Origin of the sequence: Chryseobacterium paridis (assembly GCF_016595215.1) — a bacterium.
In the GTDB taxonomy this organism is placed as follows: Bacteria; Bacteroidota; Bacteroidia; order Flavobacteriales; family Weeksellaceae; genus Chryseobacterium; species Chryseobacterium paridis.
In genome coordinates this window covers 230,687-288,357 of record NZ_JAENHK010000010.1, presented here as the reverse complement: position 1 = coordinate 288,357, position 57,671 = coordinate 230,687, and the positions used below count along the sequence as shown (strand labels likewise).

Sequence of the window (57,671 nt, the reverse complement as noted above, 5' to 3'; positions counted from 1 at the left end):
AATGAAAAATAAATATTCTAAATCCAGAAGATCTTTTATCAAAAAAATGGCTGCTGGTTCATTATTGCTATCTTTAAGTCCATTAATGGGGTTAGCCCGTATAACAGAAAAACAAACTGATATGACAGAGAACAACGATAACAAACTTCTACTGGGAATGGTTGTATTTGAAGGTTTTGAATTGCTTGATACTTTCGGACCCTTGGAGATGTTTGGCTCATTAAGGGACAAGGTAGAAATCGTAATGATAGGTCAACAGCATGGTTCAGTTAAAAGCAGTGCAGGACCTGCGGTAGTTGTAGACCGTACTTTTGAAGAAATCAAAGCTTTGGATATCCTGATGATACCCGGCGGAGGCGGAACCAGAAAGGAGGTTAACAATCAACCTTTCCTGGATGCTTTAAAAAAATTAGGTGAACAAACTCCTCATGTTGCTTCTATTTGTACCGGAGCTGCCTTATTAGCCAAGACAGGATTGATTGATGGTATTAAAGCAACCACCAATAAACGGGCATTTAAATGGGCTACAAGTCAAAGTGATCAGGTGCTATGGATCAAAGAGGCTCGCTGGGTCGAAGATGGAAAATTTTTCACTTCTTCCGGCGTTTCGGCAGGAACAGATATGGCATTAGCTCTTATAGAAAAGCTTTTTGGATATGATGTAGCAATGAATACCGCCAATGGTGCAGAATACATCTGGAATAAAGACCCTCATTATGATCCATTTGCAAAACTCAACGGTTTACTGGATTAACGAAAAATCATTTTTTTCTGGAGCATTGAGAAAAGCTAAACTGGTCCCCTAAGTGTATTGGTTTTAAAGATAATTTTAAAACATCAAATTGTACAATAACATTTAAAAGCAATACAAAATGGTTAACATTTCAAAAGAACAGGGATATCTAACATTGATCAATGTTTTCACTGTCGCACCAGAAAAACAGGACGAGTTACTTAATCTGCTTATTTCGTGTACAGACGAATTTATTTCAGACTGTCCGGGGTTCATTTCAGCCAGCTATCATAAAGGAATCGATGGAAAAAGTGTGGTACTTTATGCACAATATGAAAATATGGAAGCTTTTCAAGGGGTTATCAACAGCGAAGGAGGGAAACGTATGGTTTCTGAAGGCAGTCAATTAGCAGAATCTGCACAACGCAGTTTTTGTAATGTATATGACACAAGAGAAGCTTAATAAGCAAAGAAAAAGGCAACAGATAATCTCTGTTGCCTAATCTTCCAATAGCAGGCTCCATTTACAATAGCCTGACCCGTTCTTCTTCCAGATCAATCTGGTAAATCTGCCAATTGATATATTCTTCGTGTACTTCTGTATCCTTATTGAGTTTTGATAAAAACTGACGTTGACTTTCCAATAATTCCAGGTAATTCTGTTTGGTCTGCTCCGTCATTCTCAAATGTTCGGGCTGGCTGATCTTATACTCCCATTGATCAATCATCTTCTGAAGATGAGGGTCATCATACTGCCCTTTCTTTTGTTTCTCTTTCAGCAAACGTATGGTCTCTACCACCAGATGATTTTTCACTTTCATTTTTGCTTCATCTTCTGGTAATTCTCTACCATAATCGAACAAGTTTGACCTTTCAATGATGAGCGGAAGGGTTAACCCCTGAATAAGAAGTGTAAAAAGTATAACGGTAAAGGTTACAAATAAAATAAGATTTCTGTGAGGAAAAGCTTCTCCACCTGGTAATGTCAGAGGAATAGATAAGGCAGCTGCTAACGACACCACTCCCCTCATCCCGGTCCAACCCAATAACAGAGGTAAAGCAAATATTCTTCGCCAGCTTAAACCTCTTCCTGGGGTAACGCTGGGCCTGAACAGAACAGTTGCGATCAAGGCTGCATAAGAAGAGATCATCCGGGTAGCAATTAGAATAACCGTAACAAGAGCACCATAAAAAATAGCAGTTCTTAAAGGGATTCCGTCTGCTCTAAGCCCTTTCACAATTTCCGGAAGAGCCAAACCAATGATCATGAATACAATACCATTGAGAATAAAAATCAAGGCCTCCCAAAAACTGAGCCCTTTGATCCTGCTGGCACTGCTAAGAAAGGAAAGCCTTCTGGTTGATAGAAATAATCCACCAGCAACTACCGCCAGCACACCAGAGCTATGAACCTGCTCTGCAGCCCAATACAGTAAGTAAGATTCAACCAGTGTAAATACAATATCTGAAGGGGCATCTGTAGGTAATCTTTTATGAGCCTGTATAAACAACCAACCTCCTAAAAGTCCTATTCCAATTCCTCCTATTACCATCCAGAAGAAATCCGTGATCGCCGTCTGGAAAATAAACTGCCCTGTTCCTATAGCTACTAAAGCAAATCGGACGATAATAAGGGATGAAGCATCATTCAATAAACTTTCGCCTTCCAAAACAGCAGCAGTAGATTTTGGAATTCTTACAAATTTCATAATAGCTCCTGTACTTACAGCATCAGGAGGTGAGACGATTCCCCCTAGCAGAAAGCCTAATGCAAGGGTAAAACCAGGGATAAAATAATTAGCGATTAATGCAACAGTAAGTGCTGAAAAAAAAACAACTAAAAAAGCAAAACTCCCAATGATCCGCCACCATTTTTTCATTTCTTTAAATGAAATACTCCAGGCGGCCTCAAAGAGAATAGGCGGCAGGAAAATAAAGAAGATCAGATCCGGATCGATCTGTATGGTTGGCAGTCCCGGAATAAAACTGATCAACAGCCCCGCTACAACCAAAAGTATAGGGTAGGCAATCTTCAGCTTTTCAGCCAACATTTCTATCAGCACAATTGCTATAATCAGTGCCAACATGAATGGTAATAACTCGTGCATATTTGTTAATCGTGTTTGAAATAATTAATTAAACCAATTTGATTTTAAAAATAAGATTTTAACAGATAACTTTCAAGAAAAACTATGTATAACACTTAAAATCAAGGTCTATTCCTCATCGTACAGAGAATTAAATCTTACATTTATAGAACATTTATTCTAATTATTTTGCCAACAAAACCAAAATAAAGTTGAATCATTAATCATTCACAAAATATAATTCTAATACAATGAAAACAGTAGAAATTACTACGGATAAAGGTTATTCCATTTCTGCAAATATCTATGAGGTACCAGAAAGTAAAAATACCCTTATCATATCATCTGCTACAGGAGTAAAACAGTCTTATTACAAAAAATTTGCAGAATTCATTGCACAGACAGGTATTTCGGTAATTACCTTCGATTATTTAGGTATTGGAAAATCCCTGAAGCAACCCCTTAAAAATTTAAAAAATAATACAGTCGATTGGAGTAAAACTGATTTAAGCTCAGTCATAGCCTATGTAGAAAAATACAATCCTGGAACAAAGATCACTTTATTGGGTCATAGTATCGGAGGACAATTGATTGGATTATCCCCATCTTCGACAGCTGCTCATAAAATTATCCTCGTTGCCGCACAAAGTGGATATTGGAAATTTTGGAATGGCTTTCAAAAATATAAGCTATGGTCTTATTGGAAAGCATTCTTCCCTCTTCTTATCAAGATGTTCGGATATCTGCCATCAAAGAGAATAAGTGGTATGGAAAATTTGCCAAAAAATGTTGCTAACCAATGGGGAAGTTGGTGTTTATCTCCTAATTATCTGTTCGATCATATAGAGGAACAAAATCTGTTTTTTAAAAACATAACAGCCCCTCTAACCTCCATAAGTATTGAGAATGATCATTTTGCACCAAGAAAAGCAGTGGAATGGTTAGCTGGAAAGTATGAGAATGCTTCTGTTAAAAGAATTCATCTTATGGCAAAAGATTTTAACACCAATGATATAGGGCATTTTGGTATTTTTCGGGATAAATTTAAAGATAATATCTGGCCGTTGCTCTTGAAAGAAATAGACTAATTCCTATGATATCAAATTCATAAATGATCTTAGAAATAGTAAATATTGAGACGCATAACGTTAAAGTATTATCTTTGTTTCTGCAATGCAAAACCAATCTATCCATACCTTTTATAACAATTACATTGCTAATAAAGAAATTGAAACCAATAGCTTTTTGGGATATTTTGATATGTTGTTATGGAAAGATTTTAAAAATGATCTCTCTGCCTGTAAGACACTCCAGCGAAAGCACGTCTATAAAATTGCTCTTATAAATGGTCAGGCAACTTACCATTCCAATGATCAGATATATCATGTTTCAGGAAAAAATATCATTTTCATCAATCCCTTGACCCGCTGTAGCTTTTCCACTGAAGATTTAAATTTTGACGCCAGATATTGTATTTTCAATGAGGATTTCCTGAGAGGAACGGATAAAGTATCGATTAGTGATTATCCTGTTTTTTCAGGTGAAGATCTATTTATACGAAGCCTGCAGAATAATGAATATGATGATTTAGTCCAACTGTATGAATTGATTCATATTGAATCAAAATCTACCTATCTTTTTAAAGAACAGGTTATTCGAAACAAGCTTTTTGACATTATTCATTATACCCAGAAGCTTGATCCAAGTCTAACAATAAAATCTCTGCATTCAAAAGATTTATATGATCATTTTATGGGTATCCTGGAGTTCGAATTTACTGATATTAATATTTCTAATCCGTTGAATGATAAGTCTCCTTCTTATTTCGCTGATCGACTAAATACAAGCCTCAGCCGTTTAACAAGAGCATCGAAAGCGGCAACTGGAAAAACAACACAAGATCTCATTCATGAGCGTATTGTAACAGAAGCTAACATTATGTTACGGCATTCCGCTTACACGATGAAAGAAATTGCCTGGAGTCTTGGTTTTCAAGAAGTCTCTCATTTCCTAAACTTTTATAAAAGGAAAACAGGCAATACTCCTTTGTCTTTTAGAAATAAGTAATTTTTTTGCAGCTTTTTGCAGCTATTTTGCATCAGTAAAATAAATTGATGACCCTACTTTTGTTATAGTTTTTAAATGAAAATTAAAACAATGGAAAAATCATTTTTAGTTATTGGAAAAGGTGAAGTAGGTCAAGCAATATTGAATAGTCTTGAGAGTTACCGACAAAAACACAACTTTCAAATAGGTGTACTTATTCAAAGATCAAAGGATACAACTGACGAAATACATAAAAACCCAGCGTTCGGCAATTTTATTATTGAACCTGCAGATCTTGTCACGGATAGTATTGAAGAATTATCTTCAATTTTCAAAAAATATGATACGGTAATCTGCTGTAGTGGCTTTGCAGCAGGAAATGGTATTCAGATCAAAATTACAAAAGCCGTTTTAGATGCTGGTGTAAGACGATATATTCCCTGGCAATTCGGAGTCGATTATGATCAAATAGGCAGAGGAAGTGCTCAACCTACATTTGACGAGCAACTTGATGTTCGTGATTTATTAAGATCTCAAAATAAAACCCATTGGCTCATCATTTCTACCGGTATGATCACCAGTTTTCTATTTCGGGAAGACTTTGGCGTTGTAAGTCTCAAAAACAAAACGGTTCACGCACTCGGCAGCTGGGATCATTCACTTACGTTAACCGCTTGTGAAGATATTGGAGCATTAACTGCAGCCGTTTTATTTCATCAGCCAGAACTACTTGACCAGATTATTTTTGTCGCTGGTGATACGCTTACATTTGAAGAAATTGCTTTACAACTGGAATCATTATTTGATACTCCATTCGATCGGAATCTTTGGAGTATACCAGTGTTGAGAGAAAAACTGGAAAATGATCCTATCGATATTTTCAATCGCTATCGCCTTGTATTCACCAATCCTGGCGTTACATGGCCAATGTCTAAAACATTCAATGATAAGAATAATATAGCAACTAAAGGAATTAAAGAATGGGTCAGGGAAAACATTATCAAATAGTATACATTGGATCAACTGTAATTTAAAACAAAATGCACTACATATTTTGTAGTGCATAATTCTATAAAAGGTAATTTATTTTTGGACAGCTAATAAAAATTTAAAACATAACACATATCACTTATTGATCGAAACAAATCTACTCTAGGAATATGAGAGTAGATTTCTTTGATTACACGAATTGAAATTGGGTTATTATTAAGTCTATTTATAATAGTGCCCTACTTCTATCATCAGATTTTCAAAATTGAAATAGAAGCCGAAGCTATCTCTTATCTTGCTGGGTTCCTGTTCGCCTACAATACCGGCAGCTTTTAAGCGTTGGTAAATAGCTGTCACTTTCTCTGTACTTTCCAACATAAAACCAATGTGGAAAGCATCAGGATATGCCGTGCTTCCTTCCCTGCTTTTCATAATAACAAGCGTAAAATCCCCTTCTCCTTTTAATACTGTGATGATATAATCTCCTTTAATATCTACACATTTAAAATTGAAATACGTTTCAAAGAATTGTGTTGTTTTTTCAACGTTGGCAACAACTAAATTGATATGGTTAAGCTTCATCTCCTTTTTGTTAAAAAAAGTGAATTTAGTTATTATTTTTTGAATCTAATAGAAAGGGGGATGAATTTGTAGTTTCAGAGAAATGTATAAGAGCTCATGTGAAATGTATAAATAGAATCTGCCTGCTTTTAGGAATTTTGCTGTAGAATTTTAAAAATATCAACAATGCAAAAAACCATATTAATCACAGGAGCCTCTTCTGGCTTTGGTAGAGAAACGACTAAATTATTCCACAACAATGGATGGAATGTTATCGCTACAATGCGATCACCTGAAAAGGAAAAAGAATTAAGTCAATTAGAAAATGTATTCGTTATCCATCTTGATGTCACGAATAAACAGAGCATTCAAGATGCTGTAAATGCGGGAGTGCGTAAGTTCGGAACAATTGATGTTTTATTAAATAATGCAGGATATGGTGCTATTGGTAGTCTTGAAGCCGCAACCGATAAAATCATTCGACAACAGTTTGAAGTTAACCTATTTGGACTTATTGATGTTACAAAAGCAGTACTTCCATATATGCGCAAAAACAAGGAAGGTGTTATCATCAACATATCATCTGTCGGTGGCAAAATCACATTCCCATTTGGATCGCTGTATCATGCTACAAAATTTGCTGTAGAGGGACTTACAGAAGCCATTCAATATGAACTTAATCCATTAGGCATCAAACTTAAAATCATTGAACCCGGTAGTTACAGAACTGATTTTGGGAACCGTTCATTAACCATGTTTGGAATTGAGGGCTTTACCGACTATCAGCCAACCTTTGATAAGCTAGCCGCATTCGCCAGCATACCGGATAGAGGGAATAAAAATATTAATGAAGTAGCCGAAGTTATTTATGAAGCAGCAACAGACAATACAGAAAAGCTACGATATCCGGTAGGTGAAGATGCTGTCAATCTGATCCGTACAAAAGAAGAATCTGGTGATGTAGAATTTAAAAAGATTATGATGAGCCGTATTGGCTTGTAAGAAGTCAGAAGCTCAGACTATTGTCTGAGCTTTCTGTTTATTGTACATTTATACTATATTATATGAATAATATGCCAACATATAAAAACATCCTTAGTATTAGTGAAGCTTACAGGTTAGTAGGCTTACCACAACCCAAGCACCCTCTCATTTCAGTTTTTGAGCTTTCAAAAAACAGAGAAACTGATTATCGAAATAGCGATGTCTTTTACACTTTAGGTTTTTACACGATTTATTGCAAAACTTTCAGAGGTATTTTAAACTATGGTAAAGGGCACTATGATTTTGATGAAGGTTCATTAATGTTTACAGCCCCTAATCAGGCAGTCTCTCCGGGTCCTGATATTGATTGTGAAGAAGGATGGGGACTTTTCTTTCACCCGGATTTGATCAATTCCACCAGTTTAGGGAAGAAAATCAATGATTATTCTTTTTTTAATTACGATACTAATGAAGCACTCCATGTGTCAGAAGATGAGAAATTAGTATTAAGAGACTGTATTTCAAAAATTGAAAAAGAGTACTCCCAAAACATAGACAAACACACACAATCTCTTATTGTCAACAATCTTGAGTTGTTATTGAATTATTGTGACCGTTATTATGATCGTCAGTTTTTAACAAGACAGAAAATAAGTAAGGATATTGTTCAGAAATTTGAAGTATTACTCAAAGAATATTTTTCCAGGGAAAGTCTTATTGAAACGGGATTACCAAACGTTAAATATTTTGCTTCCAAATTAAATCTCTCATCCAATTATCTGTCAGATTTATTAGGGAAATATACAGGCAAAACCACACAGGAACATATCCATTTACAATTAGTTGATAAAGCTAAAACTTTGTTGTGGGGAACAGAGCGATCCATTAGTGAAATTGCCTATGATCTGGGCTTCGAGCATCAGTCCCATTTCACTAAACTCTTTAAAACAAAAACGGGGGTCTCTCCTACTGATTACAGATCGTTGGGTTAAGTATTTTACAGAGGAATTCCATTGTTTGTCATTTCGAGTAGGTTTTGTAAAAACCGTATCGAGAAATCTGTAGATTCAAAAGATCTCGATACATTTTTCTTCGAAAAACACTCGATCTGACGGTAAATCAATTTTTTGTCAGTGTAGATTTTTTTATAAGATTTTTTATGCATCTCTTTTGTCATTCTGAAAGAATCTAAACATTATTATTAAAAAAACTATACCTTTTGCTAATGCTTTACTGTGCCTAGATTCTTCCAGAATGACAAAGGCGGAAATTAAAATGAAACTGATAAAAAAATCTTTGATTTTTCCAAAAACTTAAGTGTACTTCTTATACAGGTTAATGGAACTTAAAGAAACTAAAGTGTTTAAAACTTTTGTGACTTTTGGCTACGTCGAACCTTCGGTTTGTAGTTTAATTTTAACCACAGATGACTCAGATTTACACAGATGTTGATGAATATTATTTACAAATATTTGTTGTACGTCATTTCGAGTAGGTTTTTGTAAAACCGTATCGAGAAATCTGTATATTCAAAAGATCTCGATACATTTTTCTTCGAAAAACATTCGATCTGACGGTAAATCAACTTTTTGTCAATATAGATTTTTTTATAAGATTACTCCTTGAAATTTTATGCATCTCTTTTGTCATTCTGAAAGAATCTAAACATTATTATTAAAAAAACTATACCTTTTGCTAATGCTTTACTGTGCCTAGATTCTTTCAGAATGACAAAAGCGGAAATTAAAATGAAACTGATAAAAAAATCTTTGATTTTTCCAAAAACTTAAGTGTACTTCTTATACAGGTTAATGGAACTTAAAGAAACCAAAGTGTTTAAAACTTTTGTGACTTTTGTGGTTTGATTTTAACCACAGATTACTCGGATTTGCACAGATGTTTATGGTTATTTTAGTTCTCGCAGATCTTGCTGATTACGCAGATTTTTTGGTTTTCTTATCAACTTAAGATTCTGCTACTTTACAGTACAAAAAAACCAGAGTATATAAACCTGGTTTTTTCATGTAAAATTGACAATGTTAATTTGTCAGATTATTTCTGTATTGTGCTGTGTCATTATTTTGCTGACACCTCTTTCGCTGCTTTCATAATTACGGCTGCTACTTTTTGAGGTTGAGAGATAAAAACTACATGACTCCCTTTGATCTCTGTAACTTTAGTATTAGAACGTTTGTACATATTACGTTGGATATCCGGGTTAATGCTTTTATCATCAGTTGCTACAATACCATAAGTTGGTTTGTTTCTCCATGCTGCGTCTGTAACTGGAGCTACAAAACACTGACCATAGAACGCTCCTTGTGAAGCATACATAAAGTTGGCTAAATCATCACTCACATCTGCACAAAAACCTGCATGAAATTTTGCTTTATCATAGTAAACAATCCCATTTTTATCTGGAGGCAATATTCCATTTTCCGGTGCAGGTTTCATAGTTTGAGCCCACTGTGAGGTTGTTTCTCCATTATCCGGTTGGAAAGCTGCAATATAAACCAAACCAGCTACGTTTGGGTGATTTCCTGCCTGAGTAATCACAGTTCCACCCCACGAATGTCCTGCAAGAATCGTTGGACCGTCCTGAGCATCCAATGCCAGTTTTGTTGCTTTCACATCATCTTCAAGAGAGGATAATGGATTTTGTACTACCGTAACATGGTAACCTTGTTTTGTAAGGATATCATAAACCCCTTTGTAACCTGAGCCATCTGCGAAGGCGCCATGTACCAATACTACATTTTTTACTGTTTGTGCATTTACTACTGCAGTTGTTGAGAAAATAGCGGTTGCTAATGCTATGATTCCGCTTTTTAATGTACTCATAAAAGTTTGCTTTTTCATTTTTTTAGTTGTTGAATTTCTTGTTCTAATCAACAGTACAAAGGTGCAATGAAAAAGAAACGTATGCAGTGAGCTTATTCCCCGGTTAGTTGTAGTTATTTCCCTTCTTTGAATATTTCCAGTGAATTCCTGAAGTCAGAAGGCGATACCCCTGCATTTTTCTTAAAAAAATTGGAAAAATAAGATACGTCTTCAAAACCAAGTTCATACGTAATGTTCTTTACAGATCGATCGGTATAAAGAAGAAGACGCTTAGCTTCGAGAATGATCCTGCTTTGAATGATCTGCGAAGGTGTTTTCTGTTTGTAGATGGCAAATAGATTGGATAAAGTTTTCGGGGACTTGAAAAGTTGCTCTGCATAAAAACTAACAGAATGTTCTGTTTTAAAATTCGCTTCTACCAGTAGGTTAAACTTCCTGAAGATATAAAATCGGTCTTCCTGACTTTTCACAACTGGGACGTATTCTGACTTAGCCAAACCAGTCACGTAAATAATCAACCGCTTCAACAGAACAAGCAGCATTTCATTTTGAATAAGATCGGAAGTTCCGAATTCTTCAATAAAAATATCAGATAAGAGTTGTAATTTTTTTTGACCGGATTCATCCAGCTTTACCATCATATGATCCGTACTGCTGAATAAAAACCCCACACAACTGACCTCACTATCATGATCAATAATACAATAGAATTCTCTATTAAACTGCCAAACAATGATTGTTGAAGAATCCTCAAAACTAAAAGACTGATTAAAGAGAAGAGTTAGCAAAGAATTGGAAGCAAATTCATATTCTGTTCCATCAACGGTAACCTTCTGACTTTTGCCAGGATTCCATGCAATGGTAAAATATTTATTGAACCGGTCTCTGGTAAAAAACAATCGGTCGAAACCGGATTCGTCTCTAAAGAACATTAATTCTCCACCTGTATTTTCTTCCTTAATTTTAAGTTTCATGTCTAGTCAATTCTGGATTTAAAAGTACGAAACGAGAATAAAAGGGCAAAGTACAATTGTCCTTTCATTTATCATTTTTCTTCTCTACAATTTAAAACATATTTGCTTTCTGTAATCAGGGCAATGATTATTAAAAACATAGTCTTTCAAAAAGATCCTTTCTATTGTTAACATTTCGCAAAGTAGATAAGAATTATGTTTTTGATAGAAAAAATTGTATTAATTTCACATGAAAATAGAGTGTAATGAAGGTTTTGGAAAATATAGCTTTATCAAGTTAAAAGTTTTTGTATTCCATCCTTATTTATATTTTAATTCCAACCGTTATAAAATGCCTAAAAAATATATCCTCCCTTCCGAATTATCCTGGTTATCTTTTAACGACTGTGTTTTACAGGAAGCAGCTGATAAAACGAATCCTTTGTACGAAAGAATAAAGTTCCTTGCGATTCATTCTTCGAATCTGGATGAATTTTACCGGGTAAAGATCAGTGATCTGCATTCGATTCCTGAAAAAAGTGATCTGTTTGAGAAAGTCAAAAAGGAGATCAACCGCCAACAAAATACATTCGGTTCGGTATGGAAAAAGCAGATTGTTCCGGAACTTCAGGAAAACAAGATCATCTATTACGAAAATCAGTCATTGCTCCCTTTGCATTCTGAAGAGATCGAAAATTATTTTAAAACAACCATTCTTTCGTATGTACAAATCGTTTATTTGTCAGAGGACGAAAATCAGGAATACTTTTTAAATAACAGGCAGCTTTATTTATTGATCAGATTAAAAAATAAAAGCGGTGCTGTCAGCTATTGTTATATCAATATCCCATCTGATAAGCTGAACCGATACAAAGTATTAAGCCCTATCAAGGGAAAGAATTATATCATTTCTATAGACACCATCATTAAAAAATGTCTGCATTATATATTTCCTGATCAGGAAACCTCTACAGCATTTGCGATCAAACTTAACCGGGATGAAAATTATCTGATCGAAGACGAAGCAAGTGGAAATCTGGTATCCAAAATCAAAAAGAAGCTTCAGGAACGGAAATCAGGTTCATCAACAAGGTTTTTATATGATTTTAATATGCCGGAAGAAATGAAGGAGCTTTGTAAAAATGCATTCCACCTGAAGGATTACGAAATGATCGAAGGAGGTACCCATCACAACTTTTTTGATCTGTTTAAATTTCCAAACCCCAATTTTCCGGATCTTCAAAATGAGAATTTCCCACCGCTGAAACATCCGCCATTTGAAACGAAAAAATCAATATTTGAAGTGATTGATGAGGAAAACCAACTGATCCATTTCCCGTATCAGTCTTATCATTATGTCCTACAGTTTTTTAATGAAGCCGCTATTCATAAAAATGTAACGGAAATAAAGGTGACACTTTATCGTATATCCTCACAATCACTCATTGCCAATGCGCTGATCAGTGCAGCAAAAAACGGAAAAAAAGTAACTGTTTTTGTAGAGGTGAAAGCACGATTCGACGAAAACAATAACCTTTTCTGGGCCAATGAAATGCAAAGGGCCGGAATCAGGATTATTTACAGCATGCCGAATCTGAAAGTACATGCTAAAGTCGCCCTGTTAACAATGAGGAATGGTGAGAAAACAAAAAATTACGCCTATCTCTCTACAGGAAATTTCAACGAGAACACAGCAGAAACATACACTGATTTTGGCTTTTTCACCTCTCAAAAAGAATATACGGATGATCTGAAACAGGTATTCAGATTCTTTAAGACCAAAGAAAAAAATTATCCTATTTCCAATTTGTGGGTCGCGGGATTTAATCTGAAAGAAAATATTTTACAACATATTGATACTGAAATACAGAATGCTAAAAACGGAAAGAAGGGGGCTGTATTCATGAAGATCAATGGGCTTAACGACAAGGAAATCATAAATAAACTGATTGAAGCCAATAACGCAAAAGTTGAGATTACCCTGATTGTAAGAGGAATCTGTACTTTATTGCCAGGAATTAAAGGCTTTACCGAGAATATTAAAATTTATAGAATTGTAGACCGCTATCTTGAACATTCGCGTATCTATCAATTTCATAACGACGGAGCAGAAAAAATTTATCTTTCTTCAGCAGATATGCTTAGCAGAAACCTCAACCGCAGGATAGAAGTTGCCTTTCCTATAAAAGATAAAGAAATCATGCAGGAGATTAACACTATTATCAGCATGGAGCTGAATGATCATACCAAAAAGAGGGTCATTAACAATAAAGGTCAGAGTATTTCCGAAGATCAGGCCGGGCAACCGGAAAGCTCATCTCAACGAGCTACTTATCTTTGGTACAAAAAGAAAGAAAAAAAATCCAAGAAAAAATAACTGGTTCTACAAACACAATCGTGAAATCACTGCTGTATCCAAACTACTTTTTTTAGGCAATACAATGGACCATGCATGTCCTTTTGATACCCAGGATATGGATTGATATTGTGGGAAATTGATAAAGCTACAAACGATAACGTTTCCTTTATGCTCAATATCCTCAATTTCATATAAATGAAAAGGTGTCATAAGACCGGTTTTCAAAACTTTGGACAGAGCTTCTTTAATCGTCCATAAAATGGTAAGGCTTTTGTTTTCATCAGCATTAATGTCTGAAAGCTTGTCTTTCTCATAGGAAGTAATAATTCCTTTGATGGTATCTGCCTGCTCGGCATTAACAGCTTCTACGTCGACCCCCATCGGATGTCCTTCCGGAAAAACCACAGCTATCCCCATTTCTGTAGTATGAGAGATACTTAACTGTATGTTTCCGGCTTCGGACAGATAAAGAACAGGTTGCTGAAATATCCCGGCTCCTATTCTTGTCTCTGTTAAAACCACATCATTCATAAAAACACTTAATGCCGTTTTAGCGGCGTATCTGCCCAGCAAATAACTGTGCTGAACTTTAGGTAGCTTTAATGTACCAAAAAAGTCCAGTTCTTCTTGATGCAAAAAAGAATGTCGTATTTCTTTCAAGTGAGCCAGCGAATGCTGAGTTACTGCAATAGCAGCAGGATGTAAACCATCTGCTCTCTGTAAAGCTAATTTTTCAACCGCACTATTATTTTGTATGGATACATTCATAGCAATAAGTTCATCATCAATAAACGTATAAAATTAGCATTATTATTTGAAAGCAAAAGGATCAGGTTGGTTTTTCCGCATTCTGAAATCTGTAAAAGCATCTCTCCTGTTCAACAGGAAGTAGATGTTATTATGCAGTAAAAAACCTAATTCTTTTCCCGGTGTCTCTCCAAACGAGTGTCCCGGCCAAATCAAAGTGTGTTGAGGTACATACTGTTTTATAAATTGTACAGAATCATACAATGAATTGATGCCGCTATTGTCACAGATTCCTACCCCTTCAATAAAAATAGTATCTCCGGTAAAACAATGTCCATCGATCAGATAGCAAACACTTCCTTTCGTATGTCCCGGAGTTAGCAAGGCTGTTACATTAAAATCACCTACCATCACCTCCTGCAAATGTTGGATGGCAATGAGGTTCGGGCATGTAAAATCATACTGTCTGATTTCGATTGAAGACATATACACCGGAACTCCGTAATACACCGCAAAGGTTGAAGCCAGATCTGTATGATCATGGTGAGAATGGGTCAATAAAACCCCTTTCAGCATAATGTGATTCTCTTTCAAAAAATTGCTGATCAAGTCATAATCCCACGCCGGATCGATCAATATTCCGGAATGGTTATTATGAATGAGGTAACATTGGTTTTTAATGCCTTGACCTGATACAAGGAAAACTTCTACTTTCATCTTTTTATATTTATTTTTTAAGATCAGATGGAATGCCCATCATCACTTCCCTGGGTGTCAAAAAATTTCTGACATGGATGTTTCATACTACTGTATCTTTTATTTTGTGCTGTACTTTTTCCAGCTGTTCCATTTCTCTTCTGTAAGGGCTCATAATGGTAAGTACCTCAGAAGAAGTTCCGGGTTGCAGATTGTATTTAACAAATGCGGCACTGGTTCCCGAAGGTCCCATGTCTATATACAGACAGGGACCTTTGGCTTCCAGAAGATCAATTATTTTTGTAAAATTGGTGTATTGACTAACCGCTTGCCAGAAGTAGTCATCACTTAATTCACTGAGTTCTTTTGCTTCAAAACCTGATATAAATCCCTTGGCAGGAGCTTTAAAAACACTGGCTGAACTGCTGTACTGATCGAAATCTGCTTTTGCAGTTTTCATTAATGGAGAATGGAAAGGAACATTGACCGGCAAACGAAAAGTACTCATTCCTTCTTCAGACAATTTGCTTTCAAAAACCTCTAAATGAGAAGTTTTACCTGATAAAGTAAAATGTCCTTTAAAATTATCTGATGCAAGAAATAGCTGATGTTGTTCATAGAGACTTCTCAGTTTTATTTCTTCGGCAAAAACGACCAGCATTCCCCCTTCAATATCAGCACGACAGATGGATTTAGCTTGTTCTATAGCCGCTTCAATAGCACTTGCAGCATCCCATACTCCACTCGCAACACCTGCTGCAAATTCACCCAAACTGTTACCCGATATAAAATCCGGCTTAATTCCCATTTCCAATAGAACTTCATACAAAGCAATCTCAACGGCAACAATTGCAGGATGGGTGATCAACAAATCATCGAACGTTTCTTCTGTGTTGGTATACAGTTCATCAATCAATGAGTAGTTGAGCTGCTTGTGTACCATTTGATCCAGCTTTTCAAGACAGCTTTTAAATTTCGGATGCTGTTCGTACAATTCCCGTCCCATCCCGCGATAGTGGCTTCCCTGTCCGGAAAATAAGAATACAATATGTCTTTTTAACTCGTTTTCTGTCATCTAATTATTTACCATTAATGCCGTGTTTTCTAATAATTTAGCTGCTCCCACCATAATATTGACTCCAATCTCATCAACATGGCGTTTTTTCCAGCTTTCCATTGGAGTCCCTTTCACCCATTGATTAAATGCTCCTAGCGCAGAACCTGTGTGGATCTGGAAATTGGCTTTATTCTCAATATTTCCTTCAAAAGCCAGTCTATTGGTATACCCAAAATACCAACGGAAGACCAGTGCCATTTTATTTTTAGGATTCTGCTCTGCTTTGGTAATCTCAGCTTCAGCTCCCACGTTTCTACAATATTCGCGTACTTCATTCCATATTTCACTGATGCTTTTTTCGAAATACGTTTTCTCTAACTGCGTTAAGGTCTTTTCTGGGATCTCATCTAAACTGTTGTACTGATTGTATAAAGCGTATAGCTTATTTGCTCTTGCAGCAAACAACACTCCCCTTCTAAGTACCTGCACTTTAGCACCAATTTCAAACATATCACCTGCCGGCGCATAGTCGGTATCCTGTACATTGATGTCCTGTAAAAGGTCTTTTACGGCATCACTGGTTCCTGCCTCTACCGTACATTGATTCACTGAGCCGGTTACAATAAAGTCAGCTCCCATAATGTAGGCACATGTTGCTGCCTGAGGTGTACCGATTCCACCTGCCAATCCAACTCGTATTCCTTTATCATAACCATATTCCGTCATAATATCTGCTCTTAAACGTTGGATAGATGGTAATAAAACCATAGCAATTCCACGATCGGTATGTCCACCTGAATCCGCTTCAACACAAATATCATAGCTCATCGGTACTTTTTTAGAAAGTGCTGCATGTTCTGCTGTGATCAACTCTTCTTCCAGAAGGTGTCTCACAATTTTTTCGGGGGCAGGACGCATAAAAACTTCTGCTACTTCCGGTCTGGAAACTTTGGCAATAATGTTATGCTTACATATTACTTCACCGTTTGATCCTTTTTGTAGACCTTTTAATCTGTAATACACCAAAGCAGGCATCATCTGCATATAAGCTGAAGCTTCAATATTCGTTACTCCATAAAGAAGTAAAAGCTCAATAGCTTTCATTTCAGAAGCCGGATCATTTAAATTATGTAAGAAGTTAACGCCATACGGTTCTCCATTGGTCAGTTCTTCCTGAATTTTAATAATATTCTTTTCTATTTCTGCTAATGGCATTCCTCCTGTTCCCAAAAATCCCATGAATCCTGTTTTTCCCAAGCGTACTACTAATTGAGGAGAAGCAATTCCTCTGTACATGGATCCTGCAACGTAAGCGTATTTAAGACCATAATCTTTACGGAATTCATGGCTTCCCAAGCGGGTGGAAAGACATTCTTTTTTTGAAGCTTCCCCGTTAACCTTACCATTCACTGATCCGTTAACATGAGGTTTGGCCGTTTCGATTACAATTTCCTCTTCATGGATCAATGGCGTACAGTTTTCTGTAATTTCATTGACCATTTTAGTTAAAATGACACTCCCTATTTCTTCATATTCTGTAACTCCTTTCCCCATTAAAGTCCGGATGGTATCCGTCCACTGTACTGAGCTTTCAATCTGTTGAGCCAAAAGCTCAATGATCTGTCCGTCAGGATAAGGCTTTGCCGTAACGTTTGCGATCACAGGAGTCTGCAAGGCTGAAAAGTTAAAATTATGAAGATATTCTTTAAACTCTGTAGCTGCAGGTTTCATATATCTTGAATGGAAAGGAGCACTAACAAAAAGAGGAAATATTTTAATCTTGCGTTCTTCAAATTCCTGCACGATCCTGTCAATGGAATCCTGAGGTCCCGCTATTACAATCTGAGTCGGAGTATTGATATTGGCGATATCTATATCGCTGTATCCTCCTTCTGCTAAAAGTTTTTGTACGGCATCCACCTTAAGTCCCAATACCGCTGCCATTCCACCTCCGGATGCCGCAGCCATCAATGCTCCCCTTTTCTGAACCAGCTTTAATCCGGTTTCAAAGCTGAATGCTTCTGCTGCTAACAGGGCATTATATTCTCCCAGACTGTGTCCAATGAAAAAGTCAGGTTTACTTCCTGATGAATTGGCATAATGGGTAAATGCATTTACCGTATATAATGCAGGTTGTGTAAATTGTGTTTTACCCAACTGGCGTTCAGGATCTTTGACGCATAATTCTTCAAGGTCGTACCCTAATATTTCTGATGCTAAAATTGTTTCTTCTCTGAACTGATTGAACAGGTCTTTTCCCATTCCTTTGTATTGGGATCCCTGACCCGGGAACATTACTGCTTTCATATGCTAATATTTATTGTTTTTATGGTCATATGGAACACCCATAATCATTTTCTTCTGTGTTAAAATAATTTTTGACATGGGTGTTTCATATGTTTTATAGTGTATTTAGTGTGATGATTAAAGTGTTTGTTTTATATTTTCTTCGGTATTCATTTTAGTTAACCATTCCGTACAATATGGTGTATTCACAATGGTAAAATGATTGGCCTCTGTAGGGATGATCTGCACCTCGCCGAAATATTGATCCCAGCCTGCAGCAGCGCCCTGATCTCCCCAATCTTCACCTGAAAGCTTAGTATTATCTGCTTCTACGAAAATTAAAGTTTGATCCAGTTTTTCTTCCATCTTGTAAACCGCTGAAATAGAGGCCCGGAATACTTCCCACATTCTGGCTACTGTTTTAGCTGGAAGTGTATGCACTGTATCGCAGATAAATGGCATGTAATTCTCCTCCGGCAGCTGCTGAACAAAGTCTTCTACTGCTTCGTCACTCAACCATGGCTGACTGAATTGGATCAGCGATCTGAAATAGGTTCCCAATTTCTGAGCTTCCTCTAAGGAATTGAAAGAAGAAAGCGGATCCGTGAAGCAATCCAGGAAAATAACTTTTTCAATCTCAATACCGGATTCTTTTGCCTGTCTGATCATCTCATAGATTACGATACCTCCATAACTGTGTGCCAGTAAATTGATTCCACCAATCACTCCTGTTTGTTTAATCTGTTCCAGGTTATAAGATGCCATTGCTTCAATACTTGTATTAGGAGCTTCATCCGCTGTAATCCCTTTCATCTGCAATCCATATACAGCTCCTTCTCCAGGTAAATTACCTGCCAGGGTAAAGTAACCTTCTGTAGATCCAAGCGCACCTGGAATAACAAAAGTTACTTCTTCCATATTCCCTTCTCTTAATGTTAAAACAGATTCTTCACCGGACTCTTCATTACCATTGATCAGTATTTTAATTCCAGCGATCGTTGGATTCTTCATGATGTGGATCAGCTGAATGTCTTTATCAAATGTAGTATTGATCTTATGAGCCAGCTGAATCATCGTTAACGAGTTTCCACCCACATCGAAAAAATCATCATGAATACCTACCCTATTTAATTTTAATAGCTTGATCCATATCTCAGCCAGCTCGTGTTCTGTTTCATCCGATGGTGCTGTAAACTCACTTTCAGCAATATCATTTGGATCAACGCTTGGCAAAGCTTTCCGATCGACCTTACCGTTAGAAGACAACGGAATTTTATCGATTTCAATGAATATGGAAGGAACCATATATTCAGGCAGATGAGCTCTTAAGTGTTTTTGCATTTCTTCTTTGTCAAAAACATCATTAGCTACAACATACGCAACCAGTCTCTTATTTCTGTTCTCGTCTTCTACAGTCAGAACCAAACCTTGTTTTACGAGCGGAGATAACTGCAAAATAGTTTCCACCTCTCCTAATTCAACTCTGAACCCATTGATCTTAACCTGTCCGTCCTGTCTTCCAAGGAATACGATAAATCCGTCAGGATGCTGGCAGCCAATGTCTCCGGTACGATACAATTGTTTCTGCATTCCGGGATGCATTATAAAGCTTGCTGCAGTCTTTTCTGGATCCTGGTGATAGCCCTTAGCTACACCAATTCCGCCGATATAAATATCTCCGGGTACATTCACTGGACAAGGAGAAAGGTTGGTATCTAAAACATACATTTCCTGATTGCCCAAAGGATACCCATAAGGAATACTCTTCCATGACGGATCAATCTCACCGATCGGATAATGAATAGACCATATAGAACCTTCTGTTGCTCCACCCAGACTGATCACAGCACTGTCTGGATTAATCTTTTTTATCCTGCCTGGTACGTCCAATGGAATCCAGTCTCCACTCATCCAGTACATTCTCAAGCTGGAAAGATGCATTTCAGCCGTATCTTCCTGTCTTTCTATCAACAAATTAACGATCTGAGGAACTGAGTTCCAAACGGTCACCTGTTCTTCTTTGACATAACGAAGCCAGATATCCGGATTCAATCCTTCTATTTCCAAAGGTAGGATCAATGTTGCTCCACAGGCAAATGTTCCGAAAATATCGTAAACAGAAAGGTCAAAGTTGAGATCGGATATTCCAAATACCTTATCGTCTGAAGTAATGCCAAATCTTGCATTCATATCATACAAGGTATTGACAGCCCCACGATGATCAATCATCACGCCTTTCGGTTTTCCGGTAGACCCTGAAGTAAAAATAATATAAGCCAATTCTGTATCCGGAACTTTTATGGTTTCATGATCCGCTGACTCGTCGGCAAAAGTGCTTTCTTCAAGCAGGATTATTTTCACTTCTTCAGAGCAGCTTACCTTGTCCATATAATCTGGTTGTACCAAAACAATGGTGGATTCCGTCTGTTTAATCAGTTCATTCATTCTGTTTTCAGGCAGGCTGCCTTTAACAGGAATATAATGTCCACCAGCTTTCAGAATTCCCAATACGCCCCAAACCTGCTCTAAGCTTTTATGGGAAACCATCGCAACAGGAGCATTAGCCGGAAGGCCTGATTTTACAAGTGCTCCCGCTAAACGATTCGCCATTTCATTTAATTCTGCATAGGCAATTCGTCTCCCATCGTGCACTACTGCAATTTGATCAGGGGTTTTAAGGACCTGCTCTTCGAAAAGATCAGATAATGTTTTATGTTTCGGATATTCAACCGCTGTGTCATTTCTTTCGTGAAGGAAGTAATTGATTTCTTCTTTAGATAGAACTTCATACGTTTTTATCTTTCTTGCTGTATTTTCCAGAACACCATTCATTAGCTCCATGAAATATCCCATATGTTGTTGTATCAGCCCCGGACTGAATACATCCTGATCATATTTCAGGCTTACAATGATTTCTTTTCTCAGATCCTGTATTTCCAAAGAATACACGTGAGCCGTTTCCTGATATACTTCATCATAAATTTCAATACCGGAACCACCACCCGTTAATATTTCATCAAAAATGTTCTGATAAATGAATGATACTTTGAACGGTGTTTCTCTATTACCTGAACGGTCTAAATTCAGATCTGATAATAATTTAGGCAAAGGATACGCTGCATGAGACATTCCATTGATCATTCCTTTCTGAATATTTTTCACCAACTCTGCAAAAGTCTGGTCTCCAGATACCTTGTTTCTCAATATCATCATATTGACATAATAGCCAATACTGTTTTCATATTCCTTTTTAGGACGTCCTGCAGTAGGCATTAAGATCAACAGGTCTTCTTCTGTGGTCAATTTATGAAGCAACATTGCATAGATCCCTGAGAATAAAGCAGAAAGATTGACTTTCAGCTTTTTGCCTAATTCTTTTAGCTGATTTACCTTCTCCTGACCAAGCTTCATCCTTTCAATACCAATCGTAGTAGTTTTGGTACTGTTCTGCTTGTACAGATCATAAGGCAAATTGAGTATGGGTAATGTTCCTGATAGGTTCTTTTTCCAATATGCCAGACTTTTCTCTCCCTTCTTACTTAGAATGAAATTTTTTTCCCAGTCTACGTAACTGAAATAGGCTAAGTCAGGTTCTTTGGCCACTAATTTCTCTCCGTTTAAAAGCTTCTGGCATTTTTCAAAAAGAGAAGCTATAAACACAGAGCTTGACATCCCATCAAAAATGATATGATGAAATACCAATAGAATATAATTATTATTGGCGGCAAGGTCTCTTCTGACGTATAATCTTACCGGTAATTCTGTTTCCAGATTGAATGGTTTTCTTACCAGACTCCATGAAACTTCATTGATGTTCTGACCTTCGGCAAGCTCTTGATCATTCACTTCAACTTCTGATACATTTTGAATTTGATTATAAATCTCTCCGGTTTCATCAGTAAGAAAACGGGACTTAAGAACCGGATATTCATCAAGCGTTAGCTGAAATGCTTTTTTCACGACATCATGGTCGACAGTTCCCGGAATGATAAATGATACAGGAACATTATAATTTGCATTTTCAGGTTCCAGTTGCTGTATAAACCAAAGTCCCTTTTGACCTTCTGAAAGCGGATATCTTGGAGATTCTTCCTCCTGAATTTCTTCTGTTTCAGTGATGGTATTATCCGATAATGCTTCAGGCTGATGAACGGCTGTTATTTTCTCCTGATATTCTTCGAGAAGGAAATCAGCCAGATCATTGATCGTTGGATAGTTATAGAAAACAGCAGGAGTCAGGTCCGTATCATAGAAATCATTGAGTTCATTAGAATACTTGATCAGTAAAATGGAGTCAAATCCGTAATCACTCAGTTTTTCATCCCTTTCAATATCGCTTTCGGATAATTTCAACAGCTGAGCTGTAATCTCCAATAATTTCGATGCGACTTTATCCTGTAGTTCAGCACTTTTAGGCATAGCATGCGCTTGTAGCTGTTTCTGTTTTACGACTAATCTGTTCAGTAATTGAGATCGTATTTTATCAACTTTTCCATAGGTAACAATTCCCTGGGTGTAACGGCTTCCTAATAACTGATCAAAAATGTTAATTCCAACCGAATTAGGTAAAGGAGACAATCCATACTGTTTGTCTAAATATTCCTGACTGCCCTGATCCATTACCATTCCACCTTCTTTCCAGAATGGCCAATTGATGCTGATCGTTTTCCCTTGTCGTTTCCCTTTATTACGTTCAGATTCCCTGTACACGGCATAATTATCCAGATAGACATTAGCGGCTGCATAATCTGCCTGGCCTGCATTTCCTGTGATGGCTGCCAATCCGGAAAACAGAACCATAAAATCAAGAGTTTCATCTTTGGTGGCTTCATCAATGTTTTTAACGCCATTTACTTTAGCAGCAAAAACTTTTTCAACTTCATCAGGAATTTTATTGACGATCAAACTGTCCTGAGTTACCCCTGCACTGTGGATGATTCCATCTATTCGGTGGTATTTTTCTTTAATCTGATCCAATAAACTCACAACCTCTTCTTTGTTGTTCACATCACAACTGAAGTAATCTCCATGAGCAAGACCCGCAATGAAAGCTTCTTTTTCTTCATCTAACTGACCTCTTCCTGTTAGGATCACTTTCGTTTTTGGTATTTTGTTGATGTGGGTAGCGAATAATCTGCCTATTCCTCCTGCTCCCCCTATGATCAGATACACTCCGTCTTCTTTAATTTTTAATCCGTCATTATCCGAAATATTAATTTCGTTAAGTTTTTTCACTTTTCTAAGCCCGGACTCATAACGGATCTCTGCATCGGCAGTACCTAGTTCTGTCTGTAAAATTGAGGTCAGTTCCGGTGCATCTTTTACAGAAAGTCGATCCACACTGATGATCTTCCCTGTGATTCCCGGATTTTCAAGACTTGCTGTTTTGAGCAGTCCCGATATAAAGCCGTAATCCAGGTAATCTGCAATACAGCAAACGATCAGTAAATGGGACGTATTTTTCTCTAATGCTCTTTTTTTAATTACGGACATCACATCGATCAGGTAATCTTCGGCAACTGCCCCATCAATCGTTGTGGTTTCAATTCCCAATTCTGTTTTAAGGTTTTCTGCGAGCTGTGCCGGGCTGTCTACCAACAAGACCATTGGAATCGCTTCGTTTTCCTGTCCAGCAAAGCTTTCTGCAGCGCATTCTTCCCAATTCATCGTAAATATGCATGCATCAGTTGCCGTGTCTGACCATTCTGTTTTCTCAGTTCCATCCACCGGAAGGGTAACAAAATCATGAAAACTCATCAATACTTTTCCATGATCATCCAGAATATCTACATCATAGGTAATCACAGATCCATTTCCCTGATTGGCTTTGCTTTTTCTGGCATAGCTCCAGATATTAAGAGGTAGTTCTTCATAGAACAAAACTTCTTTAACACTAAATGGAAGCTGAGTAGCCGGTTTTTTATCGATAAAGCCCATTCCCATACAGGTTTGCAATGCACTATCCAAAAGACCCGGAGAAACACTGAATCCTTCTAATTTTGGTAATGTAATTTTAGACAATGCTTCTGAGGATGAGTAATACAAATGCTCAATTCCCATGAAACTATCTCCGTATTGAAGTCCCATCTGTCTGAAAATATCATAACATGTTGCTCTGTCCACACTCTCTGATAGTCTGTTTTGAATAGATGTAAGATCAAATGAATTCTTCACTGGCAAAGTCTGCGTTGAAATACGTCCTTGGCTATGAAGCTGCTCCTCTCCGTTTAATGAATAGATCTCATAAGTAAGATCATCATTAATGCTTTTCAAACGAATATGCACCTCTTCTGCCTTTCCATTGACGCGTACAGGACTCATCCATGCGATATTTTTAAGAACGGTTATTTTTTCTGACAAAAGCTCGGTTCCTGAAGTTCTTGCCATTTCAAGGTAAGCTACGCCAGGTAATATGATCTCATTCTGTATTTTATGATCACTTAAAAATTCTTCGTTTCCTGTAAAAGTACTGGAGAACTGGAAAGATTTAACCGTTGAGGTATTACGGTGGATCAGCGGATGCAGATAGCTTGTTTGCTGACGGTTGACAACAGATCTAACCTCCGGAATCCAATAACTCTGACGGGCAAAAGCATATGTAGGAAGACTAATTTTATTCGGACGTTGTCCCTGATACAATAAATCCCAGTTGATGACCACTCCTTTTGTCCACAACAGTGCTAAAGATTTGATCTCGCCATGGACAATGGCATAGTCGATGTATGCCTTACCCGCTCCGCCTTCTAATAAAAAGTCTGCTTTATCTTTTTTGATGTTTCCGGTCATCAGGTTTTCAGTATTGCCTTTCAGGAATCCGTCCAACTGAAGCATCAGATCGGCCTGATCTACAGCGAGTACAGCCAAACGTTCTTCCATCGGCTCTCTTCCGATCTGTAAAGTATAAGCAATATCCTGAATATTAGTTCGTGGATTTCTTTCTAACCAAGACAGCAAATTACCAACCTGGTTTTTAAGTCTTTCTGTATTTTTTGCAGAAATAATGATCAATGCGGATTCTGTAGAAATCGTTGACACTTTATTTTCCGGATACTCTTCAATCACCATATGGACGTTCGTTCCACTAAAACCAAAACTGCTGATGGCCGCTCTTCGTGGTCCCTGATTTTCTGTTTTCCAATCAGTTAATTCACTTCCTACCTGGAAAGGGCTATTGACAAGATCAATTAAAGGATTGCATTCCTCGAAATTCAAGGTGGGTACCAATTGTTTATGTTTTAAAGAAAGCATGATCTTCAGAACACCTGCTACTCCTGCAGCAACTAATGTATGACCGATATTGGTTTTAACGCTTCCGATTCTGCAATACTGTGTTTTTTCTGTATACTTTCTGAAAGCATTTGTCAAGGCATCCAGCTCAATAGGATCTCCCAGACTGGTTCCCGTACCATGTGCTTCTACATAGCTGATGGTCTCAGGATTAATATTGAACTTTTTATAGACTTCCTTTTCAAGTTCCTGTTGTGCCAGAACACTTGGTGCTGTAATTCCATTGGAAGCTCCATCCTGATTGGTTAAGCTGGCTTTGATCACCCCATAAATCCTGTCTCCATCGCGTTCTGCATCAGCAAGACGTTTCATGATCACAACTCCTACCCCTTCACCCGGTACAAATCCATCCGCTTTTTTATCAAAAGTATGGCATTGTCCGGTGGAAGACATCATCCCGGCTCTGCTGGCCAAAGAATAAAAACCAGGCGTTGTCATGATATTGATTCCACCCGCAATAATCAGGTCGGTTTCTCCTTTTTGTAAGCTGCTGCACCCCATATCCATCGCCAAAAGAGAACTTGAGCACGCTGTATCCACAGAAATTGCAGGTCCTTTCAGATCTAAGAAGTAAGATATTCTTGCTGCTAATACAGCACTGGAATTCCCCCACATTACCGAAGCTTCCTCACATTCCCGAATATTGTAATCACTTGGAGCAACTCCTGCATATACTCCACATTTGCTGCCTTTTAAGCTTTTCGGATTGATCGCTGCATCTTCAATGGCTTTCCAACAATGCTCCAGGAACAAACGCTGTTGCGGATCCATCATTTCGGCTTCATTTCCTGAGATTTTAAAGAATACAGGGTCGAACTTATCAATATCCCTTAAGAAACTTCCTGTCCATTTTGGTCCTTCATTGTGGGTATATCCCTGCCATCTATCTGCCGGTACATCACCGATCAGACTTTTTCCATTTTTCAAAACTTCCCAAAATGCATCCAGATCGTTGGCAGCACCAAACTGTCCGCTCATCCCAATGATGGCGATATCATTTTCATGGCGATATACTGGTTCCTGAGCTTTAACAGAGGTAGTAAATCTTGTTTTCAAAGGTGTTTCCATTTCAGGAACTGAAGCTTGAACTAAAGTTTCAACAGCCACTTCAACCTGTAATGCTTCGCTAAAGTTTTGCATCAAGTGCTCAGCAAGCTGCTGAATGGTTCCATAGCTGAAAATATCTGTGGACTTTAGATCCACTTTCAGTTTTTCATTGATATTTTTGATGAGTTCCATACTCAGGATGGAATCAAAACCATAGTCCATAAACTGGCATTCTATATCAAAATCGCCTGGTGGAAGTTTGATTAAATCGGCAGCTATTTTGGTCAGCTGCTGGATCAGGCTATTATTATCTATTGTTTTTTTCATAACAGGCATTTTCTGTTTTGGTGCGGCTGTAGTCTGTTGTGTAACAGGAGGCACCATTTTGATTTCATGTTTTTTTTCTGGTTGTTTTATTTCGGAAATGATCTTTCCATCGCTGGTAGCACAAATGATCTGTTGTGAAAGGACTTCTCCATGAGGATAACTTATTGCTTGAAGATAACCCGTTTCTTTCAACACATTTTGCCAGCTTTCTGATGATAGTCCCGGACTTCCCTTCAATCGTATTCCGCGGTCTTCATACAGCCACCATCCGTCTAATAATCCGAAGGTTAATGTGGTAAATATTTCTGTACGTGCTATTTCATTCATGATCAGTAAACCATCTTGTTTTAATAAAGCTTTGATATTATTCAGCGTTACGGCCATGTTTTTAGTAGCATGCACTACGTTAGCACCAATTACAATATCATAACTGCCTAATTCAATCTCTTGATCGGAAGGATCCGATTCTATATTCAAAATAGCAGTTTCCAGATACGGCGCCATTGTTTTAAACTGTTGCTCCGCATAATGAAGGAAACTATGTGACAGATCTGTATATAAGTAGAAAAGATGGTCTTTGTAAGGCTCCAACGCTCTGAAAACAAACTGGCTAGTTCCTCCTGTTCCTGCGCCTACTTCTAATATTCTGATCTTTTCACCCGGTTTCAAATAAGGAATACTGGCAGCAACACTATTTTTGATGATTCCTGTCAACAAATCGTTAAAGTAATCGGATTGCGCATTTCCTTTATAAATACCGCTTACGTAGTCCATGCTTCCTCCGGGAAACATCACTGAAGTAGCCAGTATTTTTCCTGTTATGATTTCTATGAAGGACTCCAGACAAATTTTAAGCAGGGTTCCATGAGGATGATATTCCTGTCCCTTCATCACAAGCTCACTCATCTGCTGTTCAAAATCGAAATTATTAAGAGCGCCTTTTGTTTCCTCAGTCACAAAAACCTGAGCGTCTTTTACGGTTACATATCCTTTTGTCTCCAATAAATGAATCAAAACAAAAAATAACTGTTCGTATTTATCACTAATAGAAAGCTGAGATCTCAAACTGCTGATTGTTTGACCCGTAGTCTGCTTTTCTTCCAGTCCAAGTTGAAGTAATACTTTCAAGATTCCTTTACAACAAAGCATTTCAAATATCTGATCCTGTTCATCTGCTTTTGGATAAACAAGGGCATCCGCTTCTTCCATTTGTAATACAGAGCTGGATTTAACTTGTGAAATCTCTTTCTCATGATGCATGGTTGGCATAGCAGCAGCTGTTGCAGCAGAGAGTTTCAGAGCAACGATCTGTTGTTCATTGCTATTTAATACCGTTTCGAGTAAATGCATTCCTTCTTCCGTCTCTATGCTTTCAATACCTGCCTGCTTCATTTTTTCTTTGTACCCATCTGCAGATACAATACCGATCTCACCCCAATATCCCCAATTGATGATTCTAACAGGGATATTCAACAGATGGTTTATATTAAGAGCATAACTGTCTTTAAAGGAACACCCTGACGCATAATTAGCTTGTCCCGGAGCATGTACCAAAGATTGTGCTGAGGAATAGAAACAGATAAAATCAAGAGGTTCGTTTTTGAATATATGTACTAAATTCTGGCTGGACAGAGATTTAGGCATAAACGCTTTTTTAAAATCATCTTCAGTCATATTTTTCAAAAGCATATCATGCAATACAATCGCTGAGTGAAACAGACCGTGAACCTCGCTGTTATTTTCTTTAATTAATTTATAAGCTTTTTCAACCTGTTTTGGATCAGTAGCATCACATTGATAATATTCAGGCTTTTGACCCAATGTAGCAATCTCCTCTTGCGCGATCAGAATATCATGATCAACCGCTCTTCTTCCCAACCAGATGATCTTCGCCTGATAGTTCTTTACCAGGTATTCTGTAGTTGCTTTTCCTAATCCTCCTGCACCCCCTAGCAATACATAAGTTCCTCCATTTCTAAATGTTGAAGAATTTACTTCAGGTAATACAATAGGATACAAATGTTGTCTGTAATAATGCCCGTTTCTCAAAGCAGTAACTGCATTTTCTTTATTATCAAGACTGATTGCAAATAGATCTGCCCAATTGATTTTCACAGGATTTTTCAATGCAGATACATCCAGATCAATTCGGTTAACTGACCATTGAGGCTGTTCTTTTATCAAAGCTCCTGTCATTCCTATCATACCACTGCCTGCCGAAGTTACCTCACTATCCGGTAAAACCTTTTGTGTATTAACAGTTAATACTGTAATTCTCAAGTCTTTGATTCCCGCATCTAATAATTGCTTTATGCTTGTAAATACGGCCAATTCTCTTGCAGAATGATCATCCATTAATGAATCATCCGCTATTCTAGATAATCCCTGTAAAAGATAAACACCTACTACATCATCAGGAACTGCATCTAAGGTTTCTGTAGTGAACACCTCTGCACCCTGATTCGTTAGCCATTTTCCAAGTTCTTCACCGAATACAGGATCTGAACCTCCGGTAACAAGGATCTGTTTTCCTTCTACTAAAACTGGTTTTTCCGGCTGAGCAATTATTCTGTCCCACATAGGTTTGTGAGCAATAGATGAAGCTATACCTGAAGTGCTTTGAGAGGTAACCTGAGGTGATAATATCAAATCCCTGAAATGCAGTAAAACAGTTCCTTCTTCATCCATAATATCCATTTGACAACAGAAAGCCCCGCTTTGCTTTTTCTCAAATGTTGCATGGCACCAGATCACTGAAGGTAATGTTCCAAAAATGGTTATCTCGGCTGCATCTGAAGGCTGATAAAGAGATTGTTCTCCCTGACTTAACAGCCAACCCGTGCTGGTTTGTACGATATTATCCAATACTCCCGGAGAAAGAATAAATTCATCTGTAACCGGTAATGCGATTTTTGCCAGTGCATCAAGTTTATCGAAATACAATATTTCCACTCCCTGAAAGTCAGCTGCATAAGTTTTACCTGCTTTGGCAAACAAGCTGTAAAGCGCTTCTTTTTCAAGAGAATACTGATAGTATTGTATTAAATCTTCAATATTCTTTTGATCATGGGGCTGTTGAAATTCCGTATTCAGTAAGCCCTGACCATTAAGCTGTGGTTTATTTTCTTTATGTTTTGTGTAGATCTCATACCCGATTTCATTTCCAGCATTAAAGAGGTTGATCTGAACATTGGCAGGAACTCCGTTTACTCTGATCGGATCAACCCATGACACATTCTTCAATTGGGTAATACGTTGACGTAAACTTCTTTCCCCGGCTTCTCTTGCGAGTTCTAATAAAGCCGGAGCAGGCAATTCTTTATAATTGGTGATCTCACATTGTGTTAAGAAATCTTCTTTTCCTGTATAGGTGCTGATAAACTTCTGCTCATTCAGGTCAGAGTCATTGCTATGCAATAATGGATGCAGATTATTCTGACCATATTGTACTATTCCGTCGTTAAAGATTGGAATCCAGTATCGATCTTTTATAAATGGATAGACAGGCAAACTGATTCTTGAAGGCAACCCGTTAGGATAAAGAGAATTCCAGTCTGTATCTACTCCATTTACCCATGCCATTGCTATAGAAAGCAAATCTTTTGTGTGCTGGATGTAGTTTTCATCTTTTTTACGAATATTTCCTCTGATTGGATTCATTGTTTTTTGATCCAGATAATCGCTTAACTGAACCATCAGATCTTCTTTATCTGTCGCAATGAATGCCAGTCTTTCCTCCATTTCTTCTCTACCAACCTGCAAGGTATAGGCAACATCATATAAATCTGCCTGACTGTTTTTTTCTAAGAAATTTTTCAAATTCTCCACCTGTATGGCAATTCTGCTGGCATGTTTTGCAGACAATGCAATGATCACAGGCATTTTATAGTCCAATTTTCGGGCTGGTAAAGCTGTATATTCTTCAATGATGATATGAGCATTGCTTCCTCCTGCGCCAAATCCACTGATCCCGGCGATACGAGGTTTCCCTTCATTTGTTGGCCATGCTTCAAGTTGTTGCTGTACTTTAAAAGGGCTGTTTTCAAAATCAATGTCCGGATTGAGAACAGCAGAATGTAATGAAGGTACCAATTGCTGATACTTAAGCTGTAAGATCACTTTGGTTAATCCTGAAATACCTGCTGCCGATTCACAATGTCCGATATTGGATTTGACAGAACCAATGCTGCAAAACTGCTTTTCTGTAGTTTCAAATGCTCTGTTCAGGCCTGCTATTTCGATCGGATCTCCAAGACTTGTTCCTGTTCCGTGGGCTTCCACATAGCTTAAATCACTCGCTTTAACTCCACTTTTCTCGATCGCAGCTTTGATTACCGCAGCCTGAGCTTTTGGATTAGGGACTGTATATCCATTCGTTTTACCGCCGTGATTTAATGCGGTTCCTTTAATCAAACCATAAATATGGTCACCGTCTTTGATCGCTTCGCTTACACGCTTTAATAATACCGCTCCAACACCTTCTCCAGGTACATATCCATCTCCACCCATACCAAAGCTTTCACAACGGCCTGCACCAGACACAAAACGTCCCTGGCTCAACATCAGGTATTTGTTAGGATGTACGCTGATATTCACTCCTCCGGCAACAGCCACATCGGTATTTCCAACAATCAGATCATTGCATGCTAAATGAATAGCCGTCAGGGAAGAAGAGCACATCGTATCAACAGCCATGCTTGGACCATTGAAATTAAAGAAGTAAGAAATTCTGTTGGCAATACTGCTTGCAATACCGGCTGGCGTTACAAAATTCCCTTTCATTCTTTCTTCAGCACCAAATAACTGGTATTCTTCATACATCACTCCGGCATAGACTCCGATTTTCTTAGCAATTCCGGTTTCTTCATCTTCTGAGCGTATACTTTCTCGGGTGTATCCCGCATCTTCTATCGTTTCCCAAACGGTCTGCAAGAAAAGACGTTCCTGAGGATCCATCAGTTCTGCTTCTCTTGGTGAGATACTGAAAAATAAAGGGTCAAACTTATCAATGTCATTCATAAACCCACCCCATTTGCTATAGCTTTTTCCAGCGCGACCTTTTTCTTCATGATACATTTCATCTGCATTCCAACGGTCAGCCGGAACCTGCGTAATACAGTCTTTTCCGATTTTAAGATTCTCCCAGAATTCTTCCAGGTTATTGGCATCCGGATAACGTCCGCTGATACCGATAATGGCAATATCTTCGTTGGTGTTTTTATTCCCAGATTGATGCTGTACCATTGAAAAACGCTGGCGTCTGTTTTGAACATCAGCAGGTCTCTCAGTTTTTATAACTTCTTTTGTCAAAGGTGCCGAAGCTTTGACTACAGCCAATCCTGTTAATTCTAAAAGTAATGAACGATGAGCTTCCATAAAGTAACCACAAAGCTCTTTCAAGGTCAGGTATTCAAAGAATAAAGTACGGGGTAACTTACCAAACACGTCCTGCAGGCAATTAGAAAGCCTGATCACCAATACGGAATCAATTCCGTACTGCTCAAAAGGAACCTCAGCTTTTAATTTTTCTTCAGGCATTCTCAATTCTTTTGCCAAAAGACCACGCAGGTAAATCATGGATGCATCGTACAGAGATTCATTGTTGACGGAAGTTTCTATAGATGAAGAATAGGATATTTCTTCTGATTTTTCGATCAAAACCATCTCCTCTTTAGTCTGTCCAAACAATACCATTCCCTGAGTAATTCCGCTGTTCATTAAGCTTTCAAATGCCTCAATACCCACATCAGTCGGCATCGGTGCCAAACCAAATTGTTGCATCATAAAGATTTCTGCTTCAGCACTGATGTGCATTCCGCCTTCTTTCCAAAGTGGCCAGTTAATGCTTAAAGTCTTTCCATAACGTCTGCCATTCATCCGTTCGCTTTCCCTGTAATGGGCATAATTATCCATCCAGGTATTCGCTGAAGCATAATCCGACTGTCCAGCGTTTCCATTAACACCCGCTACGGAAGAGCAAGTGATCATAAATTCTAAAAGAAGATCTTTCGTTGCGATATCCAGATTTCTGGTTCCTTTTATTTTAGCCGCAAAAACTTCTTTTACTTCCTTCTTAGTTTTCTGAAGGATCATACTGTCACGAATCACTCCTGCGCTATGAATAATACCGTCAAGCTTCGTATGTTTTTCAATGATATGTTGAATAAGATCATTGACTGCTGACTCATCACTGATGTCACAAGGATAATACAATGCATTATCTAATTGATCAACAGCCTTTTGTTGAGAAGGATTCAATTGTGGACTTCTGCCCGTTAAAATTATTGTTGCCCCTTCTGTTTTATTAAGATATTCCGCAAAGATCAATCCCAATCCACCAGCGCCGCCAGTAATCAGATATACTCCGTCTGAATTGATCTGAACAGGAGCTGTAGAAGAATCAACCAATATATTTTCCATTGACCTTACCTCACGTTTTCCTGCTGAATAACGCACTTCATGGTCTGCGTTCTGTTTTTCATTCATCAGAATACCACCCAATTCTTCAAGATTTTGAAATGCCTGATCTTCTATGCTGATCAGTTTTCCGGTAATTCTAGGGTTTTCCTGGGTTAACGTTTTTAGTAAACCTGTAATAAATCCATATTGATAATACTGATCCTGACTACAAGCAACGACAATATGGGTTGCCTTTTTATGAGGCATTACTGTTTTTGCCAGAGAAAGCATATCCATAAAGAAATCTTCCTCTTTGACTGTATTAATGGCGGTAACCGTTAATGAGAAATGATTGTAAAGATCATCGGCCATGGTCCCGGATCCTCCTGTCAATATGATAATAGGAGTTGATTCGGTAAGGGATTGTGCAGGTTCTGATTCGAGTTTCCAATGATCAACTAATAAGCTAAGTCCTTTCGGAGCCATTTCAGTATCATTAACGCTATCATTGGCTACAAAACCATTCACTGGTAACAATACCAACTCTTTGAAACGAAGAACAACCTGGCCTTGATTATTCAAAAGATCAATATCATAGCTGCTAATTCTCTTTCCAGATTTATTTTTCTTAACGTGACACCACAATTCATCTGTTAAATCCTGATACAATTCTATTTCAGTTACACTGAATGGCAACAGAATTTCTTTGGTGCTTTTTGCCAGCTGCATTCCTATGCATGACTGTAATGCACTGTCAAGAACTCCCGGAGTTAAAACCAAAGCCTGATCCTTTGCTAAGGAAATTTTTGATAAAACCTCGTCTTCATTGTAATACATCTCCCGGATACCACGGAAACTCTTACCATAGTTTAATCCAGATTCCTGAAATAAAGTATAACAATCACTTCCACTTATTGTATGGGCTAATCCTTCTTTGATTGTTTTTATATCTTTCTGTTCAGGAATGATCAGTTCATCAGTAGATACGATCCCTCTGCAATGTACCTGTTCTGTATTATCATTCGTATAGATTTCAAATTCTATTTCATTTTCTGAAGTAAACAGACTGGTAAAAACAGTTTGCTCCTTATCGTTGATCTGAATCGGATGTAACCAGCTAACCTCTTTTAATTTTGTGATCTTTGCCTGTACGGACTGCTCTCCTGCTTCTCTTGCCAACTCCAGATAAGCAACTCCAGGTAATGTTTTAACATCATGTACCAGATGATCCGTTAAAAGCAATTCTTTCCCTGTAAAAATGCTGGTAAACTGCTGTTCTTTAAGGTTAGAAGTATTAATATGCAATAAAGGGTGAAGTTTTGAACCTGTTTTTAATACTAATTCTCCGTCTCCTTTTGGAAACCAGTAACGTTCATTCGCAAAAGGATAAGATGGTAAACTCATGATAGATGGTTTAGCATCATTGTAGATCAGATTCCAGTCGATATTCACTCCTTTTACCCATAACTGAGCTAAAGAATGACTCTCCTTTTCTCTGATGATGCTTTCCAGATAAGCCATCCCAGACTTTCCTTCCAGAGAAATTCCAAGTTGATCATTGTGGATATTCCCAATATATAAATTCTGCGTATCCTTTTCCAGATAACAAGATAATTGTGAAAGCAAGTCTTCTCTATCTTCTGCTATAAAAGCTAGTCTTTCCTCCATTGCTTCTCTTCCCGTTTGAAGGGTGTAAACAAGGTCATCAACATTGATTTCAGAATGATCTTCAATATGCTTTTTGAGGTTCTCAACAATTACCTTTAATCTCTCTTCGTCTTTGGCTGACAATACAATAACCAATGGCATTTGCTGTCTGTAAGAAACATTTTCACCTACATATTCCTCTATGATCAGATGTGCGTTGCTTCCTCCTGCACCAAATCCACTGATTCCGGCAAGCCTTGGTTTACCATTGGCAACCTGCCATTCTTCAAGCTCTTGCTGAACTTTAAATGGCGTATTTTCAAATTTTATGTTAGGATTCAGTATCGCAGAATGCAGAGAAGGTACTAGTTGACGGTGTTGCATTTGTAACAGAACCTTGGTTAATCCTGATATTCCTGCTGCTGATTCGCAATGTCCTATATTGGATTTTACAGAGCCAATGCTGCAGAATTGTTTGTTTTTAGACTCAAAAGCTTTATTTAATCCTGCTATTTCAATAGGATCTCCAAGGCTTGTTCCTGTACCATGCGCTTCGATATAGCTGAAATCTTCAGCCTTTACACCCGCCTTTTTCATGGCAGCTTTGATGACGGAAGCCTGTGCTTTTGGATTCGGTACGGTATACCCGTTGGTTTTACCTCCGTGATTAAGAGCCGTCCCTTTAATTAAACCATAAATACGGTCTCCATCTGCTAATGCCTGACTGTGCGATTTTAGCAATACAGCACCCACTCCTTCACCCGGAACATAACCTTCTCCTCCTTCTCCAAAGCTTTCGCATCTGCCCTTACTGGAAACAAACATTCCCTGACTCAACATCAGATATTTATTCGGATGTACGCTGATGTTTACCCCTCCGGCCAGAGCCATTGTACAATTACCATTCTGAATACTTTCACAAGCAAGATGTATTGCTGTTAAAGAAGAAGAACACATAGTATCTACTGCCATACTAGGCCCATTCAGATTGAAAAAGTAAGATACCCGATTCGCAATACTGCTGATGCTTCCGCCAGGATTTACGAAATTACCTTTTGCATTTTCTTCAGCTCCAAATAAAGGATATTCTTCATACATCACCCCAACATACACACCTACTTGGGGCTGGGTAGCATCCTTATCTCTTCCTCCTTCCAGTTTCTTTTTAGGATACCCTGCATCTTCGAATGTTTCCCAAGCTGTTTGAAGAAAAAGACGCGCCTGTGGATCCATTAATTCTGCCTCACGAACAGAAATGTTAAAAAACAATGGGTCAAAATGGTCTATTTCATCAATAAATCCGCCCCATTTGCTATAGCTTTTTCCTGCTTTTCCTTTTTCTTCGTCATAAAAATCTGTAAGATCCCATCGGTTGGCAGGGATTTCCGTAATACTGTCTTTTCCTGATTTCAGGTTCTCCCAAAATTCTGAAAGATTTTTAGCCTGAGGATATTTCCCCGAAAGTCCGATAATGGCAATAGGCTCATTAACAGCCGATGAATTTCTGCTCATTGATTTCTCCACAACGTGAGAAGCAGGTTTTATATCGCTTTTAACGCCCTCATTGATAGATTTGGAAATAACAGTAGTTTCTTCTGGCAATACTGTTTTTACACCAGTAAGCTCGATCAGTTTTTCAGGGTAAGCATCAACGAAAAACTCGGTGACTTCCGCCAATGTCTGACATTCAAAAAATAAAGTCCTTGGGATATTGCTGAAGATGCTTTCCAAACGATTGGTCAGTTTTGTGATCATGATAGAATCGATTCCGTACTGTTCAAAAGATGTATCAGGTTCCAGCTTATGATTCTTCATTCTGAGTTCTTTCGTCATTACATCTCCTAAATAGATCATGGATGCAGCGTACAATGCTTTGTCGGTTTCAACCGTTTTCTTTTGATTGGTTTTAGGAGTTGAAGATCCATTCATCCATGCGTTTAACTTATCTTCCTCACCATATACCACAACGCCTTGTGATGAAGTGTTGCTCAACAAAGTTTCAAAAGCGGAAATCCCATCAGAAGCAGGCATTGACCATAGTCCAAAATGGCTGACCATATATTTTTCCTGGTCTGCATCGATCTGCATTCCACCTTCTTTCCATAAAGGCCAGTTGATGCTTAAGGTTTTGCCTGTTCTTTTTCCTTGGTTGCGCTCTTTCTCTCTGTGGTTGGCAAAATAATCCAACCAGGCATTAGCAGCAGCATAATCTGCCTGTCCTGTATTTCCAAATACACCTGCTAATGATGAACAAAACATCATAAAATCAAGTTGCTCATCTTTTGTTGCCTGATCTATATGCTGAGCTCCGATAATTTTAGCAGAGAAAACATCATGAATTTCTCCTGTAGTCTTATTGCTTATTAAGCTATCTCGCGTGATTCCGGCACTGTGGATCACTCCATTCAGATGACCATAGGTATTTTTTATCTTTTTAATTAAATCTGTAACAGACTTTAAATCCGTAACATCACAACGTTCATACTGTGCATTTCTAAATCCTTTAATTTTTTCCTGTTGTGTCGGGTTTAATTCGCTTCTGCCTGTCAGGATTAATTGTGTTCCCGGTATCGTATTCAAGTAATCTGCGAAGATCAATCCAAGTCCGCCAGCTCCACCTGTGATCAGGTAAACTCCATTTTCTTTGATCTCTGTTTTTAATCCTAGATTTTCATCAGAAATTCCTGTTAAGCTTCGAACTTCTCTTTGTCCTGATTGATAACGTACTTCCGGCTCATGGTTTCTTTGTTCTTCCTGTAAAATCTCTGTCAATTCATCCAGTTCATTGATCGAAAGACCTTCTACACCGATTGTTTTTCCTTGTACAAGTTGATTTTCCTGTACGGCTGTTTTCAACATCGCTGAAATGAAACCATATTCAAGCTCGTCTGCAACAGGATAAACAAAATGAATCTTCAGTTGAGCAGACTTTTTATTTTGTATTTCTTCTAAAACCTGAAGAAAAACAGACTCTGGTGTTCCTTCGCCAATTGTTTTCACCTCACATTCCAGTCTTTCGTTTAATTTCTCAGCCAATACAGCAGATCCACCAGCTAATACTACCAATGGAGCATCACCTGTTTCAGTTTTTGATAATCCTGTATTGACCTCATCTAAAGCTTCCGCTTTCCAGTTATAATTGTATAAGTGGAGCTCTGGAATCACATTAACGTTATCATTTGTTTTAGCATTTTTTTCCAGAGGTACTACCACAAATTCAGTAAAACGAATTACCAGTTCCCCGAAATTGTTCAGTAATTCAATATCATAGCTATTGGCCAGTTTACCGGATCTGTTTTTGGTTACATAGCACCAGATCTCTTCCGGAAGCGCCTGGTAAATATTCATTTCTCTGACACTGAAGGGCAGCATCAATTGTTGATTCTGATCTGCAAGGCTAATTCCCATACAGGTTTGCAATGCGCTATCCATCATTCCCGGAGTCCATACAAAGCCTTCTGCTGCTGATAAAGCAATTCTTGACAAAGCTGCTTTTCCATTGTAAAAAATTTCCTGGATTCCCTGAAAGGTTTTCCCATACTCAAGCCCAATGGAATTCATTATTTTATAATAATCAGCACCTTCTTTATGGCTTTCGGAATCTTTAAAAAGATCACGAAGATGGTTGATATCTCTTATTTCCGGAGACTGTTGGTCCGCTGTCCCTAAAATTCCTTTGGTATGCAATTGAGTTTCTGTTTCACCGCTGAATATTTCATAGGTTAATCCATCTCCCTGCTCCACCACGTTCATATAAAGCTGAACGGGTGAGTCAATGATCTTAACGGGTTGCAGCCAACTAATGTCCCTAAGCTGAGTGATGTTTTTTCCGGAAACATATTCTCCTGCTGCGCGGGCCATCTCAAGATAGGTGACCCCAGGCAGTACCTTTGTTCCAAGCACTTTATGGTCCGTTAAAAAAAATTCTTTTCCGTTATATATACTGTTGAATTGGTGTTGTTTCATGATAATAAGTCAATTAATTTTTATAAGCATGTAAAAGAGGATGTAGTTTTTGTTCATCCCGAACTTGTTTTATAGGCTGTACCTGAATCGTATGTTTTACAGGATCTTCCTCTTTTTTGGCAAACCAGTAGCTTTCCTTTGCAAAAGGATAAGATGGCAAACCGATGATGGATAGTTTAACATCCTGATATAACAGATCCCAATCGATAACCGCTCCTTTGATCCATAATTTGATCAGAGACTCGCTTTCCCTTTCTTGGAGAGCACTTTCCAAATAAGCTTTTCCTGCTTTTCCTTCGAGCATGAACCCTGAATCATCTTTACGGACATTTCCAGTAAGTAATTCTTCAAGATGATGGTTGAGATAATTGTTCAGTTGCAAGATCAGATCAGCTTTGCTTTCGGCTAAAAATGCCAAACGCTCTTCCAATGCGTCTCGTCCTGTCTGTAAGGTATATGCAAGATCATGAAGATTGATTTCTGCATTCTTTTCAACAAAATCCTTCAGATCTGAAACCTTCTCCCGGAGTCTGTTTCCATTTTTAGCTGACAATACAATAATTGCCGGTCCAGAAATGTTTTGATCCGCAAGCTCTGGGCTAACATATTCTTGAATAATGATATGGGCATTACTTCCTCCTGCACCGAAACTACTGATTCCGGCTATTCGTGCCTTATTATCTTGTGTTGACCATTCTTCCAGAGATTGCTGTACTTTGAATGGACTGTTTTCAAAATCGATGTTCGGGTTGAGTACTTCAGAATGCAGAGAAGGAACCAATTGACGATGTTTCATTTGAAGCAACACCTTTGTTAATCCTGATATTCCTGCTGCTGATTCGCAATGCCCGATGTTCGATTTTACGGAACCTACGCTGCAAAATTGTTTAGCTTCAGATTCGAATGCATTTTTTAATCCGGTCAATTCTATAGGGTCTCCTAAACTTGTTCCTGTTCCATGTGCTTCGATATAGCTGAAATCTTCAGGTTGAATTCCTGCTTTTTTCATAGCTGCTTTAATGACTGCAGTCTGAGCTTTTGGATTTGGTACTGTATAGCCATTGGTCTTGCCGCCATGGTTTACTGCTGTGCCTTTAATAACACCGTAGATACGATCACCGTCTGCAACAGCACGACTTAAAGGTTTTAGTAATACAGCTCCAACTCCTTCACCTGGAACATAGCCTTCTCCACCTTCTCCGAAACTCTCACATCTTCCTTTACTGGAGGCGAATCCACCTTCACTTAAAATTAAAAATTTGTTCTGGTGCAGACTTAAATTGACTCCTCCTGCAACAGCCATTTCTATTTCTCCTGACTGTAAATCTTTACAAGCCATATGGATCGCCGTTAAAGAAGAAGAACACATGGTATCTACCGCCATACTAGGTCCGTGGAAATTGAAAAAGTAAGATATCCGGTTTGCAATACCGCTTGGGTTACCCAGTAAAGCTGTAGGATTTCCTTTTGCTGTTTCTTCTGCTCCGAATAACTGGTACTCTTCATACATCACTCCTACGTATACTCCAACCTGTCCTGACATACCGCTTATTTCATTTACTTTCCCCTGGAGTTTGGCTTTTGTATATCCCGCATCTTCCATGGTTTCCCATACTGTTTGTAAGAAAAGTCTTTCCTGAGGATCCATGATTTCTGCTTCCCTTGGAGAAATGTTAAAGAATAGAGGGTCAAAAAGATCGATATCTTTCATAAATCCGCCCCATTTGCTATAGGTTTTACCTTCTTTACCTTTTACAGGATCATAAAAATCGCTGATCTTCCATCGGTCTTCAGGAATCTCTCTAATGCTGTCTTTTCCTGACTTAAGATTCTCCCAAAATTCATCCAGATTCTTGGCATCAGGATATTTTCCACTCAATCCGATAATCGCTATATCTTCAGATAGTGTTAATGATTCAGGAAGTTCTTTTTCAAGAGTTTCTGTTTGTTGATCTACTGCCTTATTTAATGCTGTAGATTGTATATTTTTTACCTGATCTGTAAAAGCTACTTTCTTATGATCAACAGTTGTTGCTGATCCTGTTAGTTTCAGAAGTTCATTGCGATGGGTTTTCAGGAAATAAGAAACCAATTCACTCAAGGTCTGACATTCAAAAAATACGGTTCGTGAAACTTTACCGAGTTTCTCTTCCAACAGGTTGGTCAATCTTACGACTATTGTAGAATCGATACCGAATTCTTCGAAAGGAATATCCTGTTGTAATTTAGCTACAGGGATCTTTAGAGTTCCTGCTATCAGTGTCCCGATATACTCTATTGATGCTTCATATAAATGGTCATCAGCCTGGGAAACCGGAGTTTCTTTTGCCACTTCTTTTTGAGGCAGTGAACTTCCTTTTTCTATTCCCAGTTTTTCAGGATCTCCATAGATAACAATTCCCTGATTGAAATTGCTGTTCAATAAAGTGTCAAAGGCATGAAGCCCATCTGCAGTTAGCATTGGCCATAAACCAAAATGATGAGCCATATATTTTTCCTGTTCTGCACTGATCTGCATTCCACCCTCTTTCCATAATGGCCAGTTGATGCTTACTGTCTTTCCTGTTCTTTTTCCACGAAGACGTTCCATTTCAAGATGGGAAGCAAAATGATCCAGCCACAAGTTAGCTGATGCATAATCCGACTGTCCTGTATTCCCAAATATTCCCGCTAATGATGAAAAATAAACAGTGAAATCAAGATTTTCATTTTTAGTCGCCAGATCAATATTTTTAGCTCCTTTCACTTTAGCAGAGAAAACATCTCTAACCTCAACTGCTGTCTTATGGATCATCAGGCTATCTCTGGTTACCCCAGCACTATGAATGATCCCATCAATGCGGCCATATTCATTTTTAATTTTTCCGATTAAAGCTGTTACACTTCCAAGATCAATAATATCGCATCGTTCGTAAGCGGTGTTGGATAATTCTCTTAATCTGCCTTTTTGTGAAGCATTAAGCTCGCTTCTGCCGACCAATATTACTTTTGTCCCTGCAATCTGATTGAAATAATCTGCAAATAATAATCCTAATCCACCTGCACCTCCAGTGATCAGATAGACACCATTTTCTTTAACGGGTGTTTTTACATCTTGATTGTCGGTTGTGTTTAAAACTTTCAGTTTCTTAACTTCTCTTCTTCCAAGGTGATATCGAACTTCAGCATCGGTATTTTCCTGTTCAATTTGTAAAATCCTTACTAATTCATCCAATCCATTAATCGACAGATTGTCTACTTCAATTAGTTTTCCGGCAGACACTAAGCTTTCCTGTACTGCTGTTTTCAATAATCCTGAAAGAAAACTATAATCGATTCCTTCTCCGGCAGGATATACCAATTGAATCATTTGCCCCACAGGTTTTCTTTGCTGTATTTCTCCAAGAACCTGAATAAAAGTTTCTTCCGGAGCATTTTCGTGAATGATCTTTACTTCACATTCCAGACTCTCTTCCAGCTTCTCTGCTAATACTGCAGAACCACCCGCCAGAAATACCAAAGGAGCAACTGATGTGTTTGTTCTTTTTGAATTGAATTCCTCTAAACCTGCTTCCTGCCATTCATTAGCATACAGGTGTAATCCAATACTATTCTCTGAGGTCACCGTATTCTGACGTTTATTCTCATGAGTCACCGAAGATGTACTGTTGTTATTTTCTAATGTTAAAACCACCAACTCAGTGAAACTGATGAGAACTTCTCCCTGCTTATTCAGCATTTCAATCTCATAACTGCTGGATTGCTTACCTGAACTGTTTTTTCTAACATAACACCAGATTTCTTCAGATAAAGGCTGATAGATATTGATCTCCCTTACACTGAATGGCAACATCAATTGCTGGCTTTGATCAGAAAGACTGATCGCCATACAGGTTTGTAATGCGCCATCCATCATTCCAGGAGATAAAGTAAATCCAATTTCGGGAGTGAGCTCAATTCTTGATAACGCAGACTCTCCATTATACCAAACCTCCTGAACTCCCTGGAAGGTTGTTCCATAGTCCAATCCAATGGATCTGAACAGTTCATAATAGGCTGCTTTATCCATTTTTGAAATAAAGCTATTTCGTAACTTATTGATATTTTTGATCTGAGGAACTGAGCTGGAAACCGATCCCATTATTCCTTGTCCATGCAACTGTTTCTCATCCGGACCTGAATAGATTTTATAAGTCCATTCATTATTTAAAGTTTCAATATTAATATGAAGTTGTACTGGTTCAGTATTAATCTTTACAGGTTGTAACCAGTTCACTTCTCTTAATTGAGCTATTGAAACCTCAGCACCCATCTCACCTGCTACACGGGCCATTTCAAGATAAGCGACTCCAGGCAGAACCTGTTCTCCAAAGACCTTATGATCTCTTAAAAAAGATTCACTTCCATTCAGCAGACTGCTAAACAAACAATTCTTTAGACTGGAATTATTCTGATGCAATAAAGGATGTGCAATAGCAGAACTTGTAACTATTTTCTGTTCAGATTTCAGCCAATATCTTTCTCTTGCAAAAGGATAATGAGGTAGACTAACTTTATTACACTTCGTTTCCTGATATAATACATTCCATTTTACAGGAAATCCTTTTACCCAATATTCTCCTACAGCTGTCCAGAATTTATTGGCTAAAGCATTTTGAATCGCAGATGCTTCTGAAGATCTGTTTACTTCTTTTTTATGCTGTCTGATATTTCCAGTAAAATAATGTCCTCCTTTTCCGGTTGTAAAATCAGTAAGACGGTTAACTAAATCTTCAATTGTTTTCGCTGGAACAGCCAATCTCTCTTCCATCACTGATCTTCCGACCTGTAAGGTGTAGGCAATATCATATAAGCTGATCAACGGTTCATTTTTGATATGCTCTACAAGCTGTTCAGCCTGTACAATCAATTGTTCTCTGCTTTTAGCCGACAATACGATCAATACATCTCCGTTATGCTTAACCTCTCTCTTTTCCTGAGGGATGTATTCTTCAATCACCATATGCGCATTGGTTCCACTAAAACCAAAGCTGCTGATGGCCGCTCTTCTTTTTGTATGAGCCGGTATATTCCAATCGGTTAATGTATCCTGTATTTTAAATGGACTCCCTTTAAAATTGATTAATGCATTAGGCGTCTCATAATTAATGCTAGGAGGCAATTGTTTATGTTTCATTGCCAGAAGTACTTTTAAAACACTGGCCACTCCGGCAGCTTCCAAAGCATGACCTATATTGGTTTTCACGCTTCCCAGACTGCAGAAATTCTGTTGATTGGTATACGCTCTGAATGATGCATTTAAAGCTTCAAATTCTATAGGATCTCCTAATCCCGTACCTGTTCCGTGAGCTTCCACGTAGGTGATGGTTTCAGGATTGATATTAAACCTGTCATATACTTCTTTCTCCAGTTCTTCCTGAGATATTACACTTGGAGCGGTAATACCGTTGGTCGTTCCATCCTGGTTGGTCAGACTTCCTTTGATCACTCCATAAATACGATCGTTATCCCGTTCTGCATCTGCCAGCCTTTTCAAAACAACAACACCAACACCTTCTCCCATCACAAAACCATTAGCTCTACTATCAAAAGTGTAGCATCGTCCATCTGCAGACAGCATACCCGCTCTTACCGCCATATCATGTGAATGGGCAGAATTGATAATATTGACACCACCTGCTAAAACAAGATCTGTGTCGCCTCTTTGAAGACTGTTAAATCCAAGATCCATTGCAACCAAAGAGCTTGAACAAGCTGTATTGACTGCTATTGCAGGTCCTTTTAAATTAAGGAAATAAGAGATTCTTGAGGCCAATATCGCACTTGAATTTCCCCAAAGCGCCGAAGGTAATGTTCCTTCAGTTCCAGCGATATAATCACTGTGTCCCGCTCCTGCATATACGCCGCATTTCAGGGATGAAAGGGAGTCTGGATCTATTCCTGCATCTTCAATAGCTTTCCAGCTATGTTCAAGGAATAACCGCTGCATAGGATCCATCATTTCTGCTTCGGATCCTGAAAGTTTAAAGAATAAAGGATCAAAATAATCCGGATTTTCCAAACAGCTTGCCCATCTTGTCTGTCCTTCAATATTGCTATGATCTCTCGTCCATTTCTCATCCTTTATCTCTTTGACAAGGCACTGCCCCTCTGCCAATACTTTCCAATAGTCATTGAGGTCATTGGCTGTTCCGAATTGTCCACTGATTCCTATAATCGCAATTTCAGCGGCGGAATCAGAATGCGTTGAAGTTTTATTTTCAACTGTCTGACTTTTCTTTTCGGTTAATATGGTTCTATCTGCAACAGAATACTGATGAACCTCAACTGGAGCCTGCAATTCTTCAGAGAAATTCCTTAACACATAATCCGTCATTAAATTAATGTTAGGATAACTGTATAAATCAGTTGCTTTGATTGTGATATTCAGTTCGGAATTGATATTGTTTACCAGTTCAACACCCATAATGGAATCAAAACCATAGTCTTTGAACTGAGTGGTCGTATCAAAATCTTGCTCAGGCAATACAATCGTTGCTGCTGCGATCTGAATTAATTTTGCCATCAGCCAGCTGTTATCCTGAACTGTTTTAGTCTTTAGATCAGCAGGTTCAGTTGTATCTTCTATTGTTATGTTTTCTGAAGAATATTCAAATACTTCCTGATCTGGCTGATTTACAGAAACGACCACTGTCTTTTTCCCTTCCGGAATCCAATAACGGTTACGCGCAAACGGATACACTGGTAAACTTATTTTGGCAGGTTTTTGACCCAGATAACAAGCAGACCAATCTTTTAATACTCCGCTTAACCAGCTTTCTGCCGTTGAAATTAAAGCTGTTTTATTTTCTTCCGGTTTGCAAACAGGAACATTAAGATCTCTTTTTTCAGAAAGAAGGTTGATAAGATCTTTGGTATCAGCCGCTATAAACACCGCTTTTTCCTTCATCTTTTCACGCCCATTTTGCAATGTATAAGCGACATTATGTATATCAAGCTGAGGATTCAACTCAAGATAATTCTTAAGATTGATGATCTGTTGTTGAAGTTGATCCTTTGTTTTTGCTGATAATGGAATAATAGCACTACCTTCTATTTTATGAGCCATTTTTGATGACTGATATTCTTCAATAATGATATGTGCATTGGCTCCTCCAAATCCGAAACTGCTGATCCCGGCAATTCGTGGCTTATTTCCTTCGCTGGTCCATTCTGTAGTTTCTTTCTGTAAACGGAATGGAGTATTTTCCATTTGTAAATACGCATTTGGATTTTGCAAGTGCGGATTACCAGGTAAAACTTTATGCTTCATGGCCATCAATACCTTTGCGAGTCCGGCCATTCCGGCTGCAGATTCAAGATGCCCGGCATTTGTTTTTACACTGCCAATGCTGCAATAGGCTTTTTGCGTTTGCTGAAGTCCTTTGTCTTCATACAATGTATTAAATGTAAGCTTAAGACCTTCAATTTCTATAGGATCACCCAGCGCTGTTCCTGTTCCATGTGCTTCTATATAGCTGATATCACGTGGATCTATATCTGAATTTCGGTATGCTTTTACCAATAGATCTCTTTGTGCATTGGGATTCGGAGAGGTTAATGTATTGGCTCTTCCACCATGGTTTTCAGCTGTCCCGCGGATCACTCCATAGATATGATCACCATCAGCTTCAGCCTTGCTTAAAGATTTCAGGATCACAATTCCTACTCCTTCTCCACGGACATAACCATTGGCACGCTGATCAAAAGTTTTACATCTTCCATCTTCGCTCAACATCCCTGCACTGCTGAAGGAAAGCGTCAGTTCCGGAGACAGTATGGCGTTGACTCCACCTGCAATGGCCATATCGCAATGTCCGTTTCTGATGTGCTCTACGCCTCGATGAATGGCAATTAATGCACTTGAACACGCAGTATCCACCGGCTCACTTGGTCCATGAATATCCAATAGATAAGAAATTCTGTTCACCAGTATCGAATGAGCGGCACCTGTGGAAAACTGTGCCAGACTTGTAAGATCAGTTCCGTTATTCAATAACATGGAATAATCTACCGCAGATACTCCGATAAAGGTTCCGGTATTGGTTCCTCTTAATGCTGAAGTGGCTATTCCTGCATCTTCCAAAGCGTGGTATACCGCTTCAAGGGTAATTCTTTGCTGAGGATCCATTAAAGCAGCTTCTTTAGGCGAAATATTGAAAAATAAAGGATCAAATTTGTCGATATCGCTGATAAATCCACCCCATTTTGCTTTGGTTTTACGGCTTTCTTTTTGAGGATCTCCGTAATATTCCTGCCAGCTCCATCGGTCTCTAGGGATTTCTGTGATCAGGTCTTCATTATTTTTAATTCTCTCCCAGAAAGTATTGATGTCAGGTGATCCCGGAAAACGTCCGCTGATCCCTATAATAGCAATTCCCTCTTCAGCTGGCTTTTGAGCTGCCTTTACCGGTGAGCTGTTGTATTGTAAAGAATATTTTCTGTTTTTACGTCCGGAAAACTGATTAGATTGAGTTGAATCCTGAGCTGGAGTAACAACCTTTAAAGCACTTTCGCTTTCTATTGCAAGGTTCGGATATTCTTTGATCAGGAATTCTGAAAATACTCCGATAGCCGGATAGTTATAAAATACCGTTGGCATTAATTTAAGATCATAGAAATTATTCAACGTACTGGTAAACTGGGTCATTAAAAGGGAATCAAAACCATATTCACCAAATTCTGTTTCCTGGTCAACCATAGCAACCTCCATTTTAAGCAGTTTTGCCACAATTTCACTCACTTCTCTAACGATCTTATCTTTCGCCGTTTTTGAACCACCTACATTTTCATTTGTACTTTTAGGTACTGAAACATTTTTTTGAGTTCCTGCAACTGCATTACCTGTCGTTCTGGAAATTCCTTCTTCTTTACCAAAATACACCGCATATTGTCCTGACTGAGCTTTCAGAATAAGATCGAACATCTCAAGACCAGTTTCTGTTGCCATTGGGATCATCCCAAACTGACTTTCAAGGTATTTTTCTCCTGCTGCACTTACCTGCATTCCACCGGATTTCCATAATGGCCAGTTCATACTGATTGTTTTTCCTGATCTCTGTCCTCTGGTGGCAGCTTCATTTCGGTATTCCACATAATGATCTAGGTAGGTGTTAGCTGATGCATAATCAGCCTGCCCTGCATTTCCTGTAATTGCTGCAACAGATGAAAAGAACATCATAAAGTCAAGAGGTTCGTCTTTTGTTACTTCATCTAATACCTTCGCTCCTGTAATTTTAGGATGAAGCACCTGTTCCAAGTGTTCCTGGGTTTTATTCTGAATAAAACTATCTCTCAACGTTCCGGCACTATGGATAATTCCATTCAATCCCTGATAGGTTTCTTTGATGGTTGTAAGCAATCGCTCTGTATCCTGATAGTCAGTAATATCACATGGATAATACACTGTTCCCGGAATTTCAGACAGTAGTTTTTCTATCTCCTGATCTGCAGTTCTTCTGCCTGTCAGAATAATTTTCACATTTTTAGTTTTGCTTATATGCTTCGCGAAAATCTGTCCGAGACCACCGGCACCACCTGTAATAAGGTATACTCCATTTTCACGGATCGCCATTTGATCTACCGCTAGAATATCTTTTACTACCGGTCTGAACTGTTTTGTTTTGAAAACACCCTGATCATAACGGATTTCAGCATTTTTACTTAATTCATTTTTCAGTAATTCCAACAGGAAGTCAGGATCTAAGCTACTTACACCGATGGTCTGTCCGGTAACTCCAGGATTTTCCTGAACTGCTGTTTTTAATAAACCGGTAATAAATCCTGCCTGTGGATACTGATGATTTGGGTAAACCACTGTGATATGCATTGAAGCATTTTTCTTCAAGTAACTTTTAAGCTGTTCAAGTATCGTGGTAAAATATTCGACTGGTTGGTCGATTGCGATGGCCTGTACCGGGATTCCCAATCTTTCTTTTAAAGCTTCTGACAATGAATCTATCCCTCCGGCAAGCCAAATGAACTGTTTCTCAGTTTCACGTACTTTTGAGGAGTTTTCTGCAACCATTTCTTCCCAAACTGGCTGATAGATAAATGTATCAATATCTTTTTTAACAGACTTTGTGGGTTTAAAGCCATCTAACGGAAGGGCTACAAAGTTTCTGAAACTCACTAAAACGACACCATGGTCATTGATCAGATCAATATCGTATGCTGCCAGCTTATCTTCTGATTTGGTTTGTTTGTTTTTTCTTGCATATGCCCACAATGATTGGCCTTCCAATGTCTGGTAGCAGCTCATTTCTCCCATAAAATAAGGAAGTGCCAATGAATACGTTTCGTCAGCGAGTTGCTGGAAACCATAAATGGTATGGAGCATACTATCAAGAATTCCAGGAGTATACATAAAGCCTTCAAGGCTGGTCAGATTAATTTTAGCTAAACAGCCATAGTCATCTGCATACATCTTTTGAACTCCCTGGTAGGCAACACCGAGATCAAGTCCAGCAGCCAAAAATTCATTGTACATTCCTTTTCCATCCAATACCTTATTGGCTTTAGCCTTCAAAGCATTGATGTCCATATTTTCCGGCTGGATAAGCTTATCGGTCGATATCTGACCATTACCATGTACCACTTCTTCATCGTTATAGACCTCATAACAAAGCTGATCACCATCCATATAAATAGCGGTTGAAATCTTTGCATAGTCATCCACGATGGAAATCGGATTGACCCAACTGATATTTTTTAGTTGTGTTACCTTTTGACCAGTACTCAATGTTCCGGCAATTCTTGCCAGTTCGAGATAAGCCACTCCCGGCAATATCTTTTCGTTTCTTACTTTATGGTCGCTCAGGAAAATTTCCTCTCCTGTAAAAATACTGGTATACTTTTGTTCATTTAAGTCCGATTCATTCATATGCAGTAATGGATGAATTCTGGTATTGGCCATTGTTTTTAGCAGGAATGAACTTACAGGGATCCAGTATCTGTTTTTGGTAAACGGATACACCGGTAAATTGATTTTCGAAGGACGTCCGTTATCATATAAGAGATTCCAGTCTACAGATGCTCCTTTTACCCATAAGCCTGCTAATGAAATAAGATCTTTATTGTCAATGGCAATACTGATATAGGTATTTCCGGAACCCGTTTTATCCTGTTTTATATTTCCTGTAAATCCATGTTCTGAATTTCCTGAAAGATAATCTGTCAGTCTGCTCATCAATTCGATTTTATTGGCTACGACCAATGCCAGTCTCCCTTCCATCTCGTCCCTTCCCGTTTGCAGGGTATAGGCAATATCAGAGAGATTCGCTTCAGGGGTTTTTTGAACAAAATCTAAAAGGTTACTCGCTTGCTGCTTCAGATTATCTTTTGTTTTTGCAGAAAGTACAATGATGGCCTCAGTCTCTTCCTGGTAAGGAGTTATCTGAGCCGGTCGGTATTCTTCAATGACAATATGTGAATTGGCGCCTCCGAATCCAAAACTACTGATTCCTGCAATTTTCGGACGGTCATCGGATGTGATCCATGGACCAGTCTCTTTTCGCAGCTGGAAGATGCTTCCGTTTAATTTCAGATATTCATTAGGATTTTTTAAATGCGGATTACCCGGCAATGTATTGTGTTTCATACACAACAGTACTTTAATGGTACTTGCAATACCTGCCGCAGATTCCAGGTGTCCGATATTGGTTTTTACACTTCCGATACTGCAATGCGGTTCTGCAGGCTGTTGAAGCCCTCTATCTTTATATAAATCTTTAAAAGCAAGCTTCAGTCCTTCTGCTTCTATCGGATCTCCAAGAGGTGTTCCGGTTCCGTGAGCTTCAATATAACTCACATCACGCGGATCGATTCCGGCACTGCGGTAAGCATGTAACAAAAGATCTCTTTGTGCAATCGGATTAGGTGAAGTTAATGTGTTCGCTCTTCCGCCATGGTTTTCTGCAGTACTTCTGATCACCGCATGAATAGGATCACCATCTGCAATGGCCTGTTTCAATGATTTAAGGACAATAATTCCTACTCCTTCTCCTCTTACATACCCATTGGCACTTTGATCAAACGTTTTACATCTTCCGTCTTTGCTCAACATTCCTGACTGGCTGAAAGAAAGGGTTAACTCTGGAGAAAGCAATGCATTCACTCCTCCTGCAATGGCCATATTACACATACCGTTTCTGATATTTTCAACAGCCCTGTGGATAGCAATTAATGAACTTGAACAAGCTGTATCTACCGGCTCACTTGGTCCATTGATATCCAGTAAATAGGAAATCCTGTTCACCATCATGGAATGTACGGAGCCTGTAGTGGTATGCATTTGCCCCGCTAAATCGGTTTCATGGCGAAGGCGTATCAAATAGTCAGAGGCAGAAACTCCTATAAATATTCCGGTATTAGTTCCTTTAATGCTTTCTGTAGCAATTCCACCGTCTTCCAGCGCCTCGTATACTGACTCCATGAGAATACGTTGCTGTGGATCCATTAGCTCAGCCTCCATTGGAGAAATACTGAAAAATGCAGGATCAAACTTATCGATATCGGTAAGGAATCCTCCCCATTTGGATCGGGTTTTATTTTTTTCCGTTAAAGGATCTCCGTCATACTTTTTCCAATCCCATCGATCTGCGGGAACTTCTGTGATCAGGTCTTTATTTTCGCTGATATTTTTCCAGAAAGTATCCAGATCCGGTGATCCCGGAAAGCGGCCACTCATCCCAATAATGGCAATAGGTTCATTGGCAGATTCTGGTTCTGGTTTGTAAGGAGTGAACTGTTTTACAGGTTGCTTTACAGGCGTTGCCACCGTTGTTGAAAAAGCAGTCTTTTTTATCGTGATCTTCTCAACTGGCTTAACGGTTGGAGCAGCAGGAACTTCCCCGTGCAATGCAGTGAGCGCCTCCGTATATTCTTCTGTCATAAATGCAGCCAATTTATTGATGGTTGCATAATTATAAAATACAGTTGGCATCAGATCCAGATCATAATAACCGTTGAGCTCATTGTTGAAACGGGTTAATAAAATGGAATCAAATCCATAATCTCCGAACTTTTTATCATTTTCAATGTCGGCAGGTTCCATTCTTACTAATTCAGCAACAATACTGATGATCTTATCTGTTGCTTTTTTCTTCAGCAGACTCGCTTCAACTGGTGCTGCTACTTGTTCTTCAACCGATTCTTCAACAGTTTCGTCAGTAGTATCTTCCTGTACTGTGGTTTCAAGACCATCCAGGGGAAGTGCCACAAAATCTTTAAAGCTCAGCAATACATCTCCTTCATTATTCAGGAGATCCAGATCGTATGCAACGACCTGATCGCCGTCTTTGTAATTCTCACTTTTTCTGGCATACCCCCACAATACCGAAGCGTCTGTTATAGGCTGATAAAAATGTACTTCCTTTACAAAATAGGGTAACTCTAATGAATAGGCTTCTCCTCCGGAAATAACCAACCCATAAATAGTATGCAAGAGACTATCCATAATACCTGGTGTGTACATGCAGCCTTCCAGTTCTTCAAGACGGATCTCTGATAAAGCGATACCTTCTCCCACGTTAATTTGGGCAACTCCTCTGAAGCTTTTCCCAAGGTTCAATCCGTTTTCTTTGAAATTGTGATAAACTTCTGCTCCCGGAATCACCTTTGTGCAGGCCGCTTTCATCATTTCCAGATCATATCTTCCCAGAGGTTCTGCTTCACCGGTAATGACCAAACCGTTTCCATAAAGAAGCTGGCTATTTTTCTGATTATAAATTTTGTAATTAAGACCTGTTTGTTCTGGTTCCAATGCAATAGCAATAGAAACTGTTCCATTTTCCAGTTTTAGTGGATTCAGCCAACTCACATTTTTCAATTTTACCACTTGCTTTTGGGAACTCAAAGCCCCTGCTGCTCTTGCTATTTCCAGATAGGCTACTCCTGGAAGTATTTTCTCATCCCTTACGATGTGATCGTCAAGGAAAGATTCAGTTCCGTTATATACTGCCGCGTATTGCTGTTGCTTACCATTAGATTCATCCGTATGTAACAAAGGATGCAGATGATTTTCTGATATTGGTGTATGCAATACTTTTTTAGGAGAATCAGGGATCCAGTACCGTTGTCTTGCAAATGGATAAACAGGGAGACTGATGCGTTTTGGTAAGATATCTGTGTACAATAGTTTCCAATCAACATCAATTCCTTTTACCCACAGCTGAGCAAGGCTTTTGATCTCATTATTTTTGAAAGCTGTTTCTACATAGGCTTTTCCCGCAGTTCCCTCAAGAAGGAAGCCGATCTGCTCCTGATTGGTATTTCCCTGATAGAATCCAAAGTTATTGCCATTGGTATAATTTTCTAACTGAGTCAATAGATCTTCCTGGCTTTCTGCAATCCATGCAAGACGTTCTTCCATCGCTTCACGCCCTGATTGTAAAGTATAAGCCAATTCGTGTAAATCAGTATCCGGATGGGCTTGCAAGAAAATTTTCAACTGCAATGCTTTAGCTTTTAACCGGTCTGCATTTTTTGCAGACAGTAGAATGACAGCAGGCTGTCCTTCTACAATTTCTTTTCTGGTTGCAGGAATATATTCTTCTATAATTAAATGGGCATTGGCTCCTCCAAAACCAAAACTGCTGATTCCCGCAATTCTTGGTTTGTTATCAGCAACCTTCCAGTCGGTTGTATTTTGCTGTAACCTGAACGGACTTCCATCCAAATTTAAATATGGGTTGGTCTGAATCAAATGAGGATTTCCAGGCAATGTTTTATGTTTCATCGCCAGGATGACCTTCATTACCCCTGCAATTCCTGCAGCAGCTTCCAGATGGCCAATATTTGCTTTGACACTTCCAATACTGCAATAGGCAGATTCTGCAGGAGTTTGATTTCTCTGTTTATATAAAGTATTAAAAGCAAGTTTCAACCCTTCTATTTCAATGGGATCTCCCAGCGAAGTTCCTGTTCCATGAGCCTCTATGTAGCTTACATCTGCCGGATGAACTCCTGCTCTGCTATACGCTTTAACCAACAGTTCTTTTTGAGCATTCGGGTTTGGAGAGGTTAGTGTATTGGCTTTTCCACCGTGATTTTCTGCACTTCCACGGATGATTCCATAAATGTGATCGCCATCTGCTTCTGCCTGTTCCAATGATTTCAGGATAACAACACCAACCCCTTCTCCACGTACATACCCATTGGCACTTTCGTCAAATGTTTTACAACGCCCGTCTACACTTAGCATGCCGGATTCACTAAATGAAAGAGTCAGTTCCGGAGAAAGAAGTGCATTTACCCCTCCGGCAATTGCCATTTTGCTATCTCCGTTCCTGATGTGTGCTACTGCACGGTGAATCGCGATCAGTGAACTAGAACAAGCCGTATCAACTGGCTCACTGGCTCCTCTAATATCCAATAAGTAAGATATTCTGTTGACCAGGATAGAATGTACCGATCCGGTTGCATAGTGTCCCTGTCCTGTTAAATCAGACTGATTATTCACTAACATAGAATAGTCGGAAGTGGAAACTCCAATAAAGATACTGGTGTCACTTCCTTTGATCTTATCCGGGGCAATTGCTGCATCTTCAAGAGCCTGATATACGGCCTCCAGAGTGATCCTTTGTTGTGGATCCATCAATTCTGCTTCACGTGGAGAGATGTTAAAGAATAACGGATCAAATTTATCAATGTCGGAGATCAGTCCACCCCATTTTGCTTTTGTCTTATTTTTTTCTTTTAACGGATCTCCGTAATACGCTTTCCAATCCCATCGGTCCGGGGTAATTTCAGTGATCATATCTTTATTCTGACTGATATTTTTCCAGAAAGCATCTAAATCACCTGATCCTGGGAAACGTCCACTGATCCCGATAATAGCAACTGCTTTTTGTGTTGTATCGGTATTGTTACTAATGACATTAACAGGTGTTTTTGGTAATGAAGAACGTCCCTCATTATTGAATGCAACACGTTTGTGTGTGATCGTAGCAGGTTGAACCTCTTCTGATTTTACAACTACGGATGAGCTGTGTTTTTGAGCTACCGACGCATGATGTTCTTCCATTAAAAAGTCTTTCAGATCATTGATCGTCGGATAATTATAAAAAACAGTGGGTAATAATTTAAGCTCATAAAATGCATTTAACTGGCGGGCAAATCTGGTTAGTGAAACAGACTCAAAACCGTAATCACCAAATGCTTTATCTCTTTTAATAGCCGAAGGGTTTAATTTCAACAACGCTGCTACTGTTTCGATAATTTTGGCTGAAATTTTTTCTGCCATTTCAGATTGATCAATAGCTACTTGGGCTATTGGAGTATGATCTACCTCAATTTTAGAGACCTGCACCTCTTCATGAATGCTTTCATAGGTAACCAGAATTTCTCCTTTTCCATTTTTTAGCAAAGTATCAAAAGCCTTTATACCGTCTGCTGATGGAAGTGAAAGTGATTCCAGCTGTGTTTCTAAATGCTTTATGTCTTCTTCATTCACCTGCATTCCGCCTTCTTTCCATAAGGTCCAGCAGATGCTTAAGGTTTTACCGTTTGCTTTTTTACCATTCCTTTCTGTATTTCGGTAAGTCGCATACGTATTCATATAAGCATTGGCAGCAGCATAATCCGCCTGTCCGGCATTTCCTTTAATGCTTGTTATAGAAGAGAAGAATACCATAAAATCTAATGGCTGATCTTTGGTCGCCTCATCGATATTTTTGGTTCCCTCTACTTTAGCAGCAAAAACCTCATCCACCTGTAAAGATGTTTTATTAATGATATAGCTATCCCTAAGGATACCTGCACTGTGAATCACTCCATTTAACGGACCATATTCCTGATTAATAAGATGTACCAATTTCTGGGTTTCTTCAAAATTGCTCAGATCACAATGATGATAAACAGCTCCAGGTATTTTAGACAATGAAGTCTTAATGGTTTCAGACCATACACTTCTGCCTGTTAGTATCAGCGTTATATTGTTTTTACTACAAATATGCTCTGCGATCTTCAAACCTAAACCTCCTGCACCTCCCGTTAAAAGGTAAACTCCTCCTTTTTTAAAGGTTATACCTTCTGTATTTTGTGAATCAAAAGTTACAGACACTGATCTTTTCACGGTTCTTACACCATTAGTATAGGCTACCTCAACATCTTTATTATTTTGCTCCGCTTCAATGATTGAAGTAAGTTCTTCAAGGTTCTTCATGGATAAATGATCCACGGCAAGTACTTTACCTGCAATTCCAGGATATTCAAGATGTGCTGTTTTAAGCAATCCGGATACAAAACCATACTCAGGATAATCACTGTTCTGACAGACGATTGTAATTTGAGTACGCCCCTTCTCCTTTATTTTTTCTTTTATTTTAGATAATACGGAATTGAAGAAAGCAACTGGTTTTTCCTGGTTGATGGCTATAACTTCCTGTCCCAGTTCTTCCTGCAGTTTATCGCACAAATCTATGGCACCTCCGGCGATAAGAATCATCTGATTGGCTGTTTCAAGTGGTTCTGAGCTTAAGGCTTCTTCTTTCCATTCCTGCTGATAATAGGCTACTTTTCCTTTTTCATTCGAAGAAGTTTTTATTCCCGAATGATCGGAATCCTTGCTTCCTAAAGGCAGGAAAATAAAATCTTTAAAGGATAATAATGTTTCTCCGTTTTCATTTAATAAATAAAAATCGGCAGTTACGACTTTATCATTATCTCCTTCTTTTTTTCTCACTGCATACCCCCAAAGTTCCTGAGATTCTTCAAGTCCTTTATAGAAATTAATCTCTCCGGCATAAAAAGGCAGTACCAATGAATAAGAATCCATTAACCCATAAATGGCATGAAGAAGGCTATCCATGATACAAGGTGGATATACGCAACCTTCATTATTTACCAATTTTATTTTTGACAAAGCATACTCCTGTGCAACATATAAAGTCTCTACCTGCTGAAAACTACTCTTCAGGTTTAATCCTTCTAAATCAAAAGCGTTATACAATTCTGATCCTGTGATTTCATTGACACAGTCTTTTTTAAGCTGCTGAATATTCATTTTTGCAGGAGCCGCCGTTAAAAGATTGGAAAGTCTTCCGCTATTATGGGTAATCAAAGTGTCTTCATGACCACTGTATATCTCATAAACCACATCTTCCTGATCGCGGTGTAATCCTATGTGAAGTGTTTCTGATTGATGAACCCAGAAAGGATTGATCCAGCTTACTTCTTTAAGTTGGGTAACTTGCTGATGGGTACTGAATTCACCCGCTGCCTTTGCCAGCTCCAGATAAGCAACTCCTGGCAAGATCTTATTATGGCGTACCTGATGATCCGCTAAGAATGATTCTTCACCACTAAAAGTGCTGCTGAACTTTTGTTGATCCAGGTCAGATGTATTCTGGTGTACCAATGGATGTAATGTTCTGTCAACAATTTTTCCTATTGAATTCAATTTTCCTTCAGCAGTAGGAAGCCAGTAGTGCTCCCTTGCAAAAGGATAGGTCGGCAGACTGATCTTACGAGGTTGTTTTCCAGCGTAAAGCAAATTCCAGTCGAATAAGAATCCTTGTATCCATAGATCAGCAATTCCAGCCCAGTCTCCGGCATTGATCCTATTCTGAACTTCGGTAGATTTTTCTTCTCCTTTAGTTCCTATTTTACAGGTTCCTGTTGTATATGTTTTTTGAGAATC

18 protein-coding genes (1 of these 18 cut by a window edge) are annotated in these 57,671 nt (G+C 38.6%); 8 read left to right on the top strand and 10 right to left on the bottom strand.

Features of this window, described 5'->3' with window-relative positions:
- Position 1: 1 nt before the first annotated feature.
- Entirely contained in the window at positions 2-754 is a 753-nt protein-coding gene (locus JHL15_RS10765; protein ID WP_200245677.1) for a DJ-1/PfpI family protein, read from the top strand.
- Positions 755-872: 118 nt separating this feature from the next.
- Positions 873-1,196 (top strand): antibiotic biosynthesis monooxygenase family protein, encoded by a 324-nt coding sequence (locus JHL15_RS10760; RefSeq protein ID WP_200245676.1) that lies wholly within the window; start codon positions 873-875, stop codon positions 1,194-1,196.
- Between the two features lie 61 nt (positions 1,197-1,257).
- Here JHL15_RS10760 and JHL15_RS10755 read toward each other — a convergent pair whose 3' ends face one another.
- Positions 1,258-2,841 carry a Na+/H+ antiporter gene (locus JHL15_RS10755; protein ID WP_200245675.1) on the bottom strand — a complete coding sequence of 528 codons (1,584 nt, stop codon included), beginning with the start codon at positions 2,839-2,841 and terminating at the stop codon, positions 1,258-1,260.
- A 230-nt stretch (positions 2,842-3,071) separates the two neighbouring features.
- On the opposite strand from JHL15_RS10755, the gene JHL15_RS10750 reads away from it, so the two are divergent.
- The 3 genes from JHL15_RS10750 (at position 3,072) to JHL15_RS10740 (ending at position 5,874) form a co-directional block, all read left to right on the top strand.
- Positions 3,072-3,908 (top strand): alpha/beta hydrolase family protein, encoded by an 837-nt coding sequence (locus JHL15_RS10750; protein WP_200245673.1) that lies wholly within the window; start codon positions 3,072-3,074, stop codon positions 3,906-3,908.
- 85 nt (positions 3,909-3,993) lie between these two features.
- Complete coding sequence (locus JHL15_RS10745) at positions 3,994-4,887, top strand: helix-turn-helix domain-containing protein (RefSeq protein ID WP_200245670.1); 894 nt, start codon at positions 3,994-3,996, stop codon at positions 4,885-4,887.
- Between the two features lie 75 nt (positions 4,888-4,962).
- Positions 4,963-5,874: an aromatic alcohol reductase gene (locus JHL15_RS10740; RefSeq protein ID WP_317193030.1), complete on the top strand. Its 912-nt coding sequence runs from the start codon at positions 4,963-4,965 to the stop codon at positions 5,872-5,874.
- A 204-nt stretch (positions 5,875-6,078) separates the two neighbouring features.
- On the opposite strand, the gene JHL15_RS10735 is transcribed toward JHL15_RS10740, so the two are convergent.
- Positions 6,079-6,438, bottom strand: coding sequence for a VOC family protein (locus tag JHL15_RS10735; protein ID WP_200245666.1), 360 nt, complete (start codon positions 6,436-6,438; stop codon positions 6,079-6,081).
- Positions 6,439-6,603: 165 nt separating this feature from the next.
- Between JHL15_RS10735 and JHL15_RS10730 the strand changes: the two genes are divergently transcribed.
- Together JHL15_RS10730 and JHL15_RS10725 are read left to right on the top strand one after the other, a co-directional pair.
- Complete coding sequence (locus tag JHL15_RS10730; protein ID WP_200245665.1) at positions 6,604-7,419, top strand: SDR family oxidoreductase; 816 nt, start codon at positions 6,604-6,606, stop codon at positions 7,417-7,419.
- Positions 7,420-7,490: 71 nt separating this feature from the next.
- Entirely contained in the window at positions 7,491-8,393 is a 903-nt protein-coding gene (locus JHL15_RS10725) for a helix-turn-helix domain-containing protein (RefSeq protein ID WP_200245664.1), read from the top strand.
- A 1,084-nt stretch (positions 8,394-9,477) separates the two neighbouring features.
- Here JHL15_RS10725 and JHL15_RS10720 read toward each other — a convergent pair.
- Both JHL15_RS10720 and JHL15_RS10715 read right to left on the bottom strand, forming a co-directional pair.
- Complete coding sequence (locus JHL15_RS10720) at positions 9,478-10,260, bottom strand: alpha/beta hydrolase (protein WP_234047749.1); 783 nt, start codon at positions 10,258-10,260, stop codon at positions 9,478-9,480.
- A gap of 95 nt (positions 10,261-10,355) precedes the next feature.
- Positions 10,356-11,216 (bottom strand): helix-turn-helix domain-containing protein, encoded by an 861-nt coding sequence (locus tag JHL15_RS10715; protein WP_200245663.1) that lies wholly within the window; start codon positions 11,214-11,216, stop codon positions 10,356-10,358.
- Positions 11,217-11,445: 229 nt separating this feature from the next.
- Here JHL15_RS10715 and ppk1 point away from each other — a divergent pair, with 229 nt between their 5' ends.
- Entirely contained in the window at positions 11,446-13,572 is a 2,127-nt protein-coding gene (ppk1, locus tag JHL15_RS10710) for a polyphosphate kinase 1 (protein WP_200245662.1), read from the top strand.
- 6 nt (positions 13,573-13,578) lie between these two features.
- Here the strand turns inward: ppk1 and JHL15_RS10705 are convergent, their stop codons facing one another.
- From JHL15_RS10705 to JHL15_RS10680, 6 genes are all read right to left on the bottom strand, one after another.
- Positions 13,579-14,322, bottom strand: coding sequence for a 4'-phosphopantetheinyl transferase family protein (locus tag JHL15_RS10705; protein ID WP_200245661.1), 744 nt, complete (start codon positions 14,320-14,322; stop codon positions 13,579-13,581).
- Positions 14,323-14,364: 42 nt separating this feature from the next.
- Positions 14,365-15,018, bottom strand: a complete 654-nt coding sequence (locus tag JHL15_RS10700) for an MBL fold metallo-hydrolase (RefSeq protein WP_200245659.1) — start codon at positions 15,016-15,018, stop codon at positions 14,365-14,367.
- 82 nt (positions 15,019-15,100) lie between these two features.
- Positions 15,101-16,072, bottom strand: a complete 972-nt coding sequence (locus JHL15_RS10695; RefSeq protein ID WP_200245657.1) for an acyltransferase domain-containing protein — start codon at positions 16,070-16,072, stop codon at positions 15,101-15,103.
- Positions 16,073-18,361 carry an ACP S-malonyltransferase gene (gene fabD / locus JHL15_RS10690; RefSeq protein ID WP_200245655.1) on the bottom strand — a complete coding sequence of 763 codons (2,289 nt, stop codon included), beginning with the start codon at positions 18,359-18,361 and terminating at the stop codon, positions 16,073-16,075.
- Positions 18,362-18,478: 117 nt separating this feature from the next.
- The gene (locus tag JHL15_RS10685) at positions 18,479-39,013 is read right to left on the bottom strand and encodes a non-ribosomal peptide synthetase (protein WP_200245653.1); all 20,535 of its coding nucleotides are present in this window, start codon (positions 39,011-39,013) and stop codon (positions 18,479-18,481) included.
- Positions 39,014-39,026: 13 nt separating this feature from the next.
- Positions 39,027-57,671, bottom strand: the 3' portion of a protein-coding gene (locus JHL15_RS10680) for an SDR family NAD(P)-dependent oxidoreductase (protein ID WP_200245651.1). Its footprint extends 7,167 nt past the window's final position; the window shows 18,645 of its 25,812 coding nt (coding positions 7,168-25,812); its start codon lies off the right edge, out of view; it ends in the stop codon at positions 39,027-39,029.

Coding starts and splice junctions, on each gene's coding strand:
- JHL15_RS10765 (WP_200245677.1), top strand. CDS start 2: ATGAAAAATAAATATTCTAAATCCAGAAGATCTTTTATCAAAAAAATG.
- JHL15_RS10760 (WP_200245676.1), top strand. CDS start 873: ATGGTTAACATTTCAAAAGAACAGGGATATCTAACATTGATCAATGTT.
- JHL15_RS10755 (WP_200245675.1), bottom strand. CDS start 2,841: ATGCACGAGTTATTACCATTCATGTTGGCACTGATTATAGCAATTGTG.
- JHL15_RS10750 (WP_200245673.1), top strand. CDS start 3,072: ATGAAAACAGTAGAAATTACTACGGATAAAGGTTATTCCATTTCTGCA.
- JHL15_RS10745 (WP_200245670.1), top strand. CDS start 3,994: ATGCAAAACCAATCTATCCATACCTTTTATAACAATTACATTGCTAAT.
- JHL15_RS10740 (WP_317193030.1), top strand. CDS start 4,963: ATGAAAATTAAAACAATGGAAAAATCATTTTTAGTTATTGGAAAAGGT.
- JHL15_RS10735 (WP_200245666.1), bottom strand. CDS start 6,438: ATGAAGCTTAACCATATCAATTTAGTTGTTGCCAACGTTGAAAAAACA.
- JHL15_RS10730 (WP_200245665.1), top strand. CDS start 6,604: ATGCAAAAAACCATATTAATCACAGGAGCCTCTTCTGGCTTTGGTAGA.
- JHL15_RS10725 (WP_200245664.1), top strand. CDS start 7,491: ATGCCAACATATAAAAACATCCTTAGTATTAGTGAAGCTTACAGGTTA.
- JHL15_RS10720 (WP_234047749.1), bottom strand. CDS start 10,260: ATGAAAAAGCAAACTTTTATGAGTACATTAAAAAGCGGAATCATAGCA.
- JHL15_RS10715 (WP_200245663.1), bottom strand. CDS start 11,216: ATGAAACTTAAAATTAAGGAAGAAAATACAGGTGGAGAATTAATGTTC.
- ppk1 (WP_200245662.1), top strand. CDS start 11,446: ATGAAAATAGAGTGTAATGAAGGTTTTGGAAAATATAGCTTTATCAAG.
- JHL15_RS10705 (WP_200245661.1), bottom strand. CDS start 14,322: ATGAATGTATCCATACAAAATAATAGTGCGGTTGAAAAATTAGCTTTA.
- JHL15_RS10700 (WP_200245659.1), bottom strand. CDS start 15,018: ATGAAAGTAGAAGTTTTCCTTGTATCAGGTCAAGGCATTAAAAACCAA.
- JHL15_RS10695 (WP_200245657.1), bottom strand. CDS start 16,072: ATGACAGAAAACGAGTTAAAAAGACATATTGTATTCTTATTTTCCGGA.
- fabD (WP_200245655.1), bottom strand. CDS start 18,361: ATGAAAGCAGTAATGTTCCCGGGTCAGGGATCCCAATACAAAGGAATG.
- JHL15_RS10685 (WP_200245653.1), bottom strand. CDS start 39,013: ATGAAACAACACCAATTCAACAGTATATATAACGGAAAAGAATTTTTT.